Below are 56,456 nucleotides of genomic sequence, written 5' to 3'. Positions count from 1 at the left end.
CCCGCATCGCGGTGTTCGCCTCGAGTTCCGCGCCGAAGAGTTCCGGGTAGCCGCCGCCGAGGATGTAGCCGTCGGCCTCCGGCAGGCGATCGTGGACCGGGGAGAACGGAACCGCCTCCGCCCCGCACGACGAGAGGATATCGAAGAGATCGGCATAGTAGAAGTTGAACGCCTCATCGAGCGCAACGCCGATCCGGACGTCCGGCTCGACAGCCGCGTAGACGGAACTCTCCTCCGCCGGCGGCTCGCCCTCCCGTGCGAGCGCGAGCAGTCCGTCCAGGTCGACGTGATCGGCGATCATCCGCTTCACCGTCTCGATCCGGGTGAGGAACTCCCCGTGCTCCTGCCCTTCCCGGTAGGGGACGAGGCCGAGGTGGCGCATGGCAAGTTCCATCTCCTCCGTGCGGGGGATGACCCCCACGACCGGGATGCCGCAGTAGTGCTCGATCGCACGGACGGCCTTCTCCCGGTGGCGGGTTCCGGTGACGTTGTTCAGGATCACCCCCCGGATATCGACGTCCGGGTCGAAGGCCTGGAAGCCCTTCACGATCGCCGCCGCGCTCCGGGTGATGCTCCGGGCGTTGACGACCAGAACCACGGGAAGATCGAGTTGCTTCGCGATCGCGGCCGTGCTCCCGAGGTCGGTGAGCGCCTCTGCGCCCTCGAAGAGCCCCCGCACCCCCTCGACGACGGCGACATCCGCTCCCCGGCACCCGTGGGCATAGACCGCCCGGACCTCGTCCGGGCTCATCACGTAGCCGTCCAGGTTCCGGCAGGGCCGGCCCGTCACCCCGGCAAGGTAGGAGGGGTCGATGTAGTCCATCCCCACCTTGAAGGTCTGGACGGCCCGGTCGGTCGAGAGGAGGGCCGAGAGCGCGAGAGTGATGCTCGTCTTCCCGCTCCCGGAGCGGTCGCCGGCGACGAGGAAGGACTTCATCGCATGCTCCGGAGGACTTCCCCGAACTCGCTTGCGACGATATCCCGGACGCCGAGGGTCTTCGGGTGCAGGTCGATCTCGACCATGACGTGCCGGTGCCCCATCTCACGGAGCGGCGCCACCTGCCGGGGGCCGTTCGTGATCGAGAAGACCTCGATGCCTTCCGTGTACTCCGGCGGGACGGCGTGCGGAACCCCGACGATGAGGGCGAAGTCGGGGTTGATCTCCCGGAGCCGCTCCCCGATCGCGGTCCCGTTCGCCCCGTACTCGTCGAGCGCCCCGAGGAGTTCGGGGTCGACCCCGCGCTCCCGCATGCCGGCGAGGATCCGCCCGGCGTCCTCCCTGACCTTCGGGAGACCGCGGTCTTCGAGGTTCGCGACGTAGGTGACCGCGGCGTCCGGGCAGGCGTCGTGGAGCGCGATGAGTTCGTCGGCGAACATGTAAGCGGTCTCTTTCTTCGCGTTCATGATGGCGACCCCCGTAGCGCCGGAGTCGGCGAGTTCGACGAGACGTTTCGCCGCGACGTGCTTGAGGTCGCCGCGTTCGGGCTCGATATAGGCCCGGGAGGCCGCTCCCCGCAGCCGCTCGACCTCGTTTGCCTTCGCTAAAAGGTAGCGCTGCCGTTCAAGTTCGTCGGCGCTGATCCAGCCGGCATCGGCCGCGGGCTCGAGCGTCGCAAGCACCCCGTCGATGTTCTCCCGGAACCCCGCGTGGATATCCACGGCGATCGCCGGGGTCTCGACCCCCGCGTCGTGGATTGCGGACTGGAGGTCTTCCCCGATGATCATCGAGACACACGTCCCGACGACCGCCATCCGGCGGGGCGAAAACGTCTCCTGTGCGTAGCGGAGCACCCGCACCAGCGGATCGTGCCCGCCGAAGATGAACTCGTTGTCGGCAAGCGACGTCGTCAGCACCCGCATGCCGTCCTCTTCGAGGAGACGGGCGTGCTTGAACGAGCAGCCCGACGGGCCGTGGAGGATCGCCACGTCCACCCCCAGGTCGCGGGCGGTATACAGCGCCGCGACGATAGAACTCGGTCTTGGTTGAATGTAGTCCATACTTATCTCCACGTCTTTACCGCGAGGACGATCGCGCCCGCCGGGGTGAGCGTTCGGGCGGCGTCGAGCCCCTCCTCAAGCGTCGCCGCCGGGTGCCCCTCCCCGACGTAGACCGTCTCCGCAGGAGCGACGGTCGACACCGTCCGCAGGATCTCGTTCCTGGAGAACCCCTCGCAGATCGCCCGTGCCTCCTCGCCGATGACGAGGGTCAGCGGTGCGCCGCCGGAGAGTTCCCTCGCGTAGCGGGCGGCTTCAATGGTGGTCATCATGTTCGTCCCGCTGTTTGCGTTGTCGACGATCAGGATCTCCCCCTCCCGCCGGGCCGCCATCCGGCCGGGCAGGGCGGCGAACCGCCCGAGAGGGGCGGGGTCGACCCCGAGCACGCAGGCGGTCGCGGCCGCGAGCGCGAGCGGCGTCCGGTAGCCCGGAAGGGTAGAGAGCGGGTTCTCAAACGACCCGGCAATCCCGTTCCCGGCATAGCGGCAGGTCCGCCCCTCGAAGGATACCATGCTGTCGGCCGCGACCGTCCCCGGCAGATCGATTCCCGGCGGGAGCACGACCGTACGCGCCCGGGAGAGCAGCCGGCACTTCTCCGCGATCGCGCTCTTCTTCCCCGCCGCGACCGGGTAGTCCTCGGCCGAGGTCAGCACCGCCACGTCCCCGGCGGCGGCGACCCCGAGCGACTCCTCGGCGACCAGCCAGCCGCCGATCCGTTCCGCCTCGCGCACCGCCGGGATCAGGGAAGCGGGCGTGATGCTCTTCTTCCAGAGCAGCTCCCGCTCCGGGTAGCGGTAGGTCCCGGTCGAGGTGTGCAGGACGCCGGGCCCCGGCAGGAGCGCCGCGAGGGCGTGGGCGGTCGTGGTCTTCCCCCGCGCCCCGGTGATCTCGATGAAGGGGTGCGGGAGCCGGCCGCCGTCGAGAACCCGCTTCACCATCTCGTGATGCGAGACTGCGGGGCCGTGGCGTCGCAGAAGCGGGTGATCGGGATCGAGGTGGACCGGTGCGGTGACGAGATCGTAGGTCCGGCCGAGCGCCTCCTCGATGGGGATGCCGGCCTGCCCCCGGTAGACGTCCACCTCGTCCACCTGGTGGCCGGCACCACGGAGTGCTCCGGCGAGTTCCGCCCCGCCGTGGATGGTATCCAGCACCAGGATTCGCATATCGTTCAGGATTTCAGTTCGGCGATCGCGTCGGACGCATTCTTCAGCATCAGTTCGGCAAGGAGCGGGTCGCTGCCGATCGGGTTCGCGTAGACGAGCGGCACCGCCTTCCCGTTCAGCTGGAACGTGCCGCGCCGCTCTCCTTTCGGGAGGCCGAGGATCTCGGGGATGTCCTGGTTGATGTGGACGCCCTTTGCAAGAAACAGCGGGACGACGACCAGCATCTCGATCTTTTCGCTCCGGAACGCCTCGAGTTGCTCCTCCACCGTCGGGGTGTTGAGGCTCATGAATCCGGGTTTGACGATGTAATCGTTCGTCTTCTCGGCGATGAGTTTTGCGGTGGTCTCGATGAGTTCCTTATTGTAGGGGAGCTTGCTCCCGTGTCCGACCAGTAACATGCCTTTCATAGTCATATATTACAAGGTAATACGATACGATGTTAAAATAATTACCGATTGTTTTTAAGGCCCGGGTTCAAGATCTATCTGATGGCAAACTTCGAACGGGAGATCACCCACTGCATCAACCGATTCTTCACGCATCGGCAGATCCACGGGTTCGCCTACCGGCTCAAGCAGAGCAAATTCAATACCCAGTACGTCGACGTCCTCGTGGACTCCCTCGACCCCCGCTACTACCTGGCCATCGAGTGCAAGTCGATATCGGGCAAGAAGATCTACTTCTCCCAGCACTTTCACTTCGACAAGAACAACGTCCACCAGATCGATGCAATCTCCGAGTTCATCAGAAAGACCGGCCGCCGGGGGTTCCTTGCCGTGGAGTTCCGGTTCGGTGCGGGGAGGGCGAAGGAGGCGTACCTCATGCCCTGGGACACGGTGCTCGGCTACTACGGGAACGTCCCGGGTATCTCGCTGGACGATTTCCGGCTCTGTTGTGCGCTCGACCGATCCGGTGAGGAGTACGACCTGCCGGGACTCGATACAAATCAATATCCTCTCTCACCGCCAACTGATGGAGAAGTATGATGGAAGCATATGATCGTTTTGAACTTCTCATAAACGATCGGATCGTGAAAACACCGGTGGCGATAGCATCCATGGCCGGGATCGTGGATGCGGCATACGTTCTTGAGCGGGCCGATCACGTCGGGGCGGCGTTCATCGGTGGCTACTCCATCGACGCCCCTACCCTCGAGGCAAGCCGGCGGATGGCCGGGGAGGGGCGCAAAGAGTTCTTGTACGACGACCCTCTCGAAGCGCTGGGCCGTGAGATCGACGCCCTGAAACAGAGCGACGTCGTTACGGGCCTCAACCTCCGCGGGAGCACGCCCGCTTCCTTCGCCGGGGTCGCCCGGGCGTTCGAGGACGCAGTGGTCTACGAGATCGACGCCCACTGCAGGCAGCCGGCGATGCTAAAGATCGGTTGCGGCGAGTATCTCCTCCGGCACCCGGCGAAGCTCGTCGAGATCGTCCGGGCGCTGAAAGCCGAAGACGTGACCGTCTCGGTGAAGATCCGGGCCGGTATTGCTGCGGACGACGCAGCTCTCGCCCGGACCGTCTGGAAGGCGGGAGCGGATATCCTTCACGTCGACCTGATGGACTTCGGGCACAACAAAGTCCGCCAGATCCGCAACGCCTCTCCCCTGACGCTGATCGCGAACAACTCCATCACCACCTTCGATAAAGCGATGGACGCCTTCTCCCACGGGGCCGACCTCGTCTCGCTCGCCCGGAAGTCCGACCCCTGGACGCTTGCCGGCCTCGATGCCGCCATCGCCCGGTCGGCCGAGGAGGGCGGCTGGTACAACGCCCCGAAACAGCTCTGCCGCGGCGGCGATATCAGGGCGCTTGCCTTCTGCTGCATGCCGGTGAAGGCCTGTCCGCTCCTCCCGGCCCTCGAGAGGATCGGGCTCTCCCGCGACGACTACCTGAAGTTCAAGCAGGAGGCGGTGAAGGAGACCCCGATCGAAGACGGGAAGAGCACCTGTTTCGGGAGCCTCGCCTGGTGCTGCAAGATCAGTTCTCCCTGCATGTTCCGCAACATGACGCTTGAGAAGAAAGGCCTCTCTGCGCGGGAGTACATGCGGTGCAAGCACCACCTCGCCGAGAAGATCATGCACAGGATATTCGATGAAGAAGAATCCGCCGATGAATCGAGCTGAACGTGCGCAGATGGCGATGATGCTCGAGGTCTCCGCCTACCCGAAACCCGGGAACGTGGACCGGTGCCACGACTACTCGGATACCCGTCTCGAGCACTTCCTCGCTTCGACGATCCTCGCCCGCCCGGTCTTCGATAAAGCCGAGAAGACCGGCGGCCGGGTCGGGAGCCTCATCCGGGAGGCGGTCATGCGCACGAACGGGCATTCCGGGGGGAATACCCATTTCGGAGCGTTCATCCTCCTCATCCCCCTCGTCCTCGGGGGAGATATCGACGGGGCGCAGAGAGTCGTCGCCGCAACCGGCGTCGAGGACGCGGTCGAGTTCTACGCGGCGTTCGGCCTCACGAGCGTCCGGATGGCGGAGAGCGACGATCTGGACGTGAACGATCCGGCCTCGGTCGCCGCCATCCGGGAGCGGGGGATGACGCTTGCCGACGTCATGGCCTACTCGGCGCCCCGGGACATGGTCGCACGGGAATGGACGAACGGGTTCGCCCTGACCCGCCGGTGCGCCGACCTGCTTCACGCGCACGGGTGCGGCAGGGCGTCGGTCGTCGCGGCGTTCCTCGATCTCCTTGCCACAGAGCCGGACACCTTCATCGCGAAGAAGCACGGGGAGGCCGTGGCGGAGAGGACGGTGCGGTGTGCGGCCGAGGTGCTCGACGGGAGGCGGGACCTTGCCGCCTTCGATGCCGAGTGCGTCGCCGGCGGGGTCAATCCGGGCTCGATCGCCGACATCACCATCGCCGGGATATACGTGGCGCTCGGGGAGGGATGGCAGTGGGACTGCTGACCGAGGGGATCAGCGAGGTGATCGCGACCACCGACCACAACGCCGCTCCCATGGGGATCATCAACCGGAACGGCTCCCTGCACATGGTCCTCTTCCGCGGCAGCCACACTGCGAGAAACATCGTCCGGGACCGATGGGTGGTGGCGAACTTCGTCTTCGATCCGGTGATCTACGTCCGGACTGCGTTCGACGACCTTCCAATGGATGCATTCGTCTCCGAAGATATCGACGGGACGGCCGTCTGCCGCCTCCGCGACGCGGAGGCCTGGGCCGCGTTTGCCGCCGACGTGGAGCGGTCGGGCGACGAGTCGATCGTCGTGCGGCTCAGCCCCTTGAAAGAGGAGGTGCTCGGTCCCCGGCTGCACCCGGTGAACCGCGGGTTTGCGAGCATCGTGGAGGCTACGGTTCATGCCACCCGCTACGTTAAGAGCCGCGACCCGTGGCTCGGGCGGCTGATCGAGCACCACAGCGCCCTCGCCCGGAAGTGCGGCGGCGCCCGGGAACGGGAAGCGCTCGAACTCCTCGAGCGGTATATCGCCGACCTGACCCGCGAGTGAGAGTCGGGCCCTGTTCGTTCTTTCCGGGAGATGCGTATCCCTTCGCCACTTTTCCATAATTTTTGGCATATAATAATCCCTATATATGAGAACATACCACGAACCGCCCCACAGGGAGGTACCTGGTTATGGCGAAGATCTTTGATACATTGCAGAACGACGGCAGGTTCGGCCGGCTGACCGAGATTATCCGGACCCTCGGCGAGGATAAGACGCTGCAGGGCGAAGGGCCGATGACGTTCTTTGCCCCGGTCGACTCGGCATGGGACGCGATCCCCGAGCCGAACCGGTCGATGATCTTAAACGACAAGCAGATGCTCTCGCACCTGATCGACTTCTTCACGATCGGCAATCACAAGTGCACGCTTGAGGCGCTCCTCAAAAGGAACGTCGTGCAGACCGTCGAAGGAAACAACATCATGGTCAGGAAGACCGATCGGGGTACGCAGGTGGACGAGGCCGTCGTGCTTGAGGGAGACCTCGAGGCGGAGAACGGCATCATCCATGTCCTCGACAGCGTCCCCTTTGCGACGCTTGCGCAGGCCGAACAGGCCTACCTGTCGACGAACGTTTGAACCTGGGCCGGAGAGCATCGTCCGGCCGGAAACCCTTTTTTTCTTCCCGGCAGAAGATAGCGGCAGGATACGGCGCTCCTCTCATCCGGCACCCTCTCCCCGGGCCGGCATTATCATGCCCGTAATTTTATATATCTAGCCAAATGATCCAGGGGCTACCCATGAAGAGTATCTTTGAGACGGCCCGGGAAGACGGCCGGCTGAGCACCTCCGTTGCGATGCTGCAGGCCGGAGGGATGGCGGAGACGCTCCGGGAAGAGGGAGAGTATACTGCGTTGTTCCCAACAAATGAGGCGTATTCCGGCTTCTCCCGGGAGGTGCTGGACTCCATCACGACCGATCGGGAGCGGCTTTCCGGTATGATCCTGTACCATGTGATCCAGGGCAAACTCACCATACACGATCTCTCACGGATGGAGGCGATCAGGACGCTGCAGGGCGACCATCTGGACATCACCGGCCCTCCCGGCGCGATACGGTTGAACGATGCCACCGTCATCCAGCCCGACGTCGAGTGCACGAACGGCATCTACCACGTCATCGACAGGGTGCTCCTGCCGCGCGTGGTCGAGGCGCGGGTGAAGAGATAGGTTCCTCCTTTCCGGCGGCGCAGATCGGCAGGAGGCCGGTTCTCCGAGCCGTGCGAGATTGCCCGTAGGTATATATACTCGTGCCCCTCCAACTCCCGCCGGGAACTGGTTTGCATGAAAAATATTCTCGCGACCCTGCGTGACTCGGGTTCGTTCGACGTCTTTCTCGACCTCGTACGGGCGGCCGGTATGGAGGAGCGGTTCGAGAGCGAAGGGCCGTATACGCTCTTTGTCCCGGACGACGATGTCTTCCGGGAGATCCCCCGGCCCGAACTCGAGGCCATTCTCCGGAACGCCGACCGGCTCGGCGCTATCCTGAACTACCATATCGTCCCCGGGGTGCACTCCATGATCGATCTCCTCGGCATAGGGACGCTCCGGTCGCTCCAGGGTGATGACCTGACCGTGGCGGTTGTGCCGGAGGGGGTGCTGGTCAACGGCGCAATGGTCGTGGAGTCCGATGCGTGGTGCACCAACGGGATCTGCCACGCGGTCTCCGCACTGCTCCTGCCGCCCGTCGCAAGAACGGTCGCCGCACGCGGGTAGCCGGAACGTATAAATAATCCGGTACGGTTAGTGGTGCGCGTGGAGAGAGCAGCATGAAGAGTATCATCGAAACCCTGGAGGATTCCGAGAGCCTTGGAACGTTTCTCGATCTGATCCGGATTGCCGGCATGGAACCGATGCTCCGCGAGAGGGGGCCGTTCACGGTCTTCGTCCCGACGGACGAGGCGTTTTCGAGGGTTCCGAAGGATCGGATGGACGAGATCCGGCAGGATGCGGATAAACTCCTCCTCATCGTGAGTTACCACGTCGTGCCGGGGCAGTTGACCTCGGAGGATCTCCGGAGCATCGCCGCCGTCCGGTCGACCCTCGGGACGGATCTCGTCATACGGTCGTCCGATAGGGGGATCACCGTCAACAGCGTCCCTATCGTTGAAGCAGATGCGTTCTGCACGAACGGGATCTGCCACGCGATAGCGTCGGCGCTTGTCCCGCCGACGCTGGAGATCGTCGCCCCCTGACCGGGCTACCGCTCTCGCGGCAGGCGGAACCGCCCGTCCCGGCGGGCGATCCCGACGGCGGCAAGAGCGCTCTTCTCCTTATCCTTGATCTCGAGCATGATGTCCATGTCGGCCGGTGCGGTCCCGGCGAGGAACCGCTCGAAGTCGGCAGCATCAAGGCTCTCCGCGTGCCGCCCCTTCCGTCCGCCGGGCATCGGGGTACTGTAATCGACCATCGGGACGCCGTCGCGGGGCCGCCAGGTCGCGCCGGAGAGTTCGACCGCTTCGGCCACCCCGGCGCCGGAGGGGTTGACAGTGTGGTGGAAGACGTCGAAGAGCACCGGGATACCGGTCTCCTCGTGGATGCGGAGGCAGTCGGCCAGGGTGTACTGCGAGTCGTCGTTCTCGACGACCAACCGGCGGAGGATGCTCCCGTCGAGCCGGGAATACTCCGTGCAGAACCGTTCCATGGCGGATTCCGGGTCGCCGTAGACCCCGCCGACGTGGATCTGGATCTTCGCGGTCTCGTCGAGGTGCATCGCGTCGAGAAGGGCGGCGTGGTAGCGGAGTTCCGCGACGCTCCGTCCGACGATATCGGGGTCTTTTGCGTTGATGACGACGAACTGGTCGGGGTGCATGGAGACTCGCATATCGTGCTCGCGAATGAACCGGCCGATACCGCGAAACCCCTCCGCGAAGGCCTCCTGCCAGTCGGCGGTGCAGACCGGGTGCGATGCGAACGGCACGAGGCCGGAGCCGATCCGGAAGAAGAGGAGGCACGCTCTCCGGTTGAAACGGAGGATCTCTCCGAGACACCTGAGGTTCTCCCGGACGGTCTCCTCCAGCCGTTCGCCGGAGTAGGAGGAGAGCCGGAACGTGCGGCCGGAGGAGCAGCCGATGCTCCGGTTGATGCACGGGTAGCCGATCTTCATTCCATCAAGGGTGACGCCCGCCAGACTTCAACCTTACCGGCAGGTATACACGCCCTCGCTCTCGGCGACGAATCCCTCCCGTGCGAGGTCGCCGAGGATCCTCTTCACCCGCCCGGGCTCTTCGCAGAGCCGGAGGATCACCTCCTTCTCCGTGACCGTCCCTTCTGCGAGGACGAGCGCGAGGATTTGCCCCCTGATCTGCCGGTCGGATCCCTCGAACCGGCTCTGCCGGGAGTAGGACGCGCTCCTCCGGTTCGGGTTCGCCGTCCGCTTCTTCAAGACCGTGCCGTAATCCATCAGCGCACTATACCACTCCCGCGGGTTCTCGCGGTAAAGCGTCCTCTCCACGAGCGGGAGGATCTCGTCGTCCCGGACGCCTTCCCGGTCCTGGAAGAAGAAGTGGATGAAGATCCGCCGGATGTTCGTCTCGATATAGACGACCGGCATGTTGAACGCATATGCGCAGATCGCCGCCGCGGTCGCCTTCCCGATCCCCGGGAAGGTCGCGAGCGTCTCGACGTCGGCGGGGAGTTCGCCGCCGTACTCCTCCGTCACGCGCCGTGCGGTCTCCTGGAGCGCGATTGCCCGGCGGTTGTAGCCCATGCCCTGCCAGGCGCGGAGCACCTCGCTTCTCCGGGCACGGGCAAGGCCCTCGAAGTCCGGGAACTGCTCGAGGAACTCGGGGTACTTCACGGCGACCCGCTCGACCTGCGTCTGCTGGAGCATGATCTCGGAGACCAGGATCCGGTAGGGATCGGTGGTGTGCCGCCAGGGGAGGTCGCGGCCGTGGGCCCGGAAGTACGAGAGGATGAGGTCGCGGAAGAGGTCGATGGCCTCCGGGGTGGGCCCGTGCGCCCGGGTCTCTTCGAGGATCCGCTGTTCGAGGTCGTTCTGGTCGGGGTCGAGGCTGCCGATCACGGTATATCATCTGTCTGGCGGGGGCAAATAGGTTGGGCCTATGGTCTGTAAGGTGGTGAAGTTGCATTTTCCCCGGCTCAAAAGGACATCTCTTCGTATCTATAGAGGTTTAAATTCTAAGTCCGACCGATGAAATCGGTATTTGGTCTATAGCAGATCTATACTCGGCTTTCCACTTGGTATCGCCATTGGGGGAGGGGGGAGCATCCCCCCTCCCCTGTCTCTACCCTGTAAGGCTATACCTGTGCCCCCCACCCCGCCCGGCCTCCGGCCTCCTCATTCGCACCTAACGGTGCTCGAACTCCTGCCGTTCCGGCAGTCGTTCCCCGCCCCGGGGGGCGGGGGCAGTGCGTGGCGATATCACCTTGAAAGCCGTGTATGGATATTTTACAGGCTCAACACCAATTTCATTGATCAATCTCAGGATTTAAACACCTACAGATGCGAGGAGTTATCCTTTCGGGCAGGAAGCCGTTAGAACGCTCTTGTTCTCACAGCGCGAACCCCCTCGTCCTCTCACTCCACCCGCGCCCGCATCACCGTGAGCCGGACGCCGTCCCCCCCTTCGAGGGGAAACGTCCGCTCCTCCCCGTGCGTCCGGCAGAACTCCTGCAGGTCGAGCATGTGCCGGAACCCCGCCGCCGCCTTCTCGTTCTGCACCAGTTCAAGCGGCGGTTCTAAGAGCGGCCGGGGCAGGAAGACCACGCACTTCGCCCGGCTCCGGGTCAGCGATACGTTCAGGCGGTTTCGGCTGTAGATGAACTCGGCCTCGCGGAGGGCGGTCTCGACGTCGCTCACGCCGTAACTGATGATCGCGCTCTCCGCCTCCTGCCCCTGCATCTTGTCGACGGTGTCCACGAACGGCGGATACTTCCAGGCCCGCACCCCGGCGAGACTGTTCTTGATGGCGCCTATCTGGGCGTGGTGCGGGCTGACGATGAAGAGCCCGTGCCGCCAGAACCGGTAATCCCCGTCCTCCGTCGCCGGATACGGCTCTCCCGAGCCGGGGTCGAGGAGCCTCTCCCGGAGCGCCCCGGCGAGTCGGGCGACCAGCGCCGCCTCGACCCGGTTCTCCACCGTCGTCCGGACGCCCTCGAGGACGCAGAGCACGAGCGGGTATGCCGGATCGAGGACCCACTCCATCCACTCCTCCCCCGGCGGAGCGGGAGCGAGGGCGATCCGCTGCCGCGCTATCGCGTCGGTTGCGGGAGCATACCCGGTGCCGTAGAGCGTCTCCGCCGGGAACCCCGAGAGGGTGCGGTTCATCCGCCAGTTCTCCTGGAGCTGGCAGGTGTAGACGGGGCGGGAGGGGTCGTCGCGGTGCCGGAGGTAGGCGAAGACGGAGTCTTCGAGCCCGGGGAGGCCGTCAACCGGTGCCGGATACGCCCCCTGGACGACCGGCGGGAGCTGGAGGTCGTCGCCCGCGAGGACGAGCCGTCCGCCCTGCCCGAGCATCGGGAGCACCATCGCGAGTTCCGCCGCCCGCATCTGCGACGCTTCGTCGACGATCAGGAGATCGAGGGACGGGAGGGACTTCTCGAGTTTTGCGAACCCGTGCACCGTCCCGCCGAGGAGGAGGGCGGGGTAGCCGACGACGGTCTCGGCCCGGTCGTGGGGCAGCACTTCGAGGCTCCGCTCCCCGCCGGGTGTCCGGATATCCCTCAGTTTGTAGATCGGAAGGCCCGCGGTAAGGCCGAACTCGTCGACCGAGGCCTGCACCTTGACGAGCAGGTTCTCGACGGCCGCGTGGGTGAACGCCGCGACCCCCACCCGGATCCGCTCCCCGTGCGCCCGCCGGGCTTTGACGAGCGCGAGGATCGCCGTCGCGAGGAAATGCGTCTTCCCGGTGCCGGGCGGCCCCCAGACCAGGGTCAGGCGGTTCTCCGTCACGTGGGAGAACGCCGCATTCTGGCTCCTCGTGAACCCGGCATCGCGGGCGAACCGCCCGGCGTCGGCAGCGACCGCACCGGACTCAATGATCGGCGCGGCGAACGTGCGCGGGTCGCGGAGGAGGCGGATGAAATCGTTCTCCGGCTGCTCGTCGAGAGCAAGGAGGCGGTCGACGTAGCGCGGGGCGGTGAAGTCCGTGAACCGGGGGTGCAGCACCGCGAGATCGCCCTCGGCAAACGGCGCGTGATCCCGGGGGTAGGCCACCTCCAGCACAAGCCCCCTGACCTCCCCGGCCGTCCGGTTGACAATGGTGTCGCGGACCCTCGCGAAGCAGACCCCGCTGTTCCCGGGGTTCGGGCTGCTCCGGTAGCGGATATCATCGAACGCCCGCTCCGCTTCCTCGCCCGCCGGGTCGTCCGGCACGAGGAGGTAACTGAACGCCCGCGACTGCTCGAAGAGCGCGAGATCCAGGGGGGCGAGCACCTTCCAGAAGTTCCCCTCGCTCTTCTTGAGGGGGATGCTGACGCCGTCCCGGACCCTTGCCGCCCGCGGTCCGCTCCGCAGTTCCTGCACCTGCCGGGCACCCATCGTCGACTCATACTCCGCGATGAAGAGGAGGCGGGATATCTCGGGCGTCGCGGCCTCCCACGAGCCCGGGAACCGGAACTTCTCCGCCCACCGCACGAGTCTCTCCTTCGTCCGTTCGCGGAGTCCGTCGAGGACGCTCCCCGCGCCGAGCAGGCGGCGCGAAACCTCCTGCCGGACCCAGTCGAGAGCCTCCGGCCGGTCCCCGTGCCACGCCATGATGATGGCGTCGCTCTTCATGGCGTTGCCGTGCTCGCTCCAGAAGAGGGAGCCCGGATCGAGGTGGTACGCGAACCGGGAGGCGGGGATCGCCGCGAGGACTTCGGGCAGGCGGAGCGTGAACGGGACGGGAAGGGCGAGCAGCCGCCGGATCTCTCTTGTCAGGACGACGATCGGGAATGGGACGGACGCGCTCGGGTGGCTCGACCCGAGAGCGATGCCGGGATCCTGGTAGTAGAACCGCAGCCTGAGAGCGTCCGCGGCCGTTACGGGGTCGTCGAGCGCCTCTTCGAGCAGCCGGGTGAAGAGTTCCTCCTCGTAGGTGTCGTAGACGTAGGTCTGCACCGACTCCTGCCCGGCCCAGTCGCGGCCCCGGTTGTAGTCGTCGACGGCCGCGAGTTCCGCAGCGAGCGCCCGGACGAACTCCCGGCGCACCCGGGTGCAGTCGCCGGGGTCTTCCGCGACATAGATTGCTTCGTGCGACGGCGTCCCGTAGACGGCCTTGCCCCTGCTCCGCCGGAACCCGAGGGCGTATACCCGGCCGGAGACGGGGTCTTTCTGGAGCGTCAGGGTGACGGCGATATCCTCGTAGACGGGGAGTGCGAGCGAGGTCGCGGCGAGCGAAACGATCTCTCCCGTCGAGAGCGCCCGAACGGTCGCCCGCAGGCGGTCGCCCTGGCCGGCGAGCGACCCGCAGTTGTCGAGGTAACCATCGCTCTCCGGATCGCGGAGGAATTCGGTGAGGTCGGAGAGCGCGTTGATCGGGAGCCCGCCGTCCCACGGGGCTTCGCGGAGGTAACGCCGCCCGCCGGACGAGAGGCCCGGGATCTGCGAGACCGAGGAGGAGGCCTCCGCCTCGGCACGGCAGTGGGCGTAGAACTCGCAGGACTCGCACCGCGACGTGAGGTGCCAGGGCACGTCCTCCGGAGGGGCGGCGAGGATGCCCGGGAGGCGGTGGCGGAGGAACTCCTCGATCACCCGCCTGTTGAGGGAGAGGTCGAAGGGTTCCGGTTCGTCCTCCCCGTAGAGCCAGATCCCCGCCCGGCTCCGGTCGACCGGGAGCTTGAGCCCGAGCAGGTCCAGGGCGTGGTCGAGGATCAGGACGTACAGCGTCGCCTGGATCCGGTGGCTGACGCTGAGTTCTTCGCTGGCTTTGATGTCGATGATCTGGAGAGATCCTTCTTCATCGGCCCTGATGAGATCGGGGCGGCAGGGGGAGAAGCGGTGCACCCCGGGGTCGAGGCCGTAGTTCTTCAGGAAGTGGATCGAGGCCGGGATGGTCGTCTGGTAGATTGCCTCGCCCGGGGATAGCCGGGGGAGGAGATTGAAACTCTCCTCGATGGAGAACGACCTCTCAGAGATCGGCCCCGCCCCGTCCGGGAGCCGTACCCTGCCCGTGAGTTTCGTCCGGATCACCTCCTCTTCCCACCGGATGCCGGCATCAAGGAGGGCTCGCGTCACCGGGCTCGTGTCGATCGCGGCCGCCGGGATACCGGCTCCGGCGCGCTCCTGCTCCGGGGTCGCGTGGTAACGGAGATGGCGTTCGCAGTCGTGGTAGAAGAACCGGCCGATGAGCGACGGGCTGAGGTTGAAGCGTGGCATGGACGAACTCGGGGAGGACTCCCTGTTGTGGTTCTTTGTTTGTGCGGGCGTGGGAAAACAGTTGTTATTCGTAGGTTCTTTGACGATCCGCTACAATGGAGGTTCGCGAAGGATCGATCTTGATCGTTCATCCTGCCTGAGGTTCCTCGGGGTGGTTCCGGGAATGTGCCTGCGCCTTTGAAGAAACAAGCTCCCGGGTACGAACACATGCTGTATACGAACGTATACACAATGTATACGCCTTGTCGCACTCTCGGGAAGAGAGTGGGGCACCCCCTCACCCGGTCACGTTCTCCGTCACATTCACAGCGGTCTCATTCTCCGTCACGTTCGCGACGGTCTCGTCTGCCGGCAATAGGATCACGTCAGGCGGGATCATGACCGCATCGATGGCATGGATGACGCCGTTCGCGGCAGGGATATCTCTCCGGACTATCCTTGCGCCGTTCACCGTCACGCTCTCGCCGGCGGCGTCGACGGCGATCGGACTGCCCTGGACGGTTGGAACGGTATCGTTTGCAGCAATCCCGGCTGCCGTATACCTCCCCGGGGCCATGTGGTAGAGCAGGGTCTCGGCGAGGATGCCCTTCGGGTCGTCGATGAGTTCTGCCATCGCGGTCTCCGGGATCCGGCTGAACGCCTCGTCCGTCGGCGCGAAGACGGTGTAGGGCCCCGGTCCGGCGAGCGTCCCCCCGAGTCCGGCGGCATCGAGCGCCCGGACAAACACCGAGAAGTTGCCGTCCCGGGCCAGCACCTCGCCGACCGTCAGGTTCTCGCCGACCGGCGTCTCGTTCGTCTGGTTCCGGTCGCCGTCTCCCGGCAGGCCCATGCAGCCGCAGATGAGAACCGCCGCCCCGATAGCCAGAACGGATATGAACAGCGCATAGTTCATTCGCATGGCTCACCCTGGAGACTCTATGCTCCGTTCCTCCTCTCTCGTTATCCCTACATAAAGTACTGCTCCCGGGGTTCTGGTGCGCCTTCGTGACTATTAGGAGATGTACCGGCACTGGTGCGTGGCGTGAGCTGCGCATGACCCATTTGGGACAATGGGTCATTAATCGGAGCGAGGGGGTGCAGGGCCAGTATATCTCGATGAAGCACGAGGAAAACAGGATCTACTGGAAAATTAGACCCTAATTGGAAGTACAACTCAAGTTAACCTTGAGTGCCTCGTGTCAAAGTTGTGCCCCACCGGTTGCATTGGTTCATCGCAGTGGAAGTGGTAGCACTTCCATTTAAGACGAAATATCGAATCCCTTTTATATGATGATAGGACACGCTGTATGTTACTCACTAAGGGGATCAAATTACCTGCATCAACTAGGTTCGAGGTGCGAAGTATGATGTATAGTGTTGGCGAGAAGGAAGGCAGTTAAAACCCCCTCCACTACAATGTTTACACTCTTTTTAGCTGGATGGGTGATTTAGATAAATCGAATAACGCGATGGGCACTATACGGAAATAATCCGATCCTAAAACCTGTAGCAATAATCATTACAACAGCACTTATTGGGTATGTCTTCGGGCAAATCGATGAGACTTTAGTCCGGATAGAGTATTTGGCTGGCATCTTGCTCTTAGCCGTAATGGTTTTAGTCACTTGTTATGTAAAAGACGTCATTAAAATTGACGAAAACTTTCGGAAACTTCATTCAATCCCGTTAGATGCAAGTATGCTCTATGTGGAGAAAACGATCAAATTTGACGATCAGTCGCGCGAGGATGAGTCTGCTTTAACAACTATTAGGCGAACCTTGCACAATCACATGGATGATCGATATAATTTATTCAATATGCATATAACGTCACCTGAGGATGTTCCGAGGATAGATGATATTGAATATAACTACAATGGTAAGGCGATCCATTTCCCTACCATAGTTAAGGAACCAAAATATTCAGAGAGTATAAATCAGGATGGACAGATAATTAGTAAAAAGAAAGAGTTTAAGATCCCACTTCACGTTGAACCGGATCAAATTTGTGACTTCGCAGTCAGTTATAGGACGAAGGCATATATCTCTGCTATCAATGGTGAGACCGATTTCTTCTCCTTTAGTGTAAATCGTTACACAGAGCGATTGGTTATTAGAGTGTTGCTTGAAGGGAAAATGAAGGAAAAATACACGATCTCTTTCCCTTATGAGACTGAAGCAGATGGTAAACCTCTAATATTCCAGATATACGATGCAGCAGAGGAAAGAATGAAAACCAGTGAAAAAAGTTTGGAAAAGATCAAAGAGCACCCTAAAATAAACACATTTAAAAATAAAATCACATGGAAGATCTCAAACCCCAAAACAGGATACGAGTATAGACTTTTTTTTATACTGAAAGAAAGAAAACACAACTAACAAACCCTCCATTATACCTCCAATTTGGACAACTCCAGTTAATAGCACTTTTTCTCTTGAGACAAGGGATCATAGCAGTTGTAAACTTTAGTTGGCCCCCTCTGAATCCCCTGACTAATAAGTGAAATAAGTAGTTTATACATAGGACAGTGAAACTATACTCCCCTCAAAGTAAGGAATAAGAAAGCCACGCCGCGCACCACGCTACGATCAAAGTCACGAAGTCTCGACAACGCACCAGTACTGCTCCCGGAACGCCTATTTCCAGAGCGTCAGGGTCGAGACGACATGGTGAACCGGGTCGTAGACCCTGACGGTGTGGTTGCCGGTATCGGCGATATACCAGAGCCCCCCGAGATCGGCGAGACCGCCCGGCTCGTTCAGCCTTGCGTCACCCGAGAGCCCGTCCCGGTCGCCGCGGTCGCCGTCCCCTGCCCGGGTGAGGACCCACCCGGTCTCAAGGTCGAACTGCTTGATCTTGTTGTTGCCGGTGTCGGCGATATAGAGCGACCCGTCCCTGTAGGCGATGCCTGTCGGGTGATGGATGCGCGCCATCCGGGCGATGGTGTCGAGATCGCCGAAATCGTCCGGGGCGTGCCCGATGCGGGTCTCGACCATCCCCCGCTTGATGCGGCGGATCGCCGAAGCCCCGCTGTCGGCGATGTAGAGCGCCTCGCCGTCGGTGACGATGCTGGCAGGCCCGGTGAAGGCGGCCTTTCCGAGCGGCCCGTCGGCCAGCCCCTCCCGGCCCGACCCGGCATATGGCTCCACCTCACGGGTGGCGAGATCCATTCGCCAGATCTGGTTCGCCCCCGCCATCGCGATGTAGAGATGGCCGCCGAGCAGCGCGAGATCCCGCGGTGCGTTCAGCGCGGTCTCGGTGCCCGGCCCGCCGGGCGACGGGGCGGCAAGGCCCGTCCCGGCGATCGTCGCGACCTCCCGCTCCGTCCAGGAGACCCGGCGGATCGTGTGGTTTCCGGTATCCGCGACATAGAGGACGCTCTCCTCCTCGTCGAATATAAGACCCTCCGGCAGGTAGAATCCGGCTTCACCGAACGATCCGTCGGTGTTCCCGGCAGCCCCGGAGCCGATCGTCTCCAGGATCTTTCCGTCAGCGCCGGCGACGACGATCCGGTGATGGCCGGTATCGCTTATGAAGAGACGCATCCCGACGTTGTCCGCGGCAATTTTTCCGGGACGATACAGGTCCGTCTCCCGTGCGGCTCCCGGCGACAACTGTCCTCTCTCGATCAGACCCTGCGCTCCGAACTCTACCGTCATCCGATCGATCTTCGGGCTGAGCCTCCCGTAGAGCCCTTCGGCGGCGGTCTTCCCGACCACGTTTCCTCCCGGGTCGATGAGGACGAAGGTCGGCCAGTCCTGGATCCCGAAGGCCTGCCAGAGCCGGCGTTCGCGGTCGATGGCGACGGGATGCTCCAGCCCGGCGCGGCGCACGGCCTCCCGGAAGTTCCCGGCGACCGCGGCGGATTCAAACCCGGGGTAATGCACTTCGACGACCACCAGCCCGGGATGCCTCTCCTCGAGCCGCCGGAGATCCGGTGCCAGTCGCATACAGTTCGAACAGGTGAACGTCAAGAAGGAGAGCAGCACCACCCTGCCGGTGAGATCGCGGACGACGGAAGGGCGGTCGACGTTATGCCACTCGAGATCGGGAGGGAAATCAGGCGCGGCTATCGGTGTCATGCGACACCCTGTGGCATTTTGAGGTTATGAATGTTGGCGGGGATCTCACGCCGGCGGCCCCGCGTACACTGCCCGCGGCGCGGCGAGCATCTCCTCGCAGAAGGCAATCGCCCCCGGCACCCTGCTCTTCTGGTAGACCACGGGTTTGATGCGGGGCGTCTTTACGTCGCCGATCACCTCGAAGACCTGCGGCCAGGGCACCCCGTCGGCGACCGACGGAGGGCGGAGATCGTTATGGATATGAAACGCCTGCAGGGCATCGAGCGGAACCTCGCCGAGCGATCCGGGGAACTCCTCTCTCGTCGCGGCGTGGAGGTGCCAGGGATCGAGCGCTATCCCGGCCAGCCCGGCGATCTCGGGATGAATATCCTTGAGCACCGCCCAGAACGACCGCATCTGGCTCCCCGTGGAGATGCTCTGGTCTTTATGGTGCTCGAGCAGCACCAGCGGTTCCGCTCCGAAGGCGTTCCAGTGGGCGGCGATCAGGGCGTGCATCCCCGCGACGATATCGGCGTGGGTGTTCCTCCGATCGCCGGGGTGTATCTCGATGATCTCCGGAGGAATACCCAGGACGTCCTCGATCTCAAGGAGCATATCCCCGAACCCGGCTACCCAGCCGGGATCGCGCCACCGCAGGCTAGCCGTCGCCTGCCGGCCGTGCGGGGTTCTCCGGGGGATGGCCGGCTCGGTGTGCAGGAGATACCTGAGGGTGCCCGGAAGAGCCGCATCCTGCTCGTAAAGGAGTTCGACGGAGGACCTGGTGAGCATCGACCCGATCTCCTGCCCCGTCCGCTCAACCTCCGTCTGGTTCTTAATGAAATCGGCGGGGATCTCGATGTATCTACACCCGAGCGGTTCGGCGAGGTGCCAGCGTTCGAGGAACCCGCCCCGTTGGGCTGCTTCCGTGACGTTCGGGTAGATGTAGTCAGCACCCGGCATGGCGGCTTCTGTCATGGCGGGCGGCCTACAAAAACGTTGGGGATCCCGATCCTGCGTCGTCTCCTTTTGTCGGGCGCCGGCGGGGCGGGCGAGGCCGCCGGAGTTATTGCCGGACGAACGGCGTAACCTTACTGTGCAGGCCCCGGCCTTCTGCGTCTGTCGAGAACCTGCGGGCAGACGAACAGTACGTCCACGGGAGCGTGGATGTAGGTGCAGTAGGCGCACCCGGGGTCGTAGTACATGCACGATGGGCAACCCCACCGTTGCGGCTTCATCTCGTCCTGCAGCAGCAAGCCTCCTGTTGCGCCATCGTGCAGCGTATTCATCCTCCTCTCCCGTGCCTCGGGATATTGAGCATCGGGGTTACTCTTCAGCGGATCGCTGTCGCCGGGTGATCTCATGTCGTACCCTAAGATGCTCCCCGGCTGCCGGACATTTATTGTGTCGATGAATTTTCACCTCTCCGATGAATCTTCGGGGTTGTTCATGCCGGGAGATGCGGAACTGCAAGGGTGAGCAGGTAGAGGACAGCGGCCAGCAGGATGAACTCTCCATCGGTAAACAACTCGAAGAAGAGTTTTTCTGTTCCTAACCGCTGAAAGCACAGGAGATAACCCTGGGCGTAGACCGTACCCGCAGCCAGCAACAGCACCGGATAGAGATCCAGCAGGAACCCGCCGGCAAGCACCAGCGCGGCTCCGACGGTTATGTTCACCGCCGTGAGGAGAAGGAGCGTCCTTTGGGGGCCGAGGATCGTCGGGATCGTCCTGACTCCAGACGCAACATCCCCTTCCACGTCACGGATATCGTAGACTACCGTATTCGTGAAGGTCTGTACGAGGAAAAAGACGCCTACGATGCCCGTGGCGGCGCCCGCAGAAAGGCCTGCGTGGCAGATCGGCAGGAGTGTCGCGGGGAGCGTCCAGGAAAACGCCACGATCAGGCTTTTCATGAACGGCACTTCTTTCAGTCGCCGGAACCCGAAGCGAGCGGGAAAGAGCGGGACGCTGTAGACGATTCCGGCGACCAGGGGAATGGTCGTGATGAGCAGGCTGCCGAACCCCCGGAGGGCCGAAAGGCAGAAAGCGAGGATGAATGCGAAGATTGCAGAACGGAAGAGGATGGTTTCATATCTCTTTGTGAACGAGTAGCGTTCCGTATGGTTAACGGCATCCTCGCCCTCGTCGGTCTTGCGGTTGAGGTTGTAAACGGCGAATACGACGAGCACCAGGATCGCCGCCGCAACCGGATCGAAGGGAAAACCTTGCAGGAGGCACGAGAGGTATACCATCGCCGCCATCATGGCAGCGGTATACAGGGAACTGTATACGACCAGATGGGCGACGATCTGACCGGCTGGCTGAACAGGGTTGGGGCATTTTGCAAATCCGAACATGGAGTGGTTTTCAGAGAACCGATGAATATTTATTACCTCGATGAATATTCACCACTCTGATGCATCGCAACGCCCTGTCGCTTCATTTCTGCAGAGGGCTGCGCATTGCGCCTTTTTTACTCCGGGTCTACTGGTGTGGGTGCTGGGACAGAACGGCGTCTCGGCTCTGAAGGATCAGGTATCCTCGGGGTCGTAGAGCGATCGCTATGCCGTGGGTCGCGTCAGGTGTCGGGTGATTGGAGCCTGGAAAAAAGAGACTACTGGGGTATCTCCAGTGCTTTAGCGTCCGCTTTGTAGTGCTGGAAGAGTCGCTCGCCCCAGGAGACCGCCGCTGCATCGGTGCCGACGAGATCCGTGGTGGCGTCATATTTCCCTGTATCGCGCCTATACAGGCCCAACGACAGGTACCCGTTGGTTACCGTCAATCCCAGGCGAATCGGCGAAGAAGAGGTATACATCTTGAAGTTTTCATGCCCGGTCAGGGGTTCCAGCATGGTTCTGTACGGCTCGTCGTCCAGCCTCCGGGCAAGTTCTCCGGTGACGATGAGTTCCGCGGGCCTGCCCTCCATGACGGTAACCTTAACCTCATCCGCAAGGAGTGGACTCGTGATCGATGATACGCTGTGGATCCACGATGCTTTCCTGAGTATGGCTTGAAAACTTGCATACACGGCGAAGACATCCTCTTCGATGTTCCTTACCACTTCCGTATGATACAGGTGTTCAATCTCGTTCAGAAACTCAAGGGGTATGCCCTCGATCTCGTGTTCGACCCAGAAGTCCCGGTGGCGTTGGAGCACCCCCATGAGCGCAACCGCCCGTCCGATCTTTGGTTCGACGAGCCTGCCCATAGGGGTGAGCGCATAGTCGCCCCGCACCGATTCGACGTAATGCAGGGCTTCGAGTTGCCGGATCTTCGGGATAAGCGCCTGCGATGAACTCCCCGTGATCTCGCGAAGGGTCGAGAGCGGTTTGCTCCCGCTGCCGAGGGCAATCATCACCTGCGTCTGCAGTCTCGACCGGAAGATTGCCTGGATGTCGTCGTGGAACTCGTTATAGATCTCAAGGGGAGATACTTCTTTCATCGTCCTTACTGTTAAGGGGTGACGGTCGACGCATATCATCCTTTCTATTCCCGCGCGCTTCTGCCGTCCGTGTTTCTCCCGTTCAGCCGATCGGTCGGCTGTATGCCCAAAAGGCGGGAACGGTGCCGGTGCCCGACCTCAAGCACACTTATACCCTGCGCCCTCTACTTGTGTAGAGAGCAATGTCGTCCACACGATACCTGATCTGTATCGCACTCTGTGCATGCACCGTCGCCTGCCTCATCACCGCAGGCTGTTCCGCCCCCTCCGGGCAGCCGGAGATCGGCTCCGATCTCTCCGGCGATCTCGTCGTCCACTTCATCGACGTCGGGCAGGGGGACTCGATCCTGGTCGAGTTCCGCGATAAGACGATGCTCATCGACGCCGGCGAGCGCGGGATGGGGGAGCGCGTCATCGCGTATCTCGAGGAGCGGAACGTCGAGCGGATCGACGTGGTCGTGGCGACCCATGCGCACACCGATCACATCGGCGGCCTTGCCGATGTCATCTCCGCCTACCCGGTCGGCCGGTTCGTCGACGCCGCGCAGCCGCACCCGACTGCGACCTACGAGAACCTGCTTGCCCTGGTCGAAGACCTGGGGATACCCTACACCGCAGCGGAGCGCGGGCAGACGGTTGCCCTCGATCCCGACCTCGAGATCCTGATCCTGAACCCGGCCGCGGAGCCGATCGGCGAGGTCAACCAGGACTCGGTCGTCCTGAAGGTCACCTACAACGAGATCTCCTACCTCTTCATGGGCGATGCCGAGAAGCCCGCGGAGAAGAGCATGATGGAGGCCGGCCTCGACCTCGATGCCGACGTCCTGAAGGTCGGTCACCATGCGAGCCGGTACGCATCCTCAGCGGAGTTCCTCTCCGCGGTCAGCCCCGCGATCAGCGTCATTTCGGTCGGCGCGGGGAACGACTACGGCCACCCCCACGAGGAAGCGGTCGAACGCATCGAGGCGACCGGTTCGCGCATCTACCGGACCGACCTTGACGGGACGGTCATCGTCGCCACCGACGGCACGGCGCTCACCGTTGCGGCCGGCGAGGCACCCGCCGCCACCGTGACGGCCGGGGCAACGACCGTTCCCGCGACGGCGGCCCCGACGACGCCCGCCCCCTCGTCCGGTGTTTACATCGCCGATCTCGATCTCCGGGAGGAGTGGATCGCCGTCGCGAACGGTGATCCGGCAGCGGTCAACCTTACCGGCTGGACGATTGCCGACGAGGGGATGCGCAACACCTACACCTTCCCGGTCTTCACGCTCGATCCGGGCGCCGGTGTCACCGTCCACTCCGGGGCGGGCAACGACACCGCGACCGACCTCTACTGGGGCCGGGGAAGCCCGGTCTGGAACAACGACGGCGACCTCGCCACGCTTGCCGACGCGAACGGCACCGTCGTCAGCACCCTGGAGCGGTGACCATGGCGGAGGATGAGTCGGCCTTCCGGGTGAGCCTCGATCGCGTCGAGGAGGGCCTTGCCGTCCTCCTCCTCCGCGAGGACGAGTCAGTCCGGTTCACGCTCCCCCGCTCCCTCCTTCCACCCGGTGCCCGGGAGGGCGATATCCTGGAGGTTGCAATCCGCCGGGACGTTGCGGCGACGGAGGAGGCGAGACGGCGCGTGGCGGAGAGGATCGCGCGGCTGCGGGCGAAGCACGAAGACTGACGTGCCCCTTCGCGGCTCGCACCTTCGGTGCTTGAGCTCCTTTCCCTTCGGGAAGTCGAACTTCGCGTTCTTCGCGGCTCGAAGCCTGCGGCTTCTCAAACTCCTTCCCCAAGGGGAAGTCGTTCTTCGCGTGAGCTGACAGGGTATAAGCAATGAAACGGCCTCACACGAAGACGCGAAACCGCGAAGGGAGTTACAGGTAATTATACCGTTCTTCGCGTGAGCCTTATCGCCTCTCTTCGTGCAGACCGGGGTGTCCCCAACTCTTTTCCCCTATCCCTCCTTACAAGAGCACCGATGCAAGACCGGTGCGATGTGATCGTCGTCGGAGCAGGGCCTGCCGGCAGCACCGCCGCACGGTATGCGGCAAAATCGGGGCTCGACGTCCTCCTGATCGATAAGCGGAGGGTGATCGGCGTCCCTGTCTGCTGCGGGGAGTTCAACGCCTCTGTGGCGATCCTTGCGAGTGTGCTCCCGAACGCCCCCGGGCTCGACGAACTCTTCCCCATCGATTCCCGGCTGATCCGGCGGGAGATCCGGGAGGCCGTCGCCGTCTCCCCCGGCGGCCGGGAATACGAGTTCGAGCTCCCCGGTTACACCGTCGACAGGGACGTGTTCGACCGGCATCTCGCGGATGCGGCCGTTCGCGAGGGTGCCGTGCTCTCGCCGGATACAAAGTTCCTCGGCCGGGAAGGCGGCCGGGTAACAACCAGCCGGGGCGATATCGAGGCTCGCGTCGTCGTCGCCGCGGACGGCCCGCTCTCCCGCGTATGCCGCTCGGCCGGGATGGAACGGAGCGCCGTGCTCGCCCCCGCCATAACCTGCCGGGTCGACGGGGAGTTCGGCGACCGTCTGAAGTTCTTCTTCGGGAACCGCATCGCCCCCGGAGGGTATGCATGGGTCTTCCCGAAGCCGGGGTGCGCAAACGTCGGGCTCGGCGTGCAGAAGAGGGGCACCCCGGTCCCGGTTCTCCTGAGATCGTTCCTCGCGAGCAACGGTTTCTCCGCCCGCGACGTCCAGGCCGGGTTCGTGCCTGTCTCCGGGCCCATAAGGGAGACCGTCCGTGGAAACGTCCTCGCCGTCGGCGACGCCGCGGGCCACGTCGTCGCGTCCAACGGTGGAGGGATCGCGACCGCGATGATCTGCGGGCGGCTTGCCGGGCTTGCGGTGGCGGACCACCTGCTCCGCGGCGAGCCCCTCGCGGCCTACGAGCGGGAGTGGCGTTCGGCGATAGGCCGGGAACTCCTCGCCGCAGCAAGGACGAAGAGGCTGGCCGACCGGGTCCTCGGCTCGGACTTCCTCCTCGAGCGGACGATGCGTCTCCTCGGCGGCCGCGGCATTGCAGACGTCGTCATCTACGGTGGTCTCCGAAAGGCTCATGCTCTACGGGAGTGACGGACACGAGATGCACCGCTGGCTTACGTGGAACCTGCCGGGGATCGAGGGGCGGCTCACAACGCTCAGGGAGGATCTCGTGCGGGAGACCTCGGCGCTCCCTCCGGGAGAGAGCGGAAAGTTCGGGCGCTGGGTCCGGGAGATCGAGACCGTCTTCGCGAAGGCGGCCGTGATCACGGGGACGGTGCAGCCGGAGGTCGAGGCGGACCTCGGCTACTCGCTCGGGGATCGCGAGCAGTTCGTCATCGCCATGTTCCGGCCGAGCACCCGCAACCTCTTCGACGAGATCGCGGAGGATGCCCGGAGCGGCGGCTGGTGCACCCTCACCGATGCCGAACTCCGGGATCTTGCGCACCTCCATGAGGCAGCCGGGGCGCTCGCGTGGATCGGCGATGCTGCCCTGAAGATAGGCCTTCTGCCCGCCATCTGGGATCAGGAGATCGCAAATGCAGGGAACCTGACCGAGAACCGGAAGGCATACGACCGGAACTCGAACCTCGCCCTGCTCTGCGACCGCTGGAGCCTCTACGAGCACCGGATTCACTTCGATGCGGAGATCCCGAGGAGCGCACGAACGATCAACCACGCCAAGGGGACGCTGGTCGAATCGGTCTTCGGGATTCTCTTCCTCAGGGAGGGGCTGAAAGGAGTCGCATCCGCAACGGAACTCCTCAGGCCGCCTCCCCCGCGGCGGCGGTGACCGGAAAGGTTATGACTCCCGGCCACCCCCCGTCCTGAGGTGATTGAACTGGTCGATGTGGTCAAGGCCGACGGCAGGAGAGAACCGTTCGTGCGGGAGAAGGTGATCGTGAGCGCGCTGAAGTCGGGAGCGCCGCCACAGGAGGCAAGGGCGATCGGCGAAGCCGTCGAACGGATCGTCTACGACGGGATGCCTTCCGGCGAGATCCGGCGGCGGGTGCTCGAGCAGCTCCATGACCGGAATCCGGAGTGGGAAGAGAACTGGCTCGTGTACGACCGCGCCGTGAAGAAACGCGGGGCGGCGACCGTGGGAGTGCCTGCCCGCTGATTCTGTTTTTCCGGTTGAATCTCTCCGGCGCGCTGCTGCACCCTGCCGGCGCTCCGGGAGCCCGGATACCCGTCGACCGGGCTCACAGCCGCCGGAGCAGGACGTTTTAGAGCCCGTTTCGATCCGCCTGATGCGAAGATATATCTACTGATCCGCGCCCACATTTTTCTTGTATTGCCCTATAACGTCAGGAAATCGGATAATTGAGGGCGGCTATTAACCGGCCGCTTTCCGTTCAGTCACGTTCCCCGGGCGCATCCGGCAATCAAAATCCGCAGACAGGCACGATGCCCAAACCGCCTGAGAACCGGTTCCCTATCTCTCCGGGAGCCCGCGGCGCGGGCACGCCAGCAGGCGATATGTATGCCGACAAGTGATTCAGAAGACGACACACCCTCAAGTAGTAACCAGAAAGAAACAGAAGGAACAAAGCTACTCCTCGCCGATCCGAAGACCGCGATCCTCCGGCTCTCCCTGCCGATGATGATCGCGATGACCCTCATGACCCTCTACAACGTCGTCGACGCGTTCTGGGTCGCGGGTCTCGGTGCAGACGCTCTTGCCGCCGTCGGGTTCTCATTCCCGCTCTTCATCATGACCATCGGGCTAGCGAGCGGCCTCGGAACCGGCGGAGAAGCGGCGCTCGCCCGGATGATCGGCGCCCGCAACAGGGCCGGCGCGAGCAGCGTTGCGATGCACACCATCCTCCTGATGACCGTGCTTGCTGTCGTCGTCACCATCCCGCTCTTCCTCTTTGCGCAAGACATCTTCGTCCTCATGGGAGCGGGCGACGCCGTCGGTCTCGCCACGGAATACGCACGGATCCTCTTCCTCGGGACGTTCGCCCTCCTCTTCGGCGAGGTCGCCTACGCGCTCATGCACGGCGAAGGCGATGCAAAGCGGACGATGTACGCCATGGCGGCGGGAGCGGTGGCGAACATCGTCCTCGACCCGATCCTGATCTATGGATTCGATATGGGGATCGCCGGCGCAGCCTGGGCGACCATCCTCGCGGAGGTCATCGCCGCCGTCCCGATGGTCTACTGGCTCTTCGTGAAGAAAGATACCTACATCGCGCTCTGCTTCCGGGGTTTCTCCCCGGACGCCGGAGTCGTACGGGACGTCCTGCAGGTCGGTCTCCCCGCAGCAGCCGAGCAGCTGGCACTCGCCCTGATGGCCCTGATCTTGAACGGCGTCATCGTTCTCATAGCGAGCACCGACGGCGTCGCCGTCTACTCGGTCGGGTGGCGGGTCGTGAGCATCGGCCTGACGCCGATCCTTGCCATATCGTCGGCGGTGGTCGCGGTCACCGCCGCCACCTACGGGGCACATGCGTACGCACGGATGGAGACCGCACTTCGGTTCGCCGCACGGCTCGGTCTTGGGATCGGTCTCGGGCTTGCCGCGGCCACGTTCGTCTTCGCCCCCCTGATTGCCGCACTCTTCACGGCGGGCGACGCCGCCGGGATCGCTCCCGAGCTGACGACCTACCTCCGGGTCATGAGCCTCGTCTACCCCATGGTCGGGTTCGGGCTCTTCGCGGCGTCGTTCTTCCAGGGGACGGGCCTTGGAGCACGGTCTCTTACGATCACGCTTCTGCAGAACATCGTCCTATCCATCCTCTTTGCCTGGATATTTGCAACCGTTCTCGGGCTCGGCCTCTCCGGCATCTGGTGGGGAGTTGCCGCAGGAAACGCGATCGGCGCGGCGCTCGGGTATGCCTGGGCGCGCCGGTACTCGGCAGGGCTCCAGACCCATCAGCTGGCTGCGCCGACAGCGGCGTGAGGTCTCCGGTATGAGGGGGTCTCACCCCTCATACCCGTCGTGCACCACTTCGCGCAGCGTGAACCGAAACGACGCCCCGAGGTCGGGCCGGCCTTCCACCCGGTCCTCAACCCAGATCCGGCCGCCGTAGCGGTCGAGCAGTATCCCGACGATGTACAGGCCGAGCCCTTTCCCGCATCCCTGGTTCCTGCCCTGCCTGAACCGGTCGAAGATCGTCTCTTTCATTGCCTCGGGGATGCCGGGGCCGGTGTCCTCCACGGTCACCACCACCGTGTGATCCTCATCGGGGCAGTCCTCCACGCGGATCGCGATCCCGGCGTCCGGCCCGCCGTGTTTCACGGCGTTGCCGATGAGGTTCGTAAAGACCTCGGGGAGCAGATCGTCGGCCCGGACCTCCGCCGTGGTGCCGTCAAACGAGATGGCTGCTTCCGGGGTGCGCTCGATCTGCGCCCTGATCACGTGGCCGAGATGGATCGGTTTCAGGTCGGGCGGCTCCTGGTGAATCCGGCGGATGGTCGAGACGTTCTGGAGAATGCCGCTGCTTTTGCGGATGCTCTCCTTGAGCCCCCGTGCGTACCGGGCGTCGTTGCCCTCCAGTGTATCGAGCAGGAGGTCGCAGTAGAGGTTCGCGACGTTCTCCGCGTTCTTGATGTCGTGGGTCATGACGTCCAGGTAGAGGTTCGTCTCGCGGTGGGCCGCCTCCAGCCGTTTGTGGAGCATGCTCCGCAGAACGCCCGACCCGATCTCCTGTCCGATCGCCTCGAGGAGGCGGCGTTCCTCGGCCCGGAACCCCCCGGCCTTCCTGCTCCCGAGGAAGAGCGCACCGACCACGACCGATTCCGCAAGGATCGGGATGCAGGCGAGGGTGGCGACCCCGAGCGAGGCGAGGATCTCATCCTCGATCGTGCCTCCCTCGCCCTGCAGTTCAAGGTAGCGCGGCTGTCCGGCAACGAAGACGAAGTTCCAGGGCCAGTGATGAACTTTGATCGTCCTGCTCCGGGCGAGGTAGCACTCCGGGACGCCGCGGTGGTAGCGCGGGAGCGCTATTGTCCGATCCGGGTTCAGGAGGTACGTCAGTCCCAGGTCGAACCCGAGCAGATCGAGGGTCTTTGAGAGCGACGCTTCGAGCAGTTCGTCGAGCGAGAGGGACGACGCGGATACCCCCATGATCTGGTTCAGGACCTGGAGTTGTCTGTTCGCGGAGAGCAGCCCTTCGTTTGCCGGTCTTTGCTCGGTGACGTCCCGCATGCAGAGCACCCACATCCCTGCAAACGCTCCCCGCTCGATCTTCCGGCTGGAATAGACGATCTGTCGCTCTTCCCCCCGCGGGTCCTGCACCGAGAGGTCGAGACCGGGTATCCCGGTTCCGTTATTCATCGTGGCAAGGAGCCTGTGGGCAGCATCCCTCTCCTGCAGGAGCGGCGTCAGATGCGCGTCGAGGACCCGGCGGGCGTCGAATCCGAGGATCTCCTCTTCGCTTGTAGAGAGGAGATCCATGGCAAATGCATTTGCCCAGAAGACCTGCATCTGCCGATCGAGCACGAGGATACCTGCGCCGGGCTCGTCGAGAATCCGAAACGCCTCTTGAGATATGGTAGATATCGAATCCGCTCTATTCATACGGGTATCCTGCCCTCTGATGTTTTTATCCTCCGAGCGTTATATAAACAAATCGTGTTCCCGGTAATAAGGCATTTGCGGTGGCGGCCCGGCCGTTGCCGGACCGTCTGTAGTTTCGGCCGGTCGCGCAAAGATGGCCGCGGCCATGCCGCTGACCGCACCCGGCCGTTTGGTGCCGCGATCCCTGCCGCCCTTCGTGACGGGGATCGCGCATCCTCCACCGGGATCCGTATCTCCTAAAGTATCCCTATCCGATCGAGTGCGGGTGAGAGCGAGGTCAGGTGACCCTGGACGCAGACCGTATCCCCCGGTTCGGCGCCCATTGCGAGTGCCAGGAGTTCGGTGATATGGAGCACCGGCACGCCCATGTGGTCATAGACCAGCTCGCACCCCGGACAGTCGACGACCATCACGTCCAGGCGGTGGTTCATGAAATCCTGGCGGACGAGCCGGTTCAGCCGGGAGAGTTCCCGGGGGCGGCCATTCCGGTGCCGGTCGAAGAGGTTCTTGACCCCGCCGCAGCAGTAGTGCTCCATCACGCTTCTCGTGATCTTCGCTCCCGTCACCGCCGTGAGATCCTGTAGCCCCGGCGGGACGGCAAGGGTGCCGTTCATCTTCCGGTAGTGGCAGCTGACGTGCACCCCGACGGTGAGCCCGGTGAGCCGCGTCTCGACGAGCCGCCGGAGTTCGTCGAGATAGAGGGGATAGAGGTCGAGGACGTTTGCCACCGAAAACGCCCCGGGGTCGGTCACCTCCCGGCCGATCCTCGCCAGCGCTGCGTTCGCCATCCCCCTGTTGGCGTTGTGCGAGAGCACATCGAGTGCGGCGGCATACGAGTCGCTGCAGGTCGGGCATATCCCGGTCACGGCGATCTCGCCGCCGGGTTCGAACGCGTCATGGATGACGCTGAGGTTTCGTGCGGTGAGGAGCAGCCGGTCGGCAAAACCTGCCCCGCCCATGTAGTGCGGGGCGCCCCCGCAGCAGGTCTGCATCCGCGAGGTCTCGTAACGGATGCCGAGGGCGGCAAGGATCGTCTTCTGCGAGAGGTCCGCGCCGGGGTAGTTGAAAGCGCAGCAGGAGTTGAGGTGAAAGACCCGGTCGGGCCGGGCGAGCGGTTGCCTCTGCGGGAGGTGTCCGGGCACCGAGAAGGCCGACGCGTCGACCGGATGGAGCAGCAGCCGCCGGACCTCGTCGATCGCCCTGCCGTCCGCCGGGTAAGGGTAGCGGATCGCCTTTGCGATGAACTTTCGGAGGTGCCCTCTCTCCATGTAGAGCGGAAGAAATGCCCGGGGAGGAAGGCCCCCCCGGTCGAGGAGCATCCTTCGAAAGACCGGCTGCAGGCGTTCCGTCTCGTAGACGGCGTTGATGATCCCGCCGATGCTGACGGAGCGCGGGCAGACGGTCTCGCAGGAGTAGCACTGGACGCAGTCGGCAAGATCGAGCCCCGGGCGTCTGCCTGCCTGGAGGGCCGCGGTCACCCTCCGTGCGAGATACCCGGGATCTCCGTTCGCGCCGGGATCGTTGATCCGTGCCGGGCAGTAGGGTGTGCAGGAACCGCATGCGTTGCAGAGCCGGAAGTTCCGGAGCCGCGGGTCTTCTTCGCGGAGCAGATGGCGTACGGCCCCGTCCGTGATCGCGTTCCGGAGCATCTCCTGGTCCGGTGCGGGGACGGCCCTACCGAGCATGGTCGATCCCGGGGATCGCCCCTGCTCTACGCATATACGAACGAGCGGTTGCTCCTCCCCCAGGAGAGTGAGCACAGGTTAGACTAAGGGTATATCGCCTGCGGTACCGATCCATTCCTTCCCCCACCGATAACGTCGCCGCTATCTCTTGCGATGACTACTTAATGGTTTTGGATATGGACGCTGCACGGCGCCTCCGGGGCAAACGGGTGCCGGAGTCTATCCGGAGGTGCAGCCGGTTCGCCGCTCAGGTACGGCGCACGTACCCGGGAAAAAAAGAGGTGGTCAGAGGTTCTCCAGCCGTTTGTTCACCGTGTCCCAGTTCACGACGTTCCAGAAGGCGTCGATGAACCCGGCCCGGTTGTTCTTGTGGTCGATGTAATAGGCGTGTTCCCAGACGTCGAGCACCATCAGGATCTGGAACGTCGGGTAGACGTTGTTGTTGTGCTTCTCGATCTGCATGATCATGGGACGGTCGGTCATGGTGCAGTACGCCAGTGCCGCCCACCCGGACCCCTCGGTGCTCGCGGCCGCCTTCGTGAACTCGGCCTTGAACCGGTCGAAGGAACCCCACTCCCGGTCTATCAGGTCGGCAAGCGCGCCGCCCGGGGTTCCGCCGCCGCCCTTTCCGGCCGGGGCCATCGTCGGCCAGAAGAGGGTGTGCAGGACGTGGCCGCCGATGTTGAACGAGAGTTCCTTCAGGATCGCCTTCATATCGACTTCGGTGCCGTCTTGCCGTGCCTTCTCCAGTTTTTCGAGATCGGCGTTCGCCCCGGTAACGTAGGCCTGGTGGTGCTTATCGTGGTGCAGGGAGAGCTGTTCCTTCGAGATGTGGGGTTCGAGCGCATCGGGCGCATACGGCAGCGGCGGCATCTCGTACTTCTTCAACGATGCAGGTGCCATCTTCTGTGCTGTCATAGCAATCATTTCTCAAGAGGAGCGTGATCTATTTCATAGTGTCGGTGTTTTCGGTCTGTCGGAGATACTGGTCGCCTGCACCCTCTGCCGCCGTGCGCGGCCGCGATATCCCGATACCGGCCCCGTAATACACACAACGGTCATCGGGAAGGTCCGGGGCCTGCACATCGCCGTACCGCAAACGGTCGAAGAAGATCGTTTTGGGGTCGGGGGGCTGCGGTTCAGCCATTCCCGAAACCTTTAACTACTCTGGTATGATGGATGGTATCCGGACCGCCTCGCGCCGTCCGTTGCACCCGGGCTGCATCCGGGTTGCGCAGGGTGTCTCTGCATGATACCAGCCAGACCGCGGTGGATCTTCCATGAAGACGGCAGCACGTATCTCACTCTTTACCGCCACGCTGATGGTGCTGCTCGCGGTCATCTTCCTCCGCGATCTGCACCTCATACTGACCGGAGCCGGCTGGAGCCTTCTTGCAAGGGCTCTCTCGCTCTTTCTCGTCGCCGTCACGGCGTTCGGGGTGATCCAGTTCGTGAGCTACGCCGATCACCTCCTGCGGTCGATCTATGCCTACCGTCCCACGGCACCGCAAGAGCCGGGTGCACCGCCCCCTCCCGTCGCGGTCTTCATCCCGGTCTACAACGAGGAGCCGGATGTGGTCGAGCCCTGTGTCCGGGCATGCACGGCGATCGACTACCCGGACTTCCGCATCTTCCTCCTCGACGACTCCTCGGATGCACGGAGGCGCTCCGCGATGCAGGATATATGCCGCCGGTACGGCCTTTCTTATCTCCATCGCGACCACAGAAGCGGGTTCAAGGCGGGAGCGATCAATCACGCCCTCTCGCACCTCGACGCCGATACGCCGTACCTCCTGGTCATCGACGCCGACCAGAGGGTGAAGCCGGAGATCCTCGCCGACCTCGTCCCTATCCTTGAGGCCGACCCGGCCGTATCCTTCGTCCAGACCCCGCAGTTCTTCCGAACGGAGCCCCACGACCCGATAAGCGTCACGTTCTCCTACCAGCAGCACATCTACAACAAGCACGTCTGCCGGGGGCTCTCCGTCAACGATACCGCCATGCTGACAGGCTCGAACTGCCTCTTCCGGGTGAGCCATCTCGCCGCCGTCGGCGGGATGGACGAGGTATGCATCGCCGAAGACATCGCCACGTCGTTTACGTTCCACCTCCGGGGCCGCCGGGGAGTCTTTCTCGATGCCGTCTACGCGGAGGGCGTTGCGCCGCCGAACCTCGCCGCATACTTCACGCAGCAACTCCGCTGGGCATACGGGAACACCCAGCTTCTCGGGACGATCCTCCGGCAACTCGTGGCGCAGCCCCGGAGCATGACCGCAACGCACTGGCTTGAGTTCCTCGTTACGGTCTCGATCTACCTGCTTGGAGGGGTGAACGTGGTGCTCTTCCTCCTCCCCGTCGCGACGCTCTTCTTCGGTATTCCGATCCTCCCCGTCTGGGTTCCCCCGGTCTTCGCCGTGGTGCTCGTCGTGGTGATCGCGATCCAGGTCGTCGTCAGCATCCGCGAGCGGCAGTACTCCCTCCATGACCTCGCGTTCTCGCAGGCGATCTTCAACACCCTCGCCTTCGTATACGCCCGGGCGATCTGGTACGCCGTCTCGGGAAAGAAGCTCCCGTTCGTCGTGACGCCGAAGGTGGTGCCGGGGCCCGCCACTCGCTCCCGCGTCCGGATTGGGCCGGTTCTCCTCGTGATTGCGGCCATTCTGGTGTCGATGGCCGTCGGCATTGTGCGGGCGGTCGCGCTCGGCCCGGACTCCGGGACGGCGATCCCGCTCTTCTGGGCCTGCTACACGCTCGCCGTCCTCTCGTCGTTTCTGGTGGTCTGGCGAAGGGACGGGAGGCGGGTGGCAAGAAAGATTGCCGAGTGAACATTCCGGAACAAGTGCCGGAGCAGACAGAAAAGAATTGTTTCGGGAGAGGTTCTTACCGGAACCTCTGCCAGAGGATTCTCCCCATCACCCGGAAGGTGAAGTCGAGTTCGTCGAAGAGCGGGATGCCGTTCTCCTTGAGGATCTTGCGGCCCCGTTCCATCGAGTCGCCGCCGAGCAGCGTCCCGACGATCATGTTCTCGGTCTTCTCGGAGAACCGGATGATCTGGTTTGCGAGCTGTTCCGACCCGATGACGAGATTCGGGAACCCGACAACGAAGGCGATGTCCCAGCAGTCCTGGTACTTAACAAGCGTGTTGAACGTCTGCTCGAACCTCTTCTCGTTGGCATCGCCGAGGAGGTCGATCGGGTTGTTCTTGTTCCAGAATTCGGGCAGGAGTTCGTTGAGTTCTTTCAAGACCTTCGGCGGGAGGGTGATCAGGTCGATGCCGTAGCGCTCGGCGTAGTCGGAGGAGAGAACGGCGAACCCACCGGCGTTCGTGATCACGACCGCCCGCTTGCCGCGGGGGTAGCCCTTCGGGCTCGACAGCATCTCTGCGACCTGGAAGGTGCCGGACAGGGTGTGGACGGGGATCACGCCGGACTCGCGGAAGGCTTCCATGTAGACCTCGTACGACCCCGAGAGCGAACCCGTGTGGGACGAGGCCGCCGCCTGTCCCTTTACGGATGAACCGGCCTTGATCGCCACGACGGGTTTGGTCTTCGAGACTTCGCTGACCACCTTCATGAAGGTCTTGCCGTCCTGGATCTCCTCGACGTAGAGGATGATGCCCTTGGTCTTCGGATCGCGCTCCACGAACCTGAGGTAGTCGATGAAGTTGAGGTCCGCCTGGTTGCCCACCGAGACGACCGCGGAGAACCCTATGTCCTGCTTGATGCTCCAGTCGACCACCGTGTTGACGATGGCCCCGCTCTGGGAGATGAAGGCAATGTTGCCGGGTTTCGGGGATTCGTGGACGTAGGTGGTGTCGATGCCCTTTGGGGGGATGATCAGGCCGAGGCAGTTCGGGCCGATGATCCGCGTGCCGTAACGCTTTGCGATCTCCATGACCCGGTCCTCGAGCGCTTTTCCTCCCTCGCCCATCTCCTTGAACCCGGCGGTGATGATGACCGCCATGACGACGCCTTTCTGCCCGCACTCCTCGACGACGCTCGGGACGTGTTTTGCCGGGACGGTGATGACCGCCATATCGACGGGGTTCGGGATATCGAGGATGGAGGCATACGCTTTGAGCCCCTGGACCTCCGGACGTTTGTTGTTCACCGGGTAGAGCTGTCCGGGGAAGTGGAGGAGGTTGTGCATCACGGCGTAGCCCATCTTCTTAGGTTCGGACGAGGCCCCGATGACCGCGATCGACCGGGGGGTGAAGTATTCGACCGGCACGAAAGGCCGCTCTTTCGCCACCTTATCGACCGCCTCGTCGTCGACGAAGATACGGGCATCGACGATGCAGGCTCCCGACTCGTAGAGCCTGACCGGGTTGATGTCGAACTCCACGACGTTGGTGTTCTCGGCGAAGAAACAGTTGATCGCCCACATGATCTTGACGAGCGTCTCCTCGTCCCGCGGTTTCGACCCCCGGTAGCCCTGGATCATCGGGTACCCGTGGATCTCCCTGATCATCTGTCGGATGGTCTCCTCGGTGATCGGCAGGATCCGCAGGGTGACGTCCTTCATCAACTCGACGAGGGTGCCCCCCATACCGAAAGTGAGCACCTTCCCGAACGCCGGATCGGTCTTCCCGCCGATGATCAGTTCAAGCCCCGGTGCCGCCTGCTGCTCGACGATGACGCCCTTGATCTCGGCATCGGGGTTGTACGCCTTGGCGTTTGCGACGATCTTGTTGAATGCCTCTTCTGCAGCCTGCTTCGAGGATATACTGACGATAACGCCGCCGGCATCGCTCTTGTGGACGATCTGGGGCGAGTGGATCTTCATGACGACCGGAAACCCGATCTTCTCCGCCGCTTTGCCTGCTTCTGCAGGAGTCTTGACGATCGCATGTTCGGGCACCGGTACCCCGTATTGTTTCAGGAGATCGTATGATTCGAACTCGCTCAGCATTCTTTTTGCCATGGTTGTCGCCTCATGTTGTGACTGTCTATTCGAGCATCTTTATGATTCTGCAGTTCAGGTTCCCCGGCATATGAACCGTCTCCCGGAAAGCCAAACCGATAATCGGTATGAACCTTAAAGCGTGTTACCAGATCGGCTTTATAGGTTTTGTAATGATTCTACATGACAAATCTCGTCGCGGAGTGGCGAATATCGCTAATGCAAGCCTGGTTTTTGCGGCCGTCGAAAATTTGCTGTTATTATGGTGTCGTGTACGAGGCCTATCCCCCGGATGCCGGATCCCGTGCGGCGGTGGTTTTTTTCAGGGGTGTGCTGTCCGGAAGGCCGTACAGTGGCCCTTCCCCGTCAGATTGCAACGTATAAGTCCGCTCGCGGAGAACCTCAAGCGATAAAAACCATGATCGGGCATCATTCCGCACCGGACGCGATGTACGGTCTCTTTCTGATCGGGTTCTTTGCGATCTTCTTGACGACCATCTCGAAGAACCCGGTGCTACCCCTCTTCTCTCGGGCCACGGGTGCCGGCGACGCGGTCATCGGTCTTGTTGCGGCGGTCTCCCAGCTTGCGGGGCCTCCTGGATCACCTGGGAAAGAGGGAGCTGCTGATCGCATCCGGAGCAGTATTCCTCTCGGCGCCTCTGCTCTGCCTCTTCATCAACGGCCCGCTCCGGCTGATCCCGGTCCGGTTCTTCCACGGGACAGCGACCGCAATCCCTGGACCGGTGATTGCTGCGATGACTGCGGTGCGATTTGCCGGGAAGACGGGGGAAGCGCCCGGGCAGTATTCTTCCGCGACCCTGATCGGGAGGACCCTTGCCCCGCTCGTCGGCGGGGCTGTCCTGTCGGACTTCGTCTTTTACCCCGGGCTCATGCCGTATCAAAAGCGATCCGGCGATAAAGGCCGGTACATGGGAAAGCCCGGAACGCACCGCCGATCGTGGTGATGGGAAATCCGGGCATCGACGGTGCTTACAGCGGGACGAATGATCCGGGTAACTATTGCCGGGGGATCTGCTCTTCTCGATTCGTTCATTCGAGAATCCTGTTTCCCATGCCACCCCTCGGGTTAAGAATCGTTGCAGTAGTACCCGGCCCCGGAGTTCCAGTGCCCCTCAGAATTCCATGGATTCACCCCTCAATTGTCATAACCACAATGCAAAAAGATCATTTACGTTTGCATGCGGAAAGCGGCACGGTGGGTGCGGGACAGGAGTTTTCGCCGGTATGAACGGCTTTTCCACCTGGAGGCCGCCGGAGAGCCGATGCCCGGGAGGCTTTGCGGGGAGTCGCGATCGGGCGTCTCAGGCACTCCATGAACCGGGGACATCGGGGTGAATACACCAACCGATATTATAAAAAGGTCATTATTTCTTTCGAGTGCCGGTACGATCCTTTTTCATGAAAGGGGGTGCCGCACCCTCTTGGCTATTTCATATAAATATATTTCGAATCTATCTCGTTCTTCTCCCGGAACGCAGGAATCCGCTATCCGAGATCGCCTGGTCGAACGGCTACTCTGAAGAATGAACGGTATAATCTCCGAAACGTTCCAATATCTGCGGATGCCTTCTGGCAAAGATTATATCTCTGTTCAAGCCCCGGCTTAGATCCTGTTTTTGGTATATAATCAGAGCGTTATGTGAGCTGCGCTTTGCAGCCGCTCCGGACGAAAAATCGTTCGATAGATACATTTAAATACAGGTGTATCCCCCGGAGGGATGCGGGGTCGGAATCGGGCCCATCCTGGGATTGACAAGCTCAAAGAAGGCCTCGCGACGATAATGGGGGAAATAAAAATGAAAGCATATCTTCTCAGCGTCCTGCTCGTCGGGCTTGCTCTCGGCGGGATGGGACTGGGAACGTTTGCCTGGTTTACAGACCAGGAGATCGTAGAAGCGAATGCCATTCAGACCGGCAATGCCGATCTGTCCGTGAAGATTGCCAAGGATTATTTTGGCGTGCACGAATCAACCCTGAAGGTCACCAACCTGGTTCCCAGTACGAACACCTGGACAACTATGGGTTATATCCACCTCCTGAACGAGGGAACTGTTCCCCTGAAGTGGAAGGGATACTTTGTCAAGACCGGGGGAGACCTTGTGACGGATGGCAAGCTCCAGTTCCGGATTTCGAAGGTTTCGCTCCTTAATAGCATGTCGGAATCTGACGTTGCCGCCGATGTAGAAATCTCTGATGCCGGGACTGAGTCCCTGTTCCCTTCCGGTGTCTATACGTGGGCTCAGCTCTCCAATGCCGACACCACTCTCCTGACCTCAGACAATTTCGGGGGTACGATGGGCAGCATCGACAATCCGCTGTTTACCCGGATTCTCAAGGTCGAGGTGAAGCTGGATGAGAACGCAGGGAATGTCTATGCCAATAAGGGGGCAGAGTTCAAGGTAATCTTCGACGCGACGCAGACCGACAACCCCGGCTGGGCGCAGACCTCTCCCGCCGTGTGATCCCTGAAAGATCTCTACACCGGCAATCATGAACAAGAAGCAAGTGAGAAGGGGTGGATGCGGAGCCTCTGAAGCCAACGCTACGCTTCCCCCTCCTCCTTCGCCTCTTCCTGGAAACCGACCGCAACCACCGGCACGGGGGGCATCGGCAGCGTCGAACTCTCGATGCCCCCTCCGGCGGATGCCGGCGACACCATCGCGCTCAGACCGCGGTGGGATGAGAACCTGCCCGGAACGTTCCGGACAGCGCTCTTCAGGGATGATGGAGCGATCCGGAACCCGGGCAGAACTCCATCTGACCTCTTCCCGTGCGGGAGCAGCAGTGCGTGTCGTTCATTCAGCTGCAGGCAACGCGACGTATCCTGTGACCTGCTGCCCTTCGCCCACGAACGCCATGATACAGGGAGATGTGAGCGATGAATAAGGCATACGTACTTCTGGTAATTATCTGTTGCGCCGGTGTGTTTCTGGTTACAGACATCATCCCGGCCGGAGCATGGTTCACCGATACCGAGGTGATCGAAGGGATCTCCATCACCACCGGCTCGTGGGGCGACGCCGGCAGCCTGATGGTAACTGCCGATCAGCCTCTGCTCAAGCCGCCGGCAGGCAACCATGCAAAGACCGTCCTCTCCGGCATCACCGTGAACAACACCGGATCTGCTCCGCTGGAGGTTACGGGCATCCGTGTCTCATGGGACCCCGATGACGGCGAGATGATCCGTGAGGCGGCGTTTACCCGCGGAAAGGGCGGCGAAGCCCCGCGTGCGGGGCCGAAAGGGGCAGGTTCCAATCCAGAACCTGCCGGAGATGAAGGGTTCACCGTCTTCTGGTCCGGAGAAGCAGTATCCGGCCACTTACTCGAGGGGCAGGCTCAGCTCGGGCCGGCAACCCGGGACGATCCCGCACGGGGAATCCTGCTCACATTTGGCTCGAACATGGAAGGGAAGAGCCTCGTGTGCACTATCATCCTGGACGACGGGAACGAGAAGGAGGTCAGGCTGCAGGTATGATCCGGGTCAGCCCAATCCAGGGAACGATTTCAGTCATCATCGGTGTTGTGATCCTGGCGGGAATCCTCCTCTTCGTCCGGTGTGACATGCTGATCATGATCGTCCTGAGCGGGAGCATGACACCCCTCATGCTCCCCGGCGACGTCATCATCGTCGCCCCCACGGATCCGGATCAGGTCAGGGTCGGGGACGTGATCGTCTTCCAGCATCCCGGACAGGACGACCGCATGGTCATCACCCATCGGGTAACCGGTATCGATGCGGACACCGGTCTGTATTCGACAAAAGGAGACGCAAATAGCGCTCCCGACCGTTTCTCCGTCTCAAAGGGCGATATCATCGGCAGGCCGATATTTCTCATCCCGTTCATCGGGTTTGCATCAGAGATGAAGAAGCAGGTTATCCTCCTGATGGTTATCCTTCCCTCGCTGATGCTGGCCCTTCTGGAGACGCGAAAACTCACGCACGGCCCCCATGCCGCCCGCCGGCTCTCCCGGGAGAGTCCGGTGCCGAAAGGGCAAATCTTCTCGATCAGGTACTCCCGGCTCTTCTTTCTCTCCTCGGTCGTTCTGGCCCTCTTCCTTCTACTGACCGTGCCCTCTCTTTCTGGGATACAGACATACGGCTCTTTTTCAGGCTCCAGCGTTCCTCAAAACGGTTGCATAACGGTAGAGGGGCGAGGCCTGGTTCCTGAGGCGTACCTGATATGCACGCCCGGTGTGGGTGGAGTTCCTGTATACGGGATTGTGCAGCCCGGAGAAACTGTCTCCATTCCGATATCCGGGACTGAGCCGGAATGCACCGTAGCCAGATTGCCGTATGTCCTTCCTGTATTCTGGTTTGTGGGGCTTGCCGGATTGAACCCGTATCTCCCTGTCCTCGCTCTGGCAATCCTGCCGGGAGCCTTTCTGACACTCGTCCTGCACCCGCTCTGGGCCGAGAAAAAGTTTGTGAAATTACGCCGTAAAAGGAGGCTTGTAGATCGTGTACTGGAGAATTAAGAGATTTCAATCACTGACTGCTGAAAAGTTCACACTGGTACTGCCGGTTGTTGTTGTGTGCATCATTGTGTCAGGGCTGTTTGTATACACGAGCTGGTACATGCCGGAGTCCAGGGATGTGACCGTCGACGTCCCCTGGTATTCCATAGATGGCCGGTACGAGTACCGGGCGGTCGTCTCGGAAGGAAACCCGCTCTGGCCGGTCGGTACAACACTGACGGACAACCCGGTCTATTTCTTTGCGGCAACCCCGGAACTGCAGACGACATTCACCTTCCTTGTTGAAGGAGAGGCTGTGGATCTGGATGTCGTGTCGCATACGGTGGCGGTTCTGTCGATGAAGGAGTCGGACACGACCTACTGGAGCAAAGAGGTGGTGATTGCCGAGAACGCAGGGCCGCTGCAGTCGGGGGTATACCAGAACTCGTTCACCCTGGACATGGAGGATATGCAATGGCGACTGAATGAGATCAAGGAGTATCTGGACTTTCAGCGAGGGACTCCTGTTGTCGATGTCGTCACCACGGCTGTATTCACCGGAACGGTTGACGGAAAAGCGGTCAATGAACGCCGGGAGTACCTGATGCCCATCACCCTGGGGGCAGGTCACTACAGTATATCCGATAACCTGAGTTTCGCCGAGGCGGTCACAGCCCGCGAGGCACGGACGATCGAGGTCTATCCTCCCCTGCACCAGCAGTATGCCGCAGTACTCCTCCTGCTGGCCTCGTTGGGTATGCTCTTCTGGGTCATACTGTCAAGATCTCCGCGCTTCAAACCCTCCGCCGATATGCTTCAGGCACTGGAGCAGGAAGCGGTACACGCCCGGTATCGCGACTGGATGAGCCGGGGCAGGTTTGACCATAGTATCACAGCGCACAGGATTGAACTCGGTTCGCTCGAGGATATCATCAGCGCGGCTGTTGATATGAACCAGCGCGTCATCTATGACGGTGACGAGAAGACCTACTTCTTTGTCCACGATACTATTCTCTACGTCTATGAGCCGGCTGATTCAGGGTAGCCCATCAGGGAGGTCGGTTCTTCTTTTTTGTTCCTGGCTTCTGTCAGTTGCCTGAGAGGAGAAACAAAGGAGCTCTTCTCGTGCCCGATTCGTCTGGGGTGTGTGTCCGGGAGGCCGTACAGGGACCCTTCCCGGTCTTGATCAGAACATATAAGCCCGCCCGCGGAAAATCTCAAACGATCAGAACCATGGTCAGGCACCATTCCGCACAGGACGCGATGTATGGCCTCTTTCTGATCGGGTTCTTTGCCATCTTCTCGACGACGATCTCGAAGAACCCGGTGCTGCCCCTCTTCTCGCAGGCTCTGGGTGCCGGCGATGCGGTCATCGGTCTCATTGCAGCGGTCTCCCCGCTTGCCGGGATCCTTCTCTCCTTCCCGGTGGGGGTCCTCTCGGATCACCTGGGAAAGAGGAGGCTGCTCATCGCATCCGGAACGATATTCCTCTCGGCGCCTCTGCTCTATCTCTTCATCACCGACCCGTTCTGGCTGATCCCGGTCCGGTTCTTCCACGGGATGGCGACCGCGATCCTCGGGCCGGTGATCGCTGCGATGATTGCCGTGCGGTTTCCCGGGAAGAAGGGGGAGGTGCTCGGGCAGTACTCTTCCGCGACCCTGATCGGGAGGACCCTTGCTCCGCTCGTCGGCGGGGCTATCCTGTCGTTCTTCGTCTTTTACCCCGGGCTCATCCCGTATCGGATGGTCTACCTCACTGCAGCCATCGCCGCAGTGCCGGTGGTCGTCCTGATCCTCCTCTACCGTGAGGAGACCCCGGGCCCCCTGAAGGTCCTCCCGTTCTCAGCGTTTCGGGAAAGTTTTGTGACGTTCTTCACGAACCGGAGGCTGCGGGCAACGGCACTCGTGGATATGGGGACTTACTTTGCCTTCGGAGCGTTTGAGACGTTCCTGCCGCTTGTCGTCCTCTCCAGAGGGATGGGTGCCTACCAGACGGGGATCCTGTTCGCCGCCCAGACGCTGATCATCGCGGTCTCGAAGCCATCCTTCGGCAGGATCGCCGACCGGGTCGACAAGAGGGTCCAGATCGTCATAGGGCTCCTCATCCTGGGGGTTTCAGTCGCCGCCATCCCGTTTGCACCGGGATTTCCCGCGTTCCTTCTCATAAGTTCTTTCCTCGCCCTGGGTATGTCGCTCTCCACGGTTGCGACCAGTGCGTACGTCGCGGACGTTGCAGAAGAAGAGCAGATGGGGGCTTCGATGGGGGCGTTGTCGTCCATCATGGATATCGGGCATTCGGCAGGCCCCCTGGTCACCGGGATCATTGTTGCCGCCAGCGGCTTCGGCCCCGGATTCTTCGTGAGTTTCCTCCTCGCGGTGGCTGTCTGCGGGTTCTTCGCCCTCTCGGTCCGGGAACCGGCACCACAGGGGAGCGTATAATCGGCGGCCTCTAATACGCCCTGACCTTCAGCCCCGGAACGCGGGTGAAGTGACTGTCCCGGGTGACGATCTCGCCGTCGCCCCCGAGCGTGATTGCAGCGACCACCTCATCGGAATTACCGATCCGGCTGCCTCTTCCCCGGAGTTCGGCAGCGAGGGTGCCGAAGATCCGGTAGGTCTCGTCGGTGATCGGGAGTTCGATCAGCGCCCGCGTGATCGCTTCGACTTCCCGGAGGTTCTCCTGCACCGATGCCGAGAGGAACGCGCCGCGGTAGAGTTCGAGGGCGTTGATCGCCGTGGTTGCAAGCGGCAGCCCTTCCCGCTCCATCGCATCGAGTGTTCTCATCGCCTCCGGATCGTGCCGGATCAGGTCGATGAGCAGGGACGTATCAAGCGTCGGCATCGAAGTCGACCTCTCGCATCGAAGCGTTTCGCATCTCGCGCGAGGCTTCCGCGACCGAATCGGCCAGCGCAGGGTTCGGCCCGAATTCTTTGAGGATCTCCGAGAGTTTCTTCTTCGGCGGGGTGTACTTCAGGATCATTTCAGAACCTCACCAGCCCCCGTCTCCCGATCGCCGCCCACCCCGCGAGACACACCATCCCGACCGCCATGTTGATCGCCCCGAGGCTGAGGACGAGATTCTCCCCGGCAAGGAAGACGAGGACCATCCCGGCACTGCCGAAGACGAGGCCCGAGCAGTTGATCAGGGCTGACGCGGAGCCGGCATCCTCCTTCTGCTGCTCGAGCATGAGGAATGCTCCCGGGGAACGCACGCAACTGCCCATCATGGAGGCCGGGAAGAGGGCGAGGGCAAAGAAGAGCGGCCCCAGGCTCCCGAAGAGGCAGACGAGTGCGCCACCGGCGAGCATGACCGCAAATCCGGAGGCGACGATTGGCCGGCGGCCGAAGTGCCGGGAGAGCCAGAGGTAGAGGAACGGGCCGGCTATCAGGCCTGCGGCGTTGAGGGCGAAGTAGAAACTGTACGACTGTTCCGAGAGCCCGAACCCCTCCTGGTAGATATACGACGAAGCGGAGACGAACGCGAGCGATGCGGTGCTCACGAGCGAGAAGACGATGAGGAGCGAGGCGAAACCGGGGTTCTTGAGCACCGCCCCGAGCCGGCGGACGGACTGCCCCACGGTGCCGTTATACCGCGCGGGTATGGTCTCTTCGAGGAGGAGGCCGCCGACGAACGAGACGACGCCGATGAGGGCGAGTGCCACAAAGAGGCCCCGCCATGAGGTGTAAGGGAGCATGAACGCCCCGAGGACCGGGGCGACGGCGGGCGAGATGACGACCATCGACTGGACGAGCGCGAGCACCGACTCCCGTTTTCTCCCGTCGTAGGCGTCTTTGACCATCGCGGTCGCGACCGCGGAGGCGGCGCTGCCCCCGACCGCCTGGAGAATGCGGAAGGCGATCAGGTGCCATACATCCCAGGATAAAGCGCATCCGACGCTTGCGGCGATATACAGGGCAAGCCCCGTAAGCAGGACGGGCCGGCGGCCGTACTTGTCGGAGAGCGGCCCCCAGAAGAGCAGCCCGAGGCTGAAGAAGATGAAGAAGAGGATCAGGGTGAGGTTTGTCTGGCTCGCGGAGACGCCGAAGTAATCCCCCATCCCGGGAAGGGCAGGGAGGTAGAGATCGGTCGAGAGCGGGACGAAGGCGGAGAGCAGCGCAATAAGGACGACAAGGCCGCGTCCCCCGAGATACTTCTGAGGTTTCAGGACACTGTCGGGGGTGCGGTGCATGGTATCGTCTTTATCCCGGGAGCGGTGCAGAAATGGGCGCTTGCCCTCAGAACAGAATGCTGCTATGGGGATTCGAACCCCAGTCGCAGGAGTGAGAGTCCTGCATGATTGGCCGGTCTACACTATAGCAGCGCATTGCACCAACGTGCTCTAAATTATTAGACTTTATCATACTTAAACCTGTCCCGTGCTCCGCCTTCTCCGGCCATCCCGGTAGTCGGACAATCTGAACCCTATACGGGCCGGAATTTTCCCTTCGCTTCGTGATTTTCATCACAGACATCAATAAGTAGCTTCCCCGCATATCTGTATCGGCAGCAATGAGCAGTGTCGAAGAGCAGATACGTGAACTTGAGGACGAGCTCAAGAATACCCCGTACAACAAGGCGACCTCGAAGCATATCGGTCGCGTCAAGGCGAAACTCGCAAAGATCCGTGACGATGCAGTAGCCCGGGCCATGGCCTCCTCCGGCGGGGGTGAGGGCTACTCCGTAAAGAAGTCGGGAGACGCCACCGTCGTCCTGGTCGGCTTCCCGTCGGTCGGTAAAAGTACGCTGCTCAACAGGCTCACCGGTTCGGAACTCAGCGAGACGGCGGCCTACGCCTTCACGACCGTCTCGGTCATCCCGGGCTCGATGGAGCACCGGGGCGCAAAGATCCAGATCCTTGATATCCCCGGCCTGATCGCCGGTGCGGCCATGGGCAAGGGCCGCGGGAAAGAGGTGATCGCCGTCGTCCGTTCCGCAGACCTGATCCTGGTCCTGGTCGACGTCTTCAACGAGAAGCACGTGGACGTCCTTCTCCGGGAACTTCACGATGCCGGCATCAGGATCAACCGGCCAAAACCCGATATCACCATCAAGAAGGCCGGATCCGGCGGTATCCGGCTGAACACCGTCGGCGCCGTCGACCTCGATCTCGAGGAGATCCGTGCAATCCTGGCAGAGAGCAAGATCGTCAACGCCGACGTCCTGATTCGTAGCGATGTCACGCAGGACGACTTCATCGACGCAATGATCGGGAACCGCGTCTACGTCCCCGCGTTCATCGCGGTCAATAAGGTCGACCTGGTGGAAGAGAAGACCCGGGCGAAGATCGAGAGCGAGTTGACCGAGCGGTTCGGCGAAACGCCGATCATGATATCCGCGCACAGCGGTTACCACATCGAAGACCTCAAAGACGCCATATTCGAGAACCTGGAGTTCATGCGGGTCTACTTAAAGCCGGTCGGCGGCCCCGCAGATATGGACGAACCGTTGATCATCCGGAGCCCGGCAACGGTCGAGGACGTCTGCAACCGCCTCCACCGCGACTTCGCCGACAAATTCCGCTACGCAAAAGTCTGGGGCGATTCGGCCAAACACGACGCGCAACGCGTCGGCATCACTCACCAGCTCGCGGACGGGGACGTCCTCACCGTCGTCACCCGCCGCTGATCACTTCTTCGAGGGCCGGGAGCGGCGCGTCGGTCTTGAGGGCGGTGCCGGAGTAGTGCGCACGGCTCGCCCGGTAGCCGAGAGCCTGCAACCGCCCGATGACCGTCTCGATCCCGGCAGGAGAGAGCCGCAGGCGTTTTGCGACGACGTGGTAGTCGTAGTGGCTCGACGTATCGAGTTCCTGGCGGCAGGTCGCGAGCAGCCGCCCGATCCGCGTCCCGGTCCCGGCCGTGATGCCGGGGAGCGCCTCCTGCATCGCGGCAAGCGTCGCATCGTCGTTGATCCTCCCCGTCCAGAGCGGGCCGACCGGCACCAGGTCCGCGCCGCAGATCGGACACTCCGCGGGCTCGGGGAGGATCCCGGTCCTCTCCGAGCGGTAGAGACAGTCTCCGCACTGCATCACGTAGCCGATCCGCGCAAGCGTCCTGTCGGCCGCCGCCGCCCCGTAGCGGATACGGAGGTGCAGGCGGTGGAAGTGCTCGTGCGCGTAGCAGAAGAGGGGTTCAAAGCCCCGGTCGTACTTGATCACCTCGCGTGCCACGAACCCGAGCAGCGTCCGGAGACCGACCTCGGCGTGATACTCGGTGTTTCTCGGGCGGGAGAAGTAACGGCGCATCCCGGCCTTCAGGTGCGCCCCGCAGAGCGGCGCGGTGTCGGTGGCAGTGACGAAGAGGTGCCGTGCGGCGCTCCGGGCCGCGGCGTCGACGAACGGCGCCGGCGTCCCGAAGGGGTCGAGGTCGACCGTATCAAATCGTCTCTCGCTCATCAGTGCGTTCGCATCCTTCCGGGTCACCTCGACGGCGAGACCCAGCGCATCGGCGTTCCGCCGGGCGAGATCGACCGCCGTCTCGCTCCGGTCGTTGATCGTCACCGGTATCCCGACCTCGTGCGCCACCCGGAGCCCCCGGACGCCGGATGCCCCCATGGCGTCGAGGTAACTCTCGGGCCGCAGGACAGAGAGCAGGAGGATGGTAGCGTCCCGGTTCATCTCCATGCGCGAGTTATAAAAGACCGGGCCGCTTCCCGGCGGGAACTGGAGGCGAGGATCCTGTCTGGGTACGAGAAAACGGGTTCTTCCTTCGGTGACCTCGACAACGTCCATGCTTCCCGAAAAGGTGGATGCTCGATACGCTTATACCTTCTCATGAGCAATACTTCTACTCCGGGGTATGGGCTTGTGGCCTAGTCCGGACATGGCGTCAGCCTCCTAAGCTGAATGTCGGGGGTTCAAATCCCCCCAAGCCCGTTCTTTTCCCAGATTCAACCCCGATAGACCATCGGGTTATTTATCGTCCGCCATAAAACCTTACTCTTCGATAATGAGCGCCTCCGCATACATCCGGATCACCCGCCCGCACAACGCCGTCGTTGCCGGCCTTACCGCGCTCATCGGCTACCTCATCGCCACCGGGACGCTCACGCCGCCGTCACTCCTGCTCGCCGTGATCGTCGCGCTCATCACCGCCGGCGGGAACGTGATCAACGACGTCTGCGACGTTGAGATCGACCGGATCAACCGCCCCGACCGCCCCATACCGGCAGGGGAGATCAGCCTTGGCGGTGCAAGGGCGTATGCAGCGGCGCTCTTTATCGCCGGAATCGCGATTGCCACCCTGACACCGCCGCTCTGCCTTGCTATCGCCATCATAAACTCTACCATCCTTGTCGCCTACGCCGTCCGGCTGAAGCGCACCCCCGTCCTCGGCAACGCGGCCGTCGCCTACCTGACGGCGAGCGTCTTCCTCTTCGGCGGAGCGTTTGCGGGCATCGAGGGGCTCGTCCGGAACCTCTCGCTCGCGGCGATCACGTTCCTTGCGACCATCGCGCGGGAGCTCCTGAAAGATGCGGAAGACGTCGACGGGGACGCGGCGGGAGGCGCCCGCACCCTTCCCATGATCGTCGGTGTCCGGAGGACGGGGATATTCGCGTTCGCCTGCGCCTGCGGCGCCGTGGTGGTGAGCCTCCTCCCCTCCGGCGACTGGTGGGGCCTCTTTTACCTCGCCGGCATCGCGGTCGTGGATCTCGTCATCCTCTTCGGGGCCTTCCGGGGTCTTCAATGCACGACGCCGGGCTGTGTCCGTGAGTCCAGCGCGACATCAATCCTGCGAATGGGGATGTTTGCCGCGCTCGCTGTCTTTGCGATCGCCGCGGTGATCTGAGCGCGGGAACCCCGGTGTTCAATACCTTCATCCGGCCGTCCCACTCATCGCACTCCCGCCCGGCCCCTCTTCGCACCTTCAGTGCTCGATCTCCGTCCTTTCAGGACGTCGTTCACCCAATAGCGATACTCACCACGATCCACAGGATGGGGAGAACCGTACACGGCTTTCTGTGGATATCGCCATAACTGCCCCCGCCCCTCGTGGGCGGGGAACGACTGCCGGGAGCGTAGCGGACGGCGGGAGTTTGAGCACCGAAGGTGCGGAGGAGGAGCGCGAAGCGCGGGCGGGGTGGGGGCTACAGATAACAGCACGTGTGGCGGAGACAGAGGAAAGGGCTACAGATAGAGCCTTACGCGATAGAGGCCGGAGAGCGGGCTACGGGAAACGACAGACTCCGCCGGTGATGTAAATATCCGGCGAACATGGGCCGGCAAAAACAGATGCGACCCTGCAATCTTCAAATAGTCTCACTGATAATTTTATCAGGTTACGGGCCGAGCTGTTATCCAGGAGATCTTCATGAAAGTTTACCGGCACGGGGACACGTACATAGCACCGAAAGGTTCCTTTTTTGACGGAAACGTGAAGATAGACGGGAATTTCATCACCCCTCCCGAGACGCACATCTGGGGCAATATGGTCGTTGCCGGTCGCCTCGAACTCGGGCCGGGTTCGACGGTCGGCGGGTTCGTCGAGGCCGATAGCATCGTCGTCGGCCATGACGCCAGGATAAAAGGGCCGCTCAGGGTTCTGGAGACCGCCACCATCTGCGACAACGCGTGTCTCCATTCGATCAAGGCGGGGGGCAACATCACCCTCCGGCCGGGGGTCAGGGTCGGTGCCGTGAACAGCGACGAGACGATCTTCGTCTACGGCAAGGTCACCAGCGAGCGCCTATTCGGCAGGGCCGTGAAAGTCTACGGAACCTGAGGGGGGTTTGATGCCGAGCAGGGCGGCATCTCTCACCGCGCCCCAGTCCGCTACCGTCTCCACGCACCCGTCTTTTAGGTTCACGACACCGATAGCGACGATTCCTATCCGGTCGGACATATCGATCCCGTCTTTCACCTCCATGAGGCAGCCGACGCCGATGATCGCCCGCGGGTGATACTTCTTGACCATCCGTTTGATGAACGTCGAGCCCGGGACGATGAAGACCCGGTAGCCGCGTCTCTCGAGCCACGCCGTGTTCTCCCCGACCGAACAGCGGCCGCAGTTGCGGCATTTGAGGCCTTCCGGCGTCAGGTTTGCCGGACACTGCGCCGAGCGCAGGCATTGGGGCAGGAAGACCGCCCGCTGCTCGACGGGGGTCTCGGAGAAGGCCTTCGTGTTCATGGTGTTCCTGAGCGTTATGAAGAACGTGATGAGATCCTTGTCGTCCAGCCCGAGGAGTTTGCAGAACGCCTTCACGAGCCCTTCGAGAAGGACCATGCCGGGTATCAGGATCTGCGGTAAGTAGAACTTCCCCCGGGTGATCGAGGCGGCGGCGATGATCGCGAGGGCTACTGCGGCAAGGAGCATCCCGAGGATGAGGAAGAACGTGACCTCCCCGATGAGGGTCATCAACTGGATCCAGATCTCGGAATCGAGGAAACTCATGGCCGGACCTCCCTGTCTCTCCCGACCAGCCGGAACGACTCCATATACGGCGGCCGCAGCACCCCGATCTCGGTGACGATCGCATCGACGAGGTCGAGCGGGGTGGCGTCGAAGGCGTAGTTGAGCACGTTCACGTTGTCGGGCGCGAGTTTTTTATCGCCGCAGGAGGTGAGTTCGGAGCGGTCCCGCTCCTCGACGGTGATATCCGTCTCCCTGCGGGAGAGATCGAACGTTGAGACGGGCGCCGCGACGTAGAACGGTATGCCGTGGTGGCGGGCGGCGACGGCATGCATATACGTCCCGATCTTGTTGAAGACCGCATCCTTCGTGATCCGGTCGGCGCCGACGACGACGAGGTCGATCATCCCCTTCCGCATCAGGTACGCCGCCGACGAGTCGGGGATGAGGGTCACGTCGACCCCGTCCCGGGCAAGTTCCCAGCAGGTGAGCCTCGAACCCTGGTTGAGCGGCCGGGTCTCGCAGGCGATCACCCGCACATTCTTTCCGGCCTCAACCGCCGACCGGATCGTCCCGAGCGCCGTTCCCCAGCAGCGGCAGGCGAGCGCTCCCGCGTTGCAGTGGGTGAGCACCGTGCACCTCTCCGGGAAGAGTTCTTCGCCGAACCCGCCGAGCCTCCGGCAGGTCAGTTCGTCCTCCTCGGCGACGGCGTTCGCCTCCGCGACCGCTACGGCCTTCGCCTCCGCGACCGATGCCGCCAGCGCCATCTTCCGCAGCACGCGGTCGATTCCCCACGCGAGGTTGACCGCGGTCGGACGGGTGCCTCGTAGAAGGTCTCCCGCCCGCCCGACCTCGCCCGAGAACCGCTGAAGGTCTGTCTCCCTGCTCCGGACGGCGGCGAGCGCCACGCCCATCGCGCCGGCAATCCCGAGCGCCGGCGCTCCCCGGATCTCGAGCCTCCGGATCGCCCGGGCGAGGTCGTCGACGGTCACGCACCGCATCTGCTCGTAGCGTTCGGGGAGCAGGGTCTGGTCGATGTAGAGGATGCACTCGTCCTCTGCATCCCACGCGATGGTGTAAGGATCTTCCCCTTCCGTCATGTTCATCCCACCCTGATCGTATCGAGGAACGCCCGCATGGCCGCCGCCTCGCCCATCGCGACGGAGTCGGGGATGTCCCTCGGCGCGGTGGCGGTTCCTGCCACGTAGATCCCGGGCTTCACCGTGAGCACGGGGCCGAGTTTCTGGTCGGCGACCCCGAAGAACCCGGACTCGTCCCGCGGGATGCCGAGCATCCGGGCAACCACATCCGCTCCCGCGGCCGGTTCGAGCCCGACGGAGAGCACCACAAGATCCGGGTGGAATGTCTCCACCTCGCTGGTCTCGGTGTTCTCCGCGACCATCATCAGGCGGTCGTTCTCCTCGAGCACCTCGCCGGGGAACCCGCGGACGAACCTGACCCCGAGACTCCTCGCCCGCTCGTAGTACTCCTCGTAGCCCTTGCCGTATGCCCGGATGTCGTTGTAGAAGACGGTGACCTCGATATCGGGGTTCTTCTCCCGGATGAGCGTGGCGTTCTTCATCGCGTACATGCAGCAGACCCCGGAGCAGTAGGGGCGGCCGGCGGAGAGGTCGCGGGAGCCGACGCACTGGACGAACGCCACGCTCCGGGGCGGTCTGCCGTTCGAGAGCCTCTTGAGTTTCCCGCCCGTCGGCCCGCTTGCGTTGATCATCCGCTCGAACTCCAGGCTCGTGATGACGTCGGGGATGATGAGGTAGCGGAGCTGCGCCTTGTTTCTGGCATCGAACGTCGCATAGCCGGTCGCGACGACGATGCTTGCCGCCTCGATCTCGAGGTGGCGCTCCTCGTCCTCGTGCAGGATTGCCTCTTTCCCGCAGGCGTCGTAGCAGAGCCCGCACTCGATGCAGTGCTCCCGGTCTTTGACGACGATGTCCGGGACCGCCTGGGCGTGCGGCTTGTAGACCGCCTTCCGGACGCCGATGCCCGCGTCGAACCGGTTGTAGACCTCCACCGGGCAGATCGCGACGCAGTCCCCGCAGCCGTTGCACTCGTCCTCGAGGATGTAACGGGGATGTTTCCTGACTCGGACGCGGAAGTTCCCCACCTCGCCCTCGATCCCCTCGACCTCGGAGCAGGTATGGATGGTGACGTTAGGGTGCCGGGCCACCTCGACCATCTTCGGAGAGAGGATGCACATCGAGCAGTCGTTCGTGGGGAACGTCTTGTCGAGCTGGGCCATGTGCCCGCCGATGGTCGGTTCGCGCTCGATGAGGTGGACGTGGATGTTGTGGTCGGCAAGGTCGAGCGCCGCCTGGATGCCCGCGACCCCGGCGCCGATGACGACGACCTCAGCCATGGCGGTACCTCCCTGCGAGGTTGACGTATTCACGCGCGTTGTGGAGGATACTCTCCTGCTGCTCGGGCGTCGTCTCCCTGATCACTTTGCCGGGCACCCCGAGGACGAGCGAGTTTTGCGGGATCTCTTTCTTCTCCGTCACCACCGCGCCGGCGCCGATGATGGAGCCCTCCCCCACCACCGCGCCGTTCAGGATGATGGCGCCCATCCCCACGAGCACCCGGTCGCGAATGGTGCAGCCGTGCAGGATGGCGCCGTGGCCGACCGAGACCTCCGCACCGATAGTGACCGGAAACCCGGGCGTGGTGTGGACGACGGCGTTGTCCTGGATGTTTGAGCCCGACCCCACCGTGATCGTATCCCGGTCGCCCCTGACCACGGCGCCGAACCAGACGCTCACGTCGTCGGCAAGCCTCACGTCTCCGATGACCGTTGCGTTCTCTGCGACAAAGACGCGTTTCCCCACAACCGTTCCGCTCTCCATAGTGTGTCTACTATTGGTTGCAGCGATACAAAATGTTCTCCATAGGTGCCACGAACGGTGCGAAGCGGGGGCCGGGGAGGGAGCCTGCACCGCTTCACACCAGAATATAGATCAGCATCGCCGAGATCCCGCCCGAGAACGTGGCGATCAGGTTCGTGCCCGAGTTCCCGATCCTGCCGCTGTTCTCAAGCGTCGCGCCCACCAGGCTGTCGACATTGGTACCGACAAAGCCGGCGATGATCGTGACGACGACCATCCCGGGGTCGGCGACACCCATCGCCCATGCGACGACGGCGACGACGGCGGATGCGATGACGGCCGCCGCCTCGCCCCGCACGGTCACCCCGCCGTTCGTCCCCCGCGGCACCGGCTTGAGCGTCGTGATCAGGTACGGCATCTTTCCCGTGACCCCGATCTCGCTTGCGGCGGTATCGGCGGCGGCGGATGCGACACTGCCCATGAAGAGCGCCACGAATGCCGGGTGCCCCGTCAACCCAAAGAGGATGGCGGCGGCCGTCGCCACCAGGCCGTTTGCGAAGACGTTGAAGTAGCCGCGTACGCCCCCGTGCTCCTGGGCGACGCCGAGCTGCTCCTTATCGCGGTAGCGGTACCGGGTAGCCCCGGCACCGATGATGAAGAAGGTGAGCATGATCAGGAACCACCGGACGTCCGCGAAGACGATCAGGATGATCCCGATCATGGCACCCGAGAAGAGGCCGCTGATGTCGGCCACCCGGAACCGGTAGGCGGTGTAGCCGAACCCGAACCCGATGAGCGCCGCGGCGATGAGAAGGGTCAGTTCGACCTCGAAGTTGAGTTCCTCGAAGAGGAACATCGTCATCGCGACGCCGAGCGCCTCGATCATCAGGGCATCGTCCCGGCCCCGGAGAGCCGCCCGGAGGAGCACCGCGACGACCACCCCCATCACGGCGACGAGCGGCGCGGCGTACTGCAGGTAGAGCATCACCGCGATCGATACGACGATTGCGGCAACCAGGTGGTGGAGATACGACGCGTGCTTCCCTCCGGTAACGCGGAACGCCACCTCCCCGGTCACGACGATACCGAGGGTGCAGGTGAAGACGAACGTCGAGAGCCAGCCGAGCCCGTAGAGCACGGCGAGCGCGATGATCGAGAGCGATATATACCGGGTATCCTTGATGAGGAAGAGGACGAGCGAGAACGGAACGAGGAAGAGCGTGAGCAGCCACGCCGGCTGGAGCAGGGGGGCAAGGCCTATGAAGACGAGGGTGAGCACCGATGCCAGAACCAACCCCAGCGGCTTTGTCATTCGTATACGATTGGAAGTGCAGGAACAAAGCCTTTAGGGTCGAACACCTGCCGTCTCGCGGTTTTTATCGGTGCACGTTGCGGGAATTCCGGGCCGGGGCGGCGAACCCGTGCGCTGCGCGGGAGACCCGGCCGGGGAAAGCCCAACAATATATTTGACTGGGAAGAGAGAGATTATACGCTGAAAATGTCGCCGTCACATAAACTACCCAAAAACTACGATATCGAAGAAGTGGAGACGCGCTGGCAGAGTACCTGGCGGGATGAAGACAACTATTTCGACCCCGTCTCTTCAAAACCGCGGTTCATCATCGACACGCCGCCTCCCTATCCCACCGGCAACTTCCATATCGGGAACGCATTAAACTGGTGTTATATCGACTTCATCGCGCGGTACAAACGCATGCGCGGTTACAACGTCATGTTCCCGCAGGGGTGGGACTGCCACGGCCTCCCCACCGAGGTGAAGGTCGAGGAGACCTACGGGATCACCAAGAACGATGTGCCGCGGGAGAAGTTCCGGGAGATGTGCCGCGACCTCACGCTCTCAAACATCGAGAAGATGCGGGCGACCATGCGGCGGCTCGGGTTCTCGACCGACTGGAGCCGCGAATACATCACCATGCTCCCGGACTACTACAGAAAGACCCAGGCGTCGTTCCTGCAGATGCTCAAGGCCGGCGACATCTACCAGAGCGAGCATCCGGTGAACTTCTGTACCCGGTGCGAGACGGCCATCGCGTTCGCCGAGGTCAACTACGCGCCCCGCACCACCAAACTCAACTACTTCGACTTCGACGGCGTCGAGATCGCCACCACCCGGCCGGAACTGCTCGCGGCCTGCGTTGCGGTGGCCGTCCATCCTGAAGACGAGCGCTACCGCGGGATGAAGGGGAAGAAACTCACCGTCCCGATCTTCGGTCACGATGTCCCGATCATCGAGGACGTCGCGGTCGATCCGGAGTTCGGCAGCGGTGCGGTGATGATCTGTACGTTCGGCGACAAGACGGACGTCTACTGGTGGAAGCAGCACGGCCTGGATCTCCGGAAAGCTATCGACCGGCAGGGCGTCATGACCGCGACCGCGGCCCCATACGAAGGGATGACGTCGGAGACCTGCAGGGAAGCGATCCTCGCGGATATGGAGAAGGCCGGGATCCTGAAGCGGCAGGAGGAACTCGAACAGCGGGTGGGAACCTGCTGGCGGTGCAAGACCCCGATCGAGATCCTCTCGGAGCGGCAGTGGTTCGTCCGGGTCCACCGGGACGATATCATGGATGCGGCGCGGAGGATCTCCTGGACGCCGGAGCACATGTTTACCCGGATGGAGAACTGGGCGGACTCGATGGAGTGGGACTGGTGCGTCTCCCGGCAGCGGATCTTCGCGACCCCGATCCCGGTCTGGTTCTGCACCGCCTGCGGCGAGATGGTTCTTCCGGCCGAGGAAGACCTCCCGATCGACCCGACGGTCGATAAGCCGAAGGTCCCCTGCCCGAAGTGCGGCGGATCGGAGTTCACCGGCGAGAAGGATGTCCTCGACACCTGGATGGACTCCTCGATATCGGCGCTCCATGTCACCGGGTGGGACGGGACCGGTAAACCGCCATACTTCCCGGCACAGCTCCGCCCCCAGGGCCACGATATCATACGGACGTGGGCGTTCTACACGATCCTCCGGGCGAAGGCGCTGGTCGGCGGCCACCCCTGGGACGAGATCCTGGTGAACGGCATGGTGCTCGGGGAAGACGGGTTCAAGATGAGCAAGAGTCGGAGCAACATCATCGCCCCTGAGGAGATCGTCGGAAAGTATGGTGCGGATGCGCTCCGGCAGTGGGGCGCCGGGGGTGCCGCGACCGGTTCGGACATCATGTTCAACTGGAACGATGTCGTCGCCGCGTCCCGGTTCCAGACCAAACTCTGGAACATCTTCCGGTTCGTCATGGGGCACCTGGACTCCGGAACGGAGA

Annotated in this window: 52 protein-coding genes and 2 tRNA genes (2 of these 54 cut by a window edge); 27 read left to right on the top strand and 27 right to left on the bottom strand. The window is 62.7% G+C overall.

Annotated elements, in window-relative coordinates; all coding sequences use genetic code 11:
• The 4 genes in view from cfbB to cfbA are tightly spaced (at most 5 nt apart) and all read right to left on the bottom strand, a layout consistent with a single transcriptional unit that may run on beyond the window.
• Positions 1-937 carry the 5' portion of a Ni-sirohydrochlorin a,c-diamide synthase gene (gene cfbB, locus MchiMG62_RS09870; protein ID WP_221056809.1) on the bottom strand. The gene continues 431 nt to the left of window position 1, outside the view, so the window shows 937 of its 1,368 coding nt (coding positions 1-937); the start codon lies at positions 935-937; the stop codon falls past the left edge of the window.
• Positions 934-1,998, bottom strand: coding sequence for a Ni-sirohydrochlorin a,c-diamide reductive cyclase catalytic subunit (gene cfbD / locus MchiMG62_RS09865; RefSeq protein WP_221056808.1), 1,065 nt, complete (start codon positions 1,996-1,998; stop codon positions 934-936). Before cfbD ends, cfbB begins: the two co-directional genes overlap by 4 nt.
• Positions 1,999-2,000: 2 nt before the next feature.
• Positions 2,001-3,158, bottom strand: coding sequence for a coenzyme F430 synthase (cfbE, locus tag MchiMG62_RS09860; protein ID WP_221056807.1), 1,158 nt, complete (start codon positions 3,156-3,158; stop codon positions 2,001-2,003).
• Between the two features lie 5 nt (positions 3,159-3,163).
• Positions 3,164-3,571 (bottom strand): sirohydrochlorin nickelochelatase, encoded by a 408-nt coding sequence (gene cfbA / locus MchiMG62_RS09855; protein WP_221056806.1) that lies wholly within the window; start codon positions 3,569-3,571, stop codon positions 3,164-3,166.
• Between the two features lie 75 nt (positions 3,572-3,646).
• On the opposite strand from cfbA, the gene MchiMG62_RS09850 reads away from it, so the two are divergent.
• The 8 genes from MchiMG62_RS09850 to MchiMG62_RS09815 all read left to right on the top strand — a co-directional run bounded on the left by MchiMG62_RS09850 (position 3,647) and on the right by MchiMG62_RS09815 (position 8,820).
• The gene (locus tag MchiMG62_RS09850) at positions 3,647-4,144 is read left to right on the top strand and encodes a PDDEXK family nuclease (RefSeq protein WP_221056805.1); all 498 of its coding nucleotides are present in this window, start codon (positions 3,647-3,649) and stop codon (positions 4,142-4,144) included.
• Positions 4,141-5,280: a methanogenesis marker 9 domain-containing protein gene (locus tag MchiMG62_RS09845; RefSeq protein ID WP_221056804.1), complete on the top strand. Its 1,140-nt coding sequence runs from the start codon at positions 4,141-4,143 to the stop codon at positions 5,278-5,280. The genes MchiMG62_RS09850 and MchiMG62_RS09845 overlap by 4 nt, the downstream gene beginning before the upstream one ends.
• A complete protein-coding gene (locus MchiMG62_RS09840; RefSeq protein ID WP_244987678.1) occupies positions 5,249-6,073 on the top strand; it encodes a triphosphoribosyl-dephospho-CoA synthase in 825 nt (274 codons plus the stop codon). The genes MchiMG62_RS09845 and MchiMG62_RS09840 overlap by 32 nt, the downstream gene beginning before the upstream one ends.
• Positions 6,055-6,630 carry a DUF447 domain-containing protein gene (locus MchiMG62_RS09835; RefSeq protein ID WP_244987677.1) on the top strand — a complete coding sequence of 192 codons (576 nt, stop codon included), beginning with the start codon at positions 6,055-6,057 and terminating at the stop codon, positions 6,628-6,630. Before MchiMG62_RS09840 ends, MchiMG62_RS09835 begins: the two co-directional genes overlap by 19 nt.
• Before the next feature lie 128 nt (positions 6,631-6,758).
• Positions 6,759-7,205: a fasciclin domain-containing protein gene (locus MchiMG62_RS09830; protein ID WP_221056803.1), complete on the top strand. Its 447-nt coding sequence runs from the start codon at positions 6,759-6,761 to the stop codon at positions 7,203-7,205.
• A gap of 161 nt (positions 7,206-7,366) precedes the next feature.
• Positions 7,367-7,795 (top strand): fasciclin domain-containing protein, encoded by a 429-nt coding sequence (locus MchiMG62_RS09825; RefSeq protein ID WP_221056802.1) that lies wholly within the window; start codon positions 7,367-7,369, stop codon positions 7,793-7,795.
• A gap of 114 nt (positions 7,796-7,909) precedes the next feature.
• On the top strand, positions 7,910-8,341 hold the full coding sequence (locus MchiMG62_RS09820; RefSeq protein ID WP_221056801.1) for a fasciclin domain-containing protein: 432 nt from the start codon (positions 7,910-7,912) through the stop codon (positions 8,339-8,341).
• A 53-nt stretch (positions 8,342-8,394) separates the two neighbouring features.
• Positions 8,395-8,820 carry a fasciclin domain-containing protein gene (locus MchiMG62_RS09815; RefSeq protein ID WP_221056800.1) on the top strand — a complete coding sequence of 142 codons (426 nt, stop codon included), beginning with the start codon at positions 8,395-8,397 and terminating at the stop codon, positions 8,818-8,820.
• 5 nt (positions 8,821-8,825) lie between these two features.
• Here the strand turns inward: MchiMG62_RS09815 and uvsE are convergent, their stop codons facing one another.
• The 4 genes from uvsE to MchiMG62_RS09795 all read right to left on the bottom strand — a co-directional run bounded on the left by uvsE (position 8,826) and on the right by MchiMG62_RS09795 (position 15,837).
• Complete coding sequence (uvsE, locus tag MchiMG62_RS09810) at positions 8,826-9,731, bottom strand: UV DNA damage repair endonuclease UvsE (protein ID WP_221056799.1); 906 nt, start codon at positions 9,729-9,731, stop codon at positions 8,826-8,828.
• Between the two features lie 33 nt (positions 9,732-9,764).
• Positions 9,765-10,649, bottom strand: a complete 885-nt coding sequence (locus MchiMG62_RS09805) for an HhH-GPD family protein (RefSeq protein WP_221056798.1) — start codon at positions 10,647-10,649, stop codon at positions 9,765-9,767.
• Positions 10,650-11,165: 516 nt separating this feature from the next.
• The gene (locus MchiMG62_RS09800; RefSeq protein ID WP_221056797.1) at positions 11,166-14,945 is read right to left on the bottom strand and encodes a bifunctional RecB family nuclease/DEAD/DEAH box helicase; all 3,780 of its coding nucleotides are present in this window, start codon (positions 14,943-14,945) and stop codon (positions 11,166-11,168) included.
• Positions 14,946-15,222: 277 nt separating this feature from the next.
• Complete coding sequence (locus tag MchiMG62_RS09795; RefSeq protein WP_244987676.1) at positions 15,223-15,837, bottom strand: fasciclin domain-containing protein; 615 nt, start codon at positions 15,835-15,837, stop codon at positions 15,223-15,225.
• A 905-nt stretch (positions 15,838-16,742) separates the two neighbouring features.
• Here MchiMG62_RS09795 and MchiMG62_RS09790 point away from each other — a divergent pair.
• A complete protein-coding gene (locus MchiMG62_RS09790) occupies positions 16,743-17,303 on the top strand; it encodes a hypothetical protein (RefSeq protein ID WP_221056795.1) in 561 nt (186 codons plus the stop codon).
• 258 nt (positions 17,304-17,561) lie between these two features.
• On the opposite strand, the gene MchiMG62_RS09785 is transcribed toward MchiMG62_RS09790, so the two are convergent.
• The 4 genes from MchiMG62_RS09785 to MchiMG62_RS09770 all read right to left on the bottom strand — a co-directional run bounded on the left by MchiMG62_RS09785 (position 17,562) and on the right by MchiMG62_RS09770 (position 22,427).
• A complete protein-coding gene (locus tag MchiMG62_RS09785; protein ID WP_221056794.1) occupies positions 17,562-19,007 on the bottom strand; it encodes a thioredoxin-like domain-containing protein in 1,446 nt (481 codons plus the stop codon).
• 45 nt (positions 19,008-19,052) lie between these two features.
• Complete coding sequence (locus tag MchiMG62_RS09780; protein ID WP_244987675.1) at positions 19,053-19,961, bottom strand: hypothetical protein; 909 nt, start codon at positions 19,959-19,961, stop codon at positions 19,053-19,055.
• 469 nt (positions 19,962-20,430) lie between these two features.
• A complete protein-coding gene (locus tag MchiMG62_RS09775; RefSeq protein ID WP_221056793.1) occupies positions 20,431-21,342 on the bottom strand; it encodes a UbiA family prenyltransferase in 912 nt (303 codons plus the stop codon).
• A gap of 257 nt (positions 21,343-21,599) precedes the next feature.
• Positions 21,600-22,427 carry a helix-turn-helix transcriptional regulator gene (locus tag MchiMG62_RS09770; protein WP_221056792.1) on the bottom strand — a complete coding sequence of 276 codons (828 nt, stop codon included), beginning with the start codon at positions 22,425-22,427 and terminating at the stop codon, positions 21,600-21,602.
• A gap of 182 nt (positions 22,428-22,609) precedes the next feature.
• Here MchiMG62_RS09770 and MchiMG62_RS09765 point away from each other — a divergent pair, with 182 nt between their 5' ends.
• From MchiMG62_RS09765 to MchiMG62_RS09740, 6 genes are all read left to right on the top strand, one after another.
• Positions 22,610-23,857: an MBL fold metallo-hydrolase gene (locus MchiMG62_RS09765; RefSeq protein ID WP_221056791.1), complete on the top strand. Its 1,248-nt coding sequence runs from the start codon at positions 22,610-22,612 to the stop codon at positions 23,855-23,857.
• Positions 23,858-23,859: 2 nt separating this feature from the next.
• The gene (locus MchiMG62_RS09760) at positions 23,860-24,102 is read left to right on the top strand and encodes a DUF3006 domain-containing protein (protein WP_221056790.1); all 243 of its coding nucleotides are present in this window, start codon (positions 23,860-23,862) and stop codon (positions 24,100-24,102) included.
• Positions 24,103-24,399: 297 nt separating this feature from the next.
• Positions 24,400-25,497 carry a geranylgeranyl reductase family protein gene (locus MchiMG62_RS09755; protein ID WP_221056789.1) on the top strand — a complete coding sequence of 366 codons (1,098 nt, stop codon included), beginning with the start codon at positions 24,400-24,402 and terminating at the stop codon, positions 25,495-25,497.
• Between the two features lie 10 nt (positions 25,498-25,507).
• On the top strand, positions 25,508-26,197 hold the full coding sequence (locus MchiMG62_RS09750) for a ribonuclease III domain-containing protein (RefSeq protein WP_221056788.1): 690 nt from the start codon (positions 25,508-25,510) through the stop codon (positions 26,195-26,197).
• 39 nt (positions 26,198-26,236) lie between these two features.
• Positions 26,237-26,524: an ATP cone domain-containing protein gene (locus MchiMG62_RS09745; protein WP_244987674.1), complete on the top strand. Its 288-nt coding sequence runs from the start codon at positions 26,237-26,239 to the stop codon at positions 26,522-26,524.
• 363 nt (positions 26,525-26,887) lie between these two features.
• A complete protein-coding gene (locus MchiMG62_RS09740) occupies positions 26,888-28,309 on the top strand; it encodes an MATE family efflux transporter (protein ID WP_221056787.1) in 1,422 nt (473 codons plus the stop codon).
• Between the two features lie 21 nt (positions 28,310-28,330).
• Here MchiMG62_RS09740 and MchiMG62_RS09735 read toward each other — a convergent pair whose 3' ends face one another.
• From MchiMG62_RS09735 to MchiMG62_RS09720, 4 genes are all read right to left on the bottom strand, one after another.
• On the bottom strand, positions 28,331-29,929 hold the full coding sequence (locus tag MchiMG62_RS09735; RefSeq protein ID WP_221056786.1) for a sensor histidine kinase: 1,599 nt from the start codon (positions 29,927-29,929) through the stop codon (positions 28,331-28,333).
• 236 nt (positions 29,930-30,165) lie between these two features.
• Complete coding sequence (locus MchiMG62_RS09730; RefSeq protein ID WP_221056785.1) at positions 30,166-31,614, bottom strand: heterodisulfide reductase-related iron-sulfur binding cluster; 1,449 nt, start codon at positions 31,612-31,614, stop codon at positions 30,166-30,168.
• Between the two features lie 285 nt (positions 31,615-31,899).
• On the bottom strand, positions 31,900-32,541 hold the full coding sequence (locus tag MchiMG62_RS09725) for a superoxide dismutase (RefSeq protein WP_244987673.1): 642 nt from the start codon (positions 32,539-32,541) through the stop codon (positions 31,900-31,902).
• 19 nt (positions 32,542-32,560) lie between these two features.
• On the bottom strand, positions 32,561-32,761 hold the full coding sequence (locus MchiMG62_RS09720; protein WP_221056784.1) for a hypothetical protein: 201 nt from the start codon (positions 32,759-32,761) through the stop codon (positions 32,561-32,563).
• A gap of 133 nt (positions 32,762-32,894) precedes the next feature.
• On the opposite strand from MchiMG62_RS09720, the gene MchiMG62_RS09715 reads away from it, so the two are divergent.
• Entirely contained in the window at positions 32,895-34,439 is a 1,545-nt protein-coding gene (locus MchiMG62_RS09715) for a glycosyltransferase family 2 protein (protein ID WP_221056783.1), read from the top strand.
• Between the two features lie 55 nt (positions 34,440-34,494).
• Here MchiMG62_RS09715 and MchiMG62_RS09710 read toward each other — a convergent pair whose 3' ends face one another.
• Complete coding sequence (locus tag MchiMG62_RS09710; RefSeq protein WP_221056782.1) at positions 34,495-36,537, bottom strand: acetate--CoA ligase family protein; 2,043 nt, start codon at positions 36,535-36,537, stop codon at positions 34,495-34,497.
• 563 nt (positions 36,538-37,100) lie between these two features.
• Between MchiMG62_RS09710 and MchiMG62_RS09705 the strand changes: the two genes are divergently transcribed.
• The 6 genes from MchiMG62_RS09705 to MchiMG62_RS09680 all read left to right on the top strand — a co-directional run bounded on the left by MchiMG62_RS09705 (position 37,101) and on the right by MchiMG62_RS09680 (position 43,431).
• The gene (locus tag MchiMG62_RS09705) at positions 37,101-37,481 is read left to right on the top strand and encodes an MFS transporter (RefSeq protein ID WP_244987672.1); all 381 of its coding nucleotides are present in this window, start codon (positions 37,101-37,103) and stop codon (positions 37,479-37,481) included.
• Positions 37,482-38,333: 852 nt separating this feature from the next.
• On the top strand, positions 38,334-38,999 hold the full coding sequence (locus MchiMG62_RS09700; protein ID WP_221056781.1) for a SipW-dependent-type signal peptide-containing protein: 666 nt from the start codon (positions 38,334-38,336) through the stop codon (positions 38,997-38,999).
• 461 nt (positions 39,000-39,460) lie between these two features.
• Entirely contained in the window at positions 39,461-40,012 is a 552-nt protein-coding gene (locus tag MchiMG62_RS09695) for a hypothetical protein (RefSeq protein ID WP_221056780.1), read from the top strand.
• Positions 40,009-41,013, top strand: coding sequence for a signal peptidase I (locus MchiMG62_RS09690; protein ID WP_221056779.1), 1,005 nt, complete (start codon positions 40,009-40,011; stop codon positions 41,011-41,013). The genes MchiMG62_RS09695 and MchiMG62_RS09690 overlap by 4 nt, the downstream gene beginning before the upstream one ends.
• Positions 40,997-42,037: a DUF5305 family protein gene (locus MchiMG62_RS09685; RefSeq protein ID WP_221056778.1), complete on the top strand. Its 1,041-nt coding sequence runs from the start codon at positions 40,997-40,999 to the stop codon at positions 42,035-42,037. Before MchiMG62_RS09690 ends, MchiMG62_RS09685 begins: the two co-directional genes overlap by 17 nt.
• A gap of 188 nt (positions 42,038-42,225) precedes the next feature.
• On the top strand, positions 42,226-43,431 hold the full coding sequence (locus MchiMG62_RS09680) for an MFS transporter (RefSeq protein ID WP_221056777.1): 1,206 nt from the start codon (positions 42,226-42,228) through the stop codon (positions 43,429-43,431).
• Positions 43,432-43,441: 10 nt separating this feature from the next.
• On the opposite strand, the gene MchiMG62_RS09675 is transcribed toward MchiMG62_RS09680, so the two are convergent.
• The 4 genes from MchiMG62_RS09675 to MchiMG62_RS09660 form a co-directional block, all read right to left on the bottom strand.
• Positions 43,442-43,834 (bottom strand): type II toxin-antitoxin system VapC family toxin, encoded by a 393-nt coding sequence (locus MchiMG62_RS09675; RefSeq protein WP_221056776.1) that lies wholly within the window; start codon positions 43,832-43,834, stop codon positions 43,442-43,444.
• Positions 43,821-43,973 (bottom strand): hypothetical protein, encoded by a 153-nt coding sequence (locus MchiMG62_RS09670; RefSeq protein WP_221056775.1) that lies wholly within the window; start codon positions 43,971-43,973, stop codon positions 43,821-43,823. The genes MchiMG62_RS09675 and MchiMG62_RS09670 overlap by 14 nt, the downstream gene beginning before the upstream one ends.
• 1 nt (position 43,974) lies before the next feature.
• The gene (locus MchiMG62_RS09665) at positions 43,975-45,183 is read right to left on the bottom strand and encodes a multidrug effflux MFS transporter (RefSeq protein ID WP_221056774.1); all 1,209 of its coding nucleotides are present in this window, start codon (positions 45,181-45,183) and stop codon (positions 43,975-43,977) included.
• A gap of 57 nt (positions 45,184-45,240) precedes the next feature.
• Positions 45,241-45,315: transfer RNA gene (locus tag MchiMG62_RS09660), tRNA-Glu, on the bottom strand.
• 188 nt (positions 45,316-45,503) lie between these two features.
• Here MchiMG62_RS09660 and MchiMG62_RS09655 point away from each other — a divergent pair.
• A complete protein-coding gene (locus tag MchiMG62_RS09655; RefSeq protein WP_221056773.1) occupies positions 45,504-46,619 on the top strand; it encodes an OBG GTPase family GTP-binding protein in 1,116 nt (371 codons plus the stop codon).
• On the opposite strand, the gene MchiMG62_RS09650 is transcribed toward MchiMG62_RS09655, so the two are convergent.
• A complete protein-coding gene (locus MchiMG62_RS09650; RefSeq protein WP_221056772.1) occupies positions 46,606-47,721 on the bottom strand; it encodes a tRNA (guanine(10)-N(2))-dimethyltransferase in 1,116 nt (371 codons plus the stop codon). The two genes, MchiMG62_RS09655 and MchiMG62_RS09650, sit on opposite strands and share 14 nt — an antisense overlap.
• A 69-nt stretch (positions 47,722-47,790) precedes the next feature.
• On the opposite strand from MchiMG62_RS09650, the gene MchiMG62_RS09645 reads away from it, so the two are divergent.
• The 3 genes from MchiMG62_RS09645 (at position 47,791) to MchiMG62_RS09635 (ending at position 49,711) form a co-directional block, all read left to right on the top strand.
• Positions 47,791-47,865, top strand: a tRNA-Arg gene (locus MchiMG62_RS09645).
• 73 nt (positions 47,866-47,938) lie between these two features.
• Positions 47,939-48,778 (top strand): geranylgeranylglycerol-phosphate geranylgeranyltransferase, encoded by an 840-nt coding sequence (locus tag MchiMG62_RS09640; RefSeq protein ID WP_221056771.1) that lies wholly within the window; start codon positions 47,939-47,941, stop codon positions 48,776-48,778.
• Positions 48,779-49,363: 585 nt separating this feature from the next.
• The gene (locus MchiMG62_RS09635) at positions 49,364-49,711 is read left to right on the top strand and encodes a bactofilin family protein (protein WP_244987671.1); all 348 of its coding nucleotides are present in this window, start codon (positions 49,364-49,366) and stop codon (positions 49,709-49,711) included.
• Here MchiMG62_RS09635 and MchiMG62_RS09630 read toward each other — a convergent pair.
• The 5 genes from MchiMG62_RS09630 to MchiMG62_RS09610 all read right to left on the bottom strand — a co-directional run bounded on the left by MchiMG62_RS09630 (position 49,676) and on the right by MchiMG62_RS09610 (position 54,490).
• Positions 49,676-50,380 carry a DUF116 domain-containing protein gene (locus MchiMG62_RS09630; RefSeq protein WP_221056769.1) on the bottom strand — a complete coding sequence of 235 codons (705 nt, stop codon included), beginning with the start codon at positions 50,378-50,380 and terminating at the stop codon, positions 49,676-49,678. The two genes, MchiMG62_RS09635 and MchiMG62_RS09630, sit on opposite strands and share 36 nt — an antisense overlap.
• Positions 50,377-51,438: an S-methyl-5-thioribose-1-phosphate isomerase gene (gene mtnA, locus MchiMG62_RS09625; protein WP_221056768.1), complete on the bottom strand. Its 1,062-nt coding sequence runs from the start codon at positions 51,436-51,438 to the stop codon at positions 50,377-50,379. Before mtnA ends, MchiMG62_RS09630 begins: the two co-directional genes overlap by 4 nt.
• Before the next feature lie 2 nt (positions 51,439-51,440).
• Complete coding sequence (locus MchiMG62_RS09620) at positions 51,441-52,715, bottom strand: CoB--CoM heterodisulfide reductase iron-sulfur subunit A family protein (RefSeq protein WP_221056767.1); 1,275 nt, start codon at positions 52,713-52,715, stop codon at positions 51,441-51,443.
• The gene (locus tag MchiMG62_RS09615; protein WP_221056766.1) at positions 52,708-53,199 is read right to left on the bottom strand and encodes a gamma carbonic anhydrase family protein; all 492 of its coding nucleotides are present in this window, start codon (positions 53,197-53,199) and stop codon (positions 52,708-52,710) included. Before MchiMG62_RS09615 ends, MchiMG62_RS09620 begins: the two co-directional genes overlap by 8 nt.
• Before the next feature lie 94 nt (positions 53,200-53,293).
• Positions 53,294-54,490 (bottom strand): TIGR00297 family protein, encoded by a 1,197-nt coding sequence (locus MchiMG62_RS09610; RefSeq protein ID WP_221056765.1) that lies wholly within the window; start codon positions 54,488-54,490, stop codon positions 53,294-53,296.
• A gap of 186 nt (positions 54,491-54,676) precedes the next feature.
• On the opposite strand from MchiMG62_RS09610, the gene MchiMG62_RS09605 reads away from it, so the two are divergent.
• Positions 54,677-56,456 carry the 5' portion of a valine--tRNA ligase gene (locus MchiMG62_RS09605; protein ID WP_221056764.1) on the top strand. It continues 812 nt past the right edge of the window, so the window shows 1,780 of its 2,592 coding nt (coding positions 1-1,780); it begins with the start codon at positions 54,677-54,679; the stop codon falls past the right edge of the window.

The organism is Methanoculleus chikugoensis (assembly GCF_019669965.1).
Lineage (GTDB): Archaea > Halobacteriota > Methanomicrobia > Methanomicrobiales > Methanoculleaceae > Methanoculleus > Methanoculleus chikugoensis.
This window is presented reverse-complemented; position numbering and strand designations above follow the sequence as displayed.

Bases quoted from the DNA above. Each gene is read 5' to 3' on its own strand.
- cfbD (WP_221056808.1), bottom strand. From the start codon at position 1,998: ATGGACTACATTCAACCAAGACCGAGTTCTATCGTCGCGGCGCTGTAT.
- cfbE (WP_221056807.1), bottom strand. From the start codon at position 3,158: ATGCGAATCCTGGTGCTGGATACCATCCACGGCGGGGCGGAACTCGCC.
- cfbA (WP_221056806.1), bottom strand. From the start codon at position 3,571: ATGACTATGAAAGGCATGTTACTGGTCGGACACGGGAGCAAGCTCCCC.
- MchiMG62_RS09850 (WP_221056805.1), top strand. From the start codon at position 3,647: ATGGCAAACTTCGAACGGGAGATCACCCACTGCATCAACCGATTCTTC.
- MchiMG62_RS09845 (WP_221056804.1), top strand. From the start codon at position 4,141: ATGATGGAAGCATATGATCGTTTTGAACTTCTCATAAACGATCGGATC.
- MchiMG62_RS09840 (WP_244987678.1), top strand. From the start codon at position 5,249: ATGAAGAAGAATCCGCCGATGAATCGAGCTGAACGTGCGCAGATGGCG.
- MchiMG62_RS09835 (WP_244987677.1), top strand. From the start codon at position 6,055: ATGGCAGTGGGACTGCTGACCGAGGGGATCAGCGAGGTGATCGCGACC.
- MchiMG62_RS09830 (WP_221056803.1), top strand. From the start codon at position 6,759: ATGGCGAAGATCTTTGATACATTGCAGAACGACGGCAGGTTCGGCCGG.
- MchiMG62_RS09825 (WP_221056802.1), top strand. From the start codon at position 7,367: ATGAAGAGTATCTTTGAGACGGCCCGGGAAGACGGCCGGCTGAGCACC.
- MchiMG62_RS09820 (WP_221056801.1), top strand. From the start codon at position 7,910: ATGAAAAATATTCTCGCGACCCTGCGTGACTCGGGTTCGTTCGACGTC.
- MchiMG62_RS09815 (WP_221056800.1), top strand. From the start codon at position 8,395: ATGAAGAGTATCATCGAAACCCTGGAGGATTCCGAGAGCCTTGGAACG.
- uvsE (WP_221056799.1), bottom strand. From the start codon at position 9,731: ATGAAGATCGGCTACCCGTGCATCAACCGGAGCATCGGCTGCTCCTCC.
- MchiMG62_RS09800 (WP_221056797.1), bottom strand. From the start codon at position 14,945: ATGCCACGCTTCAACCTCAGCCCGTCGCTCATCGGCCGGTTCTTCTAC.
- MchiMG62_RS09795 (WP_244987676.1), bottom strand. From the start codon at position 15,837: ATGAACTATGCGCTGTTCATATCCGTTCTGGCTATCGGGGCGGCGGTT.
- MchiMG62_RS09790 (WP_221056795.1), top strand. From the start codon at position 16,743: ATGCATATAACGTCACCTGAGGATGTTCCGAGGATAGATGATATTGAA.
- MchiMG62_RS09785 (WP_221056794.1), bottom strand. From the start codon at position 19,007: ATGACACCGATAGCCGCGCCTGATTTCCCTCCCGATCTCGAGTGGCAT.
- MchiMG62_RS09780 (WP_244987675.1), bottom strand. From the start codon at position 19,961: ATGACAGAAGCCGCCATGCCGGGTGCTGACTACATCTACCCGAACGTC.
- MchiMG62_RS09775 (WP_221056793.1), bottom strand. From the start codon at position 21,342: ATGTTCGGATTTGCAAAATGCCCCAACCCTGTTCAGCCAGCCGGTCAG.
- MchiMG62_RS09770 (WP_221056792.1), bottom strand. From the start codon at position 22,427: ATGAAAGAAGTATCTCCCCTTGAGATCTATAACGAGTTCCACGACGAC.
- MchiMG62_RS09765 (WP_221056791.1), top strand. From the start codon at position 22,610: ATGTCGTCCACACGATACCTGATCTGTATCGCACTCTGTGCATGCACC.
- MchiMG62_RS09760 (WP_221056790.1), top strand. From the start codon at position 23,860: ATGGCGGAGGATGAGTCGGCCTTCCGGGTGAGCCTCGATCGCGTCGAG.
- MchiMG62_RS09755 (WP_221056789.1), top strand. From the start codon at position 24,400: ATGCAAGACCGGTGCGATGTGATCGTCGTCGGAGCAGGGCCTGCCGGC.
- MchiMG62_RS09750 (WP_221056788.1), top strand. From the start codon at position 25,508: ATGCACCGCTGGCTTACGTGGAACCTGCCGGGGATCGAGGGGCGGCTC.
- MchiMG62_RS09740 (WP_221056787.1), top strand. From the start codon at position 26,888: ATGCCGACAAGTGATTCAGAAGACGACACACCCTCAAGTAGTAACCAG.
- MchiMG62_RS09735 (WP_221056786.1), bottom strand. From the start codon at position 29,929: ATGAATAGAGCGGATTCGATATCTACCATATCTCAAGAGGCGTTTCGG.
- MchiMG62_RS09730 (WP_221056785.1), bottom strand. From the start codon at position 31,614: ATGCTCGGTAGGGCCGTCCCCGCACCGGACCAGGAGATGCTCCGGAAC.
- MchiMG62_RS09725 (WP_244987673.1), bottom strand. From the start codon at position 32,541: ATGATTGCTATGACAGCACAGAAGATGGCACCTGCATCGTTGAAGAAG.
- MchiMG62_RS09720 (WP_221056784.1), bottom strand. From the start codon at position 32,761: ATGGCTGAACCGCAGCCCCCCGACCCCAAAACGATCTTCTTCGACCGT.
- MchiMG62_RS09715 (WP_221056783.1), top strand. From the start codon at position 32,895: ATGAAGACGGCAGCACGTATCTCACTCTTTACCGCCACGCTGATGGTG.
- MchiMG62_RS09710 (WP_221056782.1), bottom strand. From the start codon at position 36,537: ATGGCAAAAAGAATGCTGAGCGAGTTCGAATCATACGATCTCCTGAAA.
- MchiMG62_RS09700 (WP_221056781.1), top strand. From the start codon at position 38,334: ATGAAAGCATATCTTCTCAGCGTCCTGCTCGTCGGGCTTGCTCTCGGC.
- MchiMG62_RS09690 (WP_221056779.1), top strand. From the start codon at position 40,009: ATGATCCGGGTCAGCCCAATCCAGGGAACGATTTCAGTCATCATCGGT.
- MchiMG62_RS09680 (WP_221056777.1), top strand. From the start codon at position 42,226: ATGGTCAGGCACCATTCCGCACAGGACGCGATGTATGGCCTCTTTCTG.
- MchiMG62_RS09675 (WP_221056776.1), bottom strand. From the start codon at position 43,834: ATGCCGACGCTTGATACGTCCCTGCTCATCGACCTGATCCGGCACGAT.
- MchiMG62_RS09670 (WP_221056775.1), bottom strand. From the start codon at position 43,973: ATGATCCTGAAGTACACCCCGCCGAAGAAGAAACTCTCGGAGATCCTC.
- MchiMG62_RS09665 (WP_221056774.1), bottom strand. From the start codon at position 45,183: ATGCACCGCACCCCCGACAGTGTCCTGAAACCTCAGAAGTATCTCGGG.
- MchiMG62_RS09655 (WP_221056773.1), top strand. From the start codon at position 45,504: ATGAGCAGTGTCGAAGAGCAGATACGTGAACTTGAGGACGAGCTCAAG.
- MchiMG62_RS09650 (WP_221056772.1), bottom strand. From the start codon at position 47,721: ATGGACGTTGTCGAGGTCACCGAAGGAAGAACCCGTTTTCTCGTACCC.
- MchiMG62_RS09640 (WP_221056771.1), top strand. From the start codon at position 47,939: ATGAGCGCCTCCGCATACATCCGGATCACCCGCCCGCACAACGCCGTC.
- MchiMG62_RS09630 (WP_221056769.1), bottom strand. From the start codon at position 50,380: ATGAGTTTCCTCGATTCCGAGATCTGGATCCAGTTGATGACCCTCATC.
- mtnA (WP_221056768.1), bottom strand. From the start codon at position 51,438: ATGACGGAAGGGGAAGATCCTTACACCATCGCGTGGGATGCAGAGGAC.
- MchiMG62_RS09620 (WP_221056767.1), bottom strand. From the start codon at position 52,715: ATGGCTGAGGTCGTCGTCATCGGCGCCGGGGTCGCGGGCATCCAGGCG.
- MchiMG62_RS09615 (WP_221056766.1), bottom strand. From the start codon at position 53,199: ATGGAGAGCGGAACGGTTGTGGGGAAACGCGTCTTTGTCGCAGAGAAC.
- MchiMG62_RS09610 (WP_221056765.1), bottom strand. From the start codon at position 54,490: ATGACAAAGCCGCTGGGGTTGGTTCTGGCATCGGTGCTCACCCTCGTC.